This is a genomic window from Falsigemmobacter intermedius (assembly GCF_004054105.1).
GTDB lineage: Bacteria > Pseudomonadota > Alphaproteobacteria > Rhodobacterales > Rhodobacteraceae > Wagnerdoeblera > Wagnerdoeblera intermedia.
In genome coordinates, this window is record NZ_SBLC01000010.1 from 1 (window position 1) to 57,671 (window position 57,671).

Genomic DNA, 57,671 nt, shown 5'->3' on the forward strand with positions numbered 1-57,671 from the left:
ACACCCTGTGCAAGAGCCGGCAGAAATGGACCGCCGCAACGGCGTGAGAAATACAGTTGCTAGAGAATTCCTCCGATGCCGGGACTCCGGCATCGGAATAATTTCTATTTAATCATCAGGTTCTCGCCATGCGACTGAAGATTGGCCTGCTTGCGCTGGCGGGTACGATATTGGCATTTTCCGCGGCCGGAATAAGCTTGCCTATCTGAACGCGGCCCGCAAAGAAGTCAGAGAAGCGCGGGAGGCTGTTGCTCTCTGGGGCGATACAATTGAGGTACCTATCCTTAAGTCTGGCAAGGTTGCGGGCAGCACCCTGCAGCCTGAGGATTTTGAATTTCATAAGCTGCCAAAGACTTACATTTCGGCCGCGATGATGCGCAGCCTGCCGGACCTGTCGGAAGGGACCGTGCTTGTCACCACCCGCGAACTTCGCGCCGGAGAACTGCTCTCAGGCGCGGATCTCGCCGTTAAAGAAGCGTCAGACACGGACCAGCAGGCCGTTGCCCTGCGCCGTCTGGACGGTCACCAACTGACCAGCCTGCAGTTTCGCAACTACGCGCAGATGGCCCCCTATATCGGTGCCGAGCGCAGCGTGGATATCTTCTGGACCAGCCGGACCGACGGCCAGACGCGCCTGCTGAGCAGCGCCGCGATGGTTGTGGCCCTTCCCCCGCGCGAAAGCGGCGCTGATGCGCAGGGTAGCCTGCTGCTGAGCCTGTCGCCCGAAGACAGCGCCCGCGCGCTGCATGCCGGACGTGACGGTGACTTTGATCTGACCCTCTCCGCAGGTCCGCGCAGTCTCGATCAGGGCATGGTTCAGGTCTCATCGGTTGAGCTGCGCGATCTGCCCCTGGCGTACCGCGAGGGCGTTGCCCCGGCCGGCGGCTCGCTCTTCACCTCGGTCCCGCTTGGCGGATATTTCGCGCCCGAAGCCGATAGCGGCGCAGCTGCGCCTGCCTCAAAATCGCAACGCCCGACCTGCCAGGCATCGATCGTGCGCGGCGGCCAGCGCGTGAGTGTCGACGTTCCATGCTGAGCCTGCTGAAGACCAGGCGCCCCGCGCCAGAGCCTGCGCCGAAAAGCCTGCCCGATCAGGCCCCGCCCGCGATGAAAGCCACGGGACCGGTCAGCCGGCTGCTTGACCGCTTTGCCTCCCGCCTTGGCGGCGCACCGGTTCTGGAGGCGTAAAGCCGTGCCGGGGGGCGTCTGATCTCCATGCTGGCCTTCCAGCCGCTTGCGGGGGGATCGGGCACGACGACGCTTACGGTCAACTATGCCAGCGCGATTGCAACGGCCAATACGGGGCTGCGGGTGCTGCTTCTGGACCTCAACCTGCAGTTCGGCGGTGTGGGACTTCACCTCAACCTGCCCGAGACGCTGAAAATCGTCGATGCCTATGCGCGGCTCGGCTCGCTTGATCATGACGGCTTCCGCGCCTGCCTGCAAAAAAGCAGCGACAACCTCAGCGTCTTTACCGCGCCGGCAGAGGTGCTGCCGCTGGATGCGGTCAACCCGACCCATCTGCGCCATCTGATCTCTCTGGCGCGGGCCAATTCGGACGTTCTGGTGATTGATCTGCCCCTCGCGGTGACGGACTGGAGCGCGGAAATCTGGAAGCGTGCGGATTATCTGGCGCTGAACGGCACTCTGGATGTGCGCTCGGCGGCGGGGCTTCGCCGGCTGAGCGATCTGGCGGGGCGTGATCTTTTGCAAAGCGCGCATTGCCACATTCTGCTCAATCGGGTGGCAGGCCGCCGCTCCTCCTCCTGGCAGGAAGAGTATCAGGCCTTCACCCGCCCGCTGGCCCGAAAAGCCCCCAAACTCTTACCAGAGGGGGGACCGGGTGTGACCGCCGCCCTCGCCGCCGGGCAGAGCCTGCCGCGTTTCCAGCCGCAAAACCCGCTTGCCGAAACCATTTTGCGGGAGATCAGCCTGCTGACCTTCACGAACCCGGGCGGCGCAGCCCGTCCGGCCCCCTCAGGGAAGTCTGCGTGATGTTTGACAAATTTCGCGAATTACAGGGGCGTGAGGTCAATCCAAGACCCGAGCCTGAGCCGGGCCTCAGCACCATTGTTGCCTCACAGGCCCCTATCGTTGACGACAATGACACCGCCATGCAGCGGCGGCGGCGCATCGCGGCGCTGCGCGATGAAACGCACCACCGCCTGCTCGAAACCCTCAACCTCTCGGCGCTGAGCAAGGTCAGCAGGGATGAGGTTCTCGTCGAAATCGGCGTGGTTCTCGATGAGCTTCTGCCCGGCCAGGCCGTCACCCTGAGCCGTGAAGAGCGCGACACGCTGGTCACGGATCTCTACAACGAGGTCATGGGGCTGGGTCCGCTGGAGGCCCTCCTCGCCGACGACAGCATTGCGGATATTCTGATCAACGGCCCGGACAATATCTTCGTCGAACAGGGCGGTCTGCTGGAGTTGATCAATGTCCACTTCCAGAGCGAAGCGCATCTGCGGCGCATCCTGCAGAAGATCGTCAATATGATCGGGCGGCGGCTGGATGAATCAAATCCCTATGTCGATGCGCGACTGCCGGACGGATCACGTCTGAACGCGGTGATCTCTCCGATTGCCCTGGACGGCACCCTTGTCTCGATCCGCAAATTCCGCCGCGACAAACTCAGCCTGAACGATCTGGTCAACTACAACGCCATGAGCCCGCAGATGGCGGAATATCTGCGCGCGGTGGTGGCCTGCCGGCTGAACATCGTGATCTCCGGCGGCACAGGCTCGGGGAAAACCACACTTCTGAACGCGATCTCGGCCTATATCGGCAAGCGCGAGCGGATCATCACCATCGAAGACGTCGCAGAGCTGCAGCTTCAGCAGATCCACGTCGGCCGCATGGAAGCCCGCCCGGCCAACTTTGAAGGCCGCGGTGCGGTCACGCAGCGCGACTGCATCCGCAACGCGCTGCGGATGCGCCCGGACCGCATCATCGTGGGCGAGACCCGCGGCGATGAAGTGCTCGATATGCTGCAGGCCATGAACACCGGTCACGACGGCTCGATGACCACCATTCACGCCAACTCGGCGCGCGACGCCTGCAGCCGGATTGAAAATCTTATCGCCATGAGCGGCGTTGAGATCCCGCTTGCGGCCAGCCGCCGTCAGATCGCCAGCGCGATCAACATCGTGATCCAGGTTAACCGCCTTCAAGGACGGCAGCCGCAAAGTCACCTCGATCTCAGAAGTGACCGGAAGCGAAGGTGACACCGTCTCGATGCAGGAAGTCTTCTACTTCGATCACACCGGCATCGGGCCTGACAACAAAGTCGAGGGCGAATTTGCCGCCACCGGCGTGCGCTCGCATTACGCGGACCGCTTTCAGAGATGGGGTGTGCGCCTGCCGCCGGATCTCTTCGGGCCGCGCAAAAAATGATCGCGCCTGCCCTGATTTCTTTTCTGCTGCTGCTCGGACTTTTGTGCTTTCTCGCCGCTGCGCTTGAGCCATTGCGGTTTGAGATGCACATGCGGCGCCAGACCTATCTGCGCCGCCTCGAAGCCGGCGGGGCCACCTCAGGTCAGCAGGAAGAGCTGCCCGAACTGCGCAAACGCGACGACGGCCCGCGCCTGAAAATCTTTGGCTGGCTGCTCTCGGCCCTGGGGCTCAGCGCGGGAGCCGGGCTGAAATCCGGCCGGCTGATCGGGATCATTCTGGCCGCCTCATCGGTGATTTTCCTTCTGTTGAGCCTGCGTCTGTCGCTGCCGCCGATCGTCAGCCTGCTGATTGCTCTGGGCGTCAGCGTGGGGGGCGTGGTCGCCTTTCTGCGCCACAAAGCACAGCAGCGTCTGACGCAGATCAGCGACAGCGTCACCGAGCTTCTGGAGTTGACGGTGCGTGCGCTGCGCGTCGGCGTTCCGGTCACCACGGCGCTTCTGCATGCCGGAAGCGAGCTGATCGGGCCGCTGCGGGAAGAGCTTGATGTGACCAATGAGAAGGTGCAGTTCGGCCAGGATCTGCCCTCGGCGCTTTATGAGTTGGCTGACCGCTGCCAGAGCGCCGATCTGCGGTTCTTCGCCGCCGCGGTCAGTATTCAGATGGTCACCGGCGGCAACCTCGCCGAAGTGCTGGAGCAGCTGGCCAAAATCGCCCGGGAGCGGCGCGCCCTGCGGCGCAAGGTCGTCGCCATCACCGCAGAGGCGCGCTGGTCGGGCCGGTTCCTGTCGGCCTTCCCGATCTTCGCCGTTCTGATGATCTCGCTGATGAGCCCGGGCTATTTCGACACTCTGCTCGAGAGTGATTACCTGATCCCCATCGCGGTGGTCGTGCTGAGCCTTCTGGTGGTCAACGTGCTCTTCATGCGCTGGCTGTCCAATCTGAAATGACAAGGAGGCCCCGATGTCGCTTGACGCAGCCGTCCCTCTGATCCCCGCCCTCTTTTTAATGGCGGCAGCCTGTTTCTTTCTGGCCTGGCGGGCCGATCGCTTTGCCCCGGCGCAAAGCGATGCGGTCTCTGCGGTGCGCGTCCATCCGGTCGGAGAGGTCACCCGCCAGCTGGAACAGGCGGGCTTTCGCTTTGCGGGCGCGCGCCATGTCTTCACCCTCGTCAAAATTCTGTCGCTGCTGATTTTCGCGGGTCTGGGCCAGGTGATCGCCCGGATGGCCCTTGCAGGTCGCGCAAATGAAGAGCTGCTGGCGCTTATGTTGTCAGCCGGTCTCGGCCTGATGGGGATGTTTCTGCCGGTTTTCCTGGTGGATCAGCGCCGCGCGGCCTATCAGACGCGGATCCGCAATGCAGTCCCCGATGCGTTCGATTTTCTGCAGGTCTGTGTCGAGGCCGGGCAGTCCATCGATGCCGCACTGATGCGGGTGACGGAGGAGCTTGTGCCCATGCATCCCGATCTCGCCCGCGCGTTTCGGGAACTGACCGACTCGCTGGCCGCCGGCGCAGATCGCGGCGAGGCCTTTGAAGAGCTTGCCGAAGTCACCGACAGCAGCGATCTGCGCCAGTTCGCCACCATCCTGAACCAATCGGCGCGCATGGGCACCCCCGTGGCGCAGACCCTGCGGGTCTTTTCCGCCGATCTGCGCGATCAGCACCTGCGCAATACAGAGGCGCGCGCCAACGTGCTGCCGACCAAAATGACGCTCGGCTCGATGATCTTCACGGTGCCGCCTTTGCTGATCGTGCTGCTCGCCCCCTCGCTGTTGCGTCTTGTTAATGTCTTCTGAGGGCAGGCGGGGCTGGTAATCCGGCCCCCCTCACCGCGCAGGCTCCTGCGACACCCTTCGCAGCTCCGCGGGGTGAGGTGATCACCCCGCGGAGCTGCACTGTTTTCGCGCAGTCTCAGAAGACCATCGCATAGGCCTGGACAGAAGCCGGGGTGGCCGCAGCGCGCAGGCTGCCGTCCGGCTCGCGCAGGGCGGCGGTCAACCGGCCAAGGCTATGCGGTGCGACCACTTCCACGTCATGTCCGCGCGCGCGCAAAGCCTCAATTTCTGCCGCGCCGAAGGTCTCTTCAATCACCAGCCGGCCGGGCTGAGACGTGCGGGGCGCAAAGCTGGAGGGGGCGTGCATATTGTGAAAAAGCGGCGCATCCAAAGCCTGCTGCAACCCCATACCGTGATGGGCCACGCGCAAAAAGAAGGGCAGTTGCCACTGATCCTGCTGATCGCCGCCCGGCGTGCCAAAAGAGAACCGCCGGCCGTCCCGGTGGATCGCAAGGCTGGGCGTCAGCGTCGTGCGCGGCCGCCGCCCCGGTGCCAGAGACGAGGGCAGCCCCTCGGTCAGCCAGAACATCTGCGCCCGGGTCGAGAGGGCAAATCCCAGCCCCGGGATCACAGGCGAACTCTGGAACCAGCCGCCTGAGGGCGTGACCGAGACCACATTGCCAAAGCGGTCAATCACATCGAGATGGCAGGTGTCGCCCCTGCCCTTCGCTTCACTCTCAGCCAGATGCGCCATGGTCGGCTCATAGACCGCGCCTTTGCCCAGAAGATCGCGCAGCACCTCACCGCAGATGGCCAGCTGTTCTTCAAAGCCCGGCAAGCTTCCGGGGCGGAAATCAAAGCTCGCGGTCTCAGAAATCTGACCAAGGCGCTGCGCGGCATAGCTTTCAGACAAAAGCGCCGTCATCGGCACTTCGGCAAAGGCCGGATCGCCGTAATAAGCGTCACGGTCAGCCTGCACCAGTTTCAGCGCCTCAGTCACCAGATGCACAAACCCGGCTCCCAGCGGATCCATCGCGCTGAGATCGCGCCCTTTCAGGATCTGCAGCGCCTGAAGAAAGGCCGGGCCCTGGCCCCAGGGTCCGGTTTTGCACACCGTCCAGCCTTCATACTCAAGGCTCTGCGGCTCTTCATAGGAGGCCCGCCACGCCGCCAGATCGCTGGCCTGCAAAACCCCCGGATGGGCCGCGCCGCTTTCGTCCATGACCGGGCCCTCGGCCAGAAAGGCCGCGATCTTTTCGGCGACGAAGCCGCGATAGAAGATGTCGCGTGCGGCCTCAATCTGACCCTCACGGGTCTCTGATGCCGCCTCAGCCTGCGCGATCAGCCGGGTCCAGGTGGCGGCGAGATCGGGGTTTTTGAAATAGGACCAGGGCGCAGGCACCTCGCCCCCCGGCACCCAGGTGGCATAAGACGTGGGCCAGTGCTCTTTAAAGAACCCGGCCAGATCACCAATGGTGCGCGAGACGCGCGGCAGTACCGGATGGCCCTCTGCGGCATAGGTGATCGCCGGGGTCAGCACCTCGCGCAGCGTCAGACTGCCATAATCGCGCAGCATCAGCATCCAGCCGTCAAAGGCCCCCGGAACCACCACCGGCAAAAGCCCGTTGCCGGGGATCGAAGTGACCCCCATGGCGCGGAAGCCTGCAATATCCGCCGCCGCCGGGGCCACGCCCTGGGCGCAGATCACCCGGGTCTCACCGCTGTCGGCGTGATGAAAAATCGCCGGAAATTCCCCGCCCGGGCCGTTCAGATGCGGCTCGACCACCTGCAGCACAAAGCCAGTAGCCACGGCCGCATCAAAGGCATTGCCGCCCCGGTCAAGGATGCGCAGCCCCGCGGCTGTGGCCAGCCAGTGGGTGGAGCTGACCGCGCCCTGGCGGCCACGAAGTTCGGGACGGGTGGTAAAGGGGCCGTGCATATCTGAAGTCCTGGCAGAAAAGAAAAGCCCCGGCCCCATAACCGGGGCCGGGACGGGGTCAGATCAAGACGCAGGCAGCAGCATGGCCGCCCCCGAGATCGCGCAGTTTCGGCGGCTCAACCGGGGCAAAGCGCAGGCGCAGACCGCCGGCCTCCTCCCCGATCTGCGCGGCCTCTGCGAGGCTGGGGTGACGCGCAGTCATCGCCTCGCTCAGCGCCTGACGGGCCGCTGCCTTATCCCCTTTGGGACGGATCACCAGATCCAGCCCCTCGCGGCGCACCTCGCCCAGAAGCGCGGCCTGTGCCTCGCCGCGCGCCTTATCGGCGATCACCACATCCGACAGCGCGCTCAGAACATCGCGGCCTTCCCAGCCGCAATGCGGCGTCGCCAGCGGGCAGCGGGTGTGGAAACGACAGCCATTGGGCACATCGATCGCCGAAGGGATCTCACCTGCCGCCTCCAGCGGCGGTTTGACCGTTTCCGTATCCGGCTCGGGCGAGGCGTCAATCAGCAGCTGTGTATAGGGGTGGCGGCGTTCGCGGATGACCGTTTCGGTCGGCCCGATCTCAACCACCTGCCCCAGATACATGATCGCCGTGCGGTCCGCGACATAGCGGATCGTCGGCAGATCGTGGCTGACATAGACAAAGCTGATCCCCAGATCGTCGCGGAAGCGCCGCATCAGGTTCAGCACACCCGCCCGGATCGACACATCGAGCATCGAGACCGGCTCATCGGCCACGATGAACCGCGGCTCAAGCACGATGGCCCGCGCAATCGCCACCCGCTGGCGCTGACCGCCGGAAAGCTCATGCGGGAAACGCTCAAGATAGGTCTGCGCCGGTTTCAGCCCCGCGCGTTCCAGCGCCTGAACCACCCGCGCCCGCCGGGCATCGCCTTTGGCCAGCCCGTGGATCACCAGCGGCTCGCCGACGATCCGCTCGATGGTGAAGCGCGGGTTCAGCGTCTGATAGGGGTCCTGGAAGACCATCTGCGCGCGGCGGCGGAAGGCTTTCAGCGCGCGGCCCTTCAGTCCGGCGATATCCTCTCCTTCGGAGAAAATCTGACCCGACGTCGGATCCTGCAGTTTCACCAGCACCTCACCGGTGGTGGTTTTGCCGGAGCCGGATTCCCCGGCAAGACCGAGGATTTCCCCCGCCTGCAGCGTCAGGCTGATGTCATCTGCGGCATGAACCTTGCGCGGCTGTTCCATCAGCCCGCCCGGCACGTCGAAATAGCGCTTCAGGTTTTCAACCCGCAGCACTTCCCCGGTCGCCGGAGCCTCAGCGGGAACCAGACGCCCCTCAACCTCAGCCCCGATCCGGCGGCCGACCTCTGCCCAGGTTTCATTGCGCGAGGCGATCTCGCGGAACTCCGCCACCTTTTGCGGGTAGTGGCAGGCGGCAGAGCGGTCCGCCCCGGTCTTCGCCAGAGGCGGCGCTTCGCTGCGGCAAAGATCCGTCGCAAAGGGGCAGCGCTCTGCGAAGCGGCAGCCCGGCGGCGGGTTCAGCAGATCCGGCGGCGAGCCGGGGATCGAGATCAGCTCTTTCTGCGCGCCTTCGAGGGTCGGGAAGGCATTGGTCAGACCCATGGTATAGGGGTGGAAGGGCGCGCCAAAGACCTCGCGCACCGGCCCGGTTTCCATGATTTTGCCGCCATACATCACCGCCACGCGGTCGCAGGTCTGCACCACCACCGAGATGTCATGGGTGATGAAGAGCAGAGACATCCCCCGCTCACGGCGCAGTTTCGCCAGACGCGCCAGGATCTGCGCCTGGGTCACCACGTCAAGCGCGGTCGTCGGCTCATCGGCGATCACGAGCTTCGGATCGAGCGCCATCGCCATGGCGATCACCGCGCGCTGCTTCATGCCGCCCGACATCTCATGCGGATAGGCCTGCAACCGCGAAGGGTCGATGCCGACCGCCCGGAAGAGATCGGCCGCATGGGCCAGGGCATCCTCGCGGCTGATCTCAATATGGGCCTGCATGGCTTCGACGATCTGATCGCCGACCCGATAGACCGGATCGAGCGCATTCATCGCGGCCTGGCTGATCCAGGCGATGTCTTTCCAGCGGGTGCGGCGCATGTCCTCACCCGTCAGGGGCACGAGATCGCGCCCCTCAACATCAATGCGGCCCCGCGCAATGCGCCCGTTGGGCGGCAAAAGCTTCAGCATGGCCTTGGCGGCGGTGGTTTTACCGCAACCCGATTCCCCCACCAGCCCGAGCGCCTCCCCGGGGCGGATGAAGAAATCCACCCCGTCCACAGCTTTCACCGGACCTTTGGCGGTGTCGTAATGGATGGCCAGATCCTGCACATCCAGAAGCGGTTTTTGCGTCATATCCGTCATTTCCGTGCCCTCAGCCGCGGGTTGGCAACGACCTCAAGGGACCGTGAGATGAAGAAGACCGACAGAACCGTCAGCATGATCAGGAAACCAGGCGGCAGGTTCCACCACCAGGCAGTGCGCCAGGCACCGGAAAGTCGCGCATCATGCAGGATACCGCCCCAGCTGACCGATTGCGGCGGCCCGAGCCCCAGGAACGAAAGCGTCGCCTCAGCAATGATCGACACACCCACCGTGATCGCCAGTTCCAGAAACACCAGCGGCATGACGTTGGGCAGGATATGCAGATACATAATCCGTGCATCTGACGCCCCCGCCACCCGCGCCGCCTTCACAAAAGGCCGCTCGCGCAGCGACAGAACCTGCGCCCGGATAAGACGCGCCGTGGTGCGCCATGTCAGCAGCGAGACCGCCAGGATCACGATCGCAAGGCTTGGCTTGAACAAAAGCACCAGGATCAGCGCGAAGGGCTCAAAGGGGATGCCATACATCACATCCACCGTGCGCATCAGGATCGTATCGGTGCGCCCGCCGTAATAGCCTGAAATCAGACCGATATTCGTGCCGATCAGCATCACCAGGAAAGCCCCGAGGAAGCCCACCAGCAGCGCGATCTGCGAGCCGTGAATGCTGCGGCTGAAGAGATCACGGCCCAGGTGATCGGTGCCGAACCAGTGCTTTTCCGAAGGCGGCGAGAAGCGGATCACGAATTTATCCGAGCCAAGCGCCAGAGCATCCGATCCGCTGACCAGAAGCGCCCGCAGGTGACGCTCAGATTCACTGGGGGCAAGCTCCCACTGCGCTCCCGGCGCGCGTTCCATGATGATGCCGTTGCGGCCCACCGCATAGCCCTGACCGTCATCGCCGATCCAGCCCGACATCAGCGCGCGGCTGTCGGGGGCTTTGTCGGTGACCCAGCGGGCGTCAGGACCGTCGCGGCGCAGAAGCGTGCCGCGCTCGCCGATGGCGAGGGCCTGACCGGCGGGTGAAATATGCAGATCGTTCAGATCGCGGCTTGAGCCAAGGCGCACCGCCTCAGCCTGACCCGTCACCGGATCATAGCGCAGTGCCAGACCGCGCTCGCCGACGATCAGCGCAGAGCCGTCGATGTCACGCTCAACCCCGCGCAAAGACATGCCGCGGTTGACCGGAGAGGCGACCGGGGTAAAGGCGCGGGTCGCGAGATCAAAGGCCAGGATCACCTCGCCGTCGCCCACGATCACCGCGCGGGCCTCATCGAGAAAGGCGACCGAGCGCAGCACCGTGCCCACCGGGGCGGGCAGCGCCTCAAAGGCCCCGCCCTCATCCGCGCGCAGCAGCACCGTGCCGGCATCGCCGACTGCAAGCGCGGCACCACGCGGGCTGAAATCCACCCCGAAGAGATCGCTTTCGGTGCCGGTGCCCAGCCGGACCCAGGTCCCGGATACCCGCTGCCAGAGGCTGCCTTCGCGGCCCGCGATCAGATCTTCGCCGCCGCGGCTCGCAGTGTCGTTCAGCGCCACATCCCCCAGCGAGGGTTGCAGCACCCAGCCCGACCCGCTGCGCATCAGCACCGAGCCGTCCTCATCTTCATTGATCGCAAAAGGATCCTGCGGCGCGATCAGCGGCGCAAAGATCGCAAGGCAGAAGATCAGCCCCAGCACAATAAGCCCGGTCAGCGCCAGGCGGTCCTGCACCATCAGGCGCAAAGGCGCAAAGGCCTCTTTGAATACGGATGAGCTCATTTCAGTCGCACCCTCGGGTCCAGGGCCGAATAAAGGATATCGACCGCGAGGTTCAGGAAGATCACGAAACAGGCCATGATCAGGAAGCAGGCCTGGGCCAGCGGGAAGTCAGAGGTGCGCACCGCGTTCAGGATCTCACGTCCCAGACCCGGCCATGAAAAGACCACCTCGACCACCACCTGGCCACCGGCGGCCAGACCAATGGTCACCGCAAGCTGGGTCACCACCGGCAAAAGCGCGTTGCGGGCCGCGTGTTTGTAAAGCACGCGCCGCTCGGTCAGACCCTTGGCGCGGGCCATCTCAATGAAATCCTCGCCATAAACTTCGAGCATGGTGTTGCGCATGATGAGAAGCGGCGAGCCGAGATAAAAGAGCGCCACAATCGAGGCGGGAAGGATCAGGTGATGCAGGAAATCCAGCGTCAGGATCTTGTCCCAGAAGCCCGAAGCCTCATAGGGCAGCGTCCGCATCCCCGAGGTCGGCAGCCATTCGAGCCAGACCCCGAAGACAAGGATCGCAATCATCCCGGTCCAGAACATCGGCGCCGAACGGAACATCAGCCCGAGGAAAACCCCAAGGCTGTCCGCATTGGAGCCGCGCCGCCAGGAAAGCCATGCCCCCAGCGGCATGCCGATGCCATAAGCCGCGATGATCGCGGTCAGCATCAGCACCATGGTATTGCCAAGGCGCTCCCAGACGATATCGGCCACCGGGGCGCGATAATGGAAAGAGGTGCCAAAATCGCCGGTAACGGCGTTTTGCAGGAAGATCAGATATTGCTGCCAGAGCGGCTGATCGAGGCCGAACTGCGCACGCACTTCAGCGCGCTGCTCGGGGCTCAGGCCCTCAGAGACCAGAGCGGTTGTCGGATCAGGCAGGCCTAACCGGAACAGGAAAAAAAGTAACGTCGCGATGATAAACAGGGCCAGCAGGGCCTGCAGAAAACGACGGATCAGATAGCCGCGGCTGCGCATCAGAGATCCCTAAAGTAAAGGACCCCGCCGCGGCCCTGGGGACCGTGACGGGGTGAGTTTTGTCAAAAGCGGCTTACTTCTGCAGCTTGCCCTCTGCCGACCAGCTGTAACCGGCGGCCTTCAGCTCTTCTTTTGCGGCTTCGATGTCGAAATCAAAGCGCTCGGTAAAGGCGTTGTGCCAGAAGGTGTTGACCGGTGCGATCACGCCCGAGCCCACTTCGCCACGACCATCAAGCAGCACGTTCACGATCCGCTCGCGGTCCACGGCGCGGGTCAGTGCGCGGCGGAAAGCGGTGTCGTCAAAGAAGGGTTTCCGCAGGTTATAGGTCATGTGGTAATAGCCGAAATCCGGCACCGAGACGACCGCAAGCTTGTCGTTCTGCTCAGCCAGCGGGATCTGACCTGCTTCCATCCGCCAGGCGGTGACGTCGATCTGACCGGTCTGGATGCCGGTAAAGACGCCTTCGCTGTCAGCAAAGATCTGGAATTCAACGCCGTCCACCGCGATCTGATCGGCGTGGAAGTGATCCTCGAACTTGTCGAGTTTCATGAATTCGCCGGGGGTGTATTGGTTAAACTTGAACGGACCCGAGCCCACGGTGGGGATATCGGCCGGCGCAAGCTCCATCGGCTTTTCAATCTTTTCCCAGATGTGCTTGGGCAGGATCGAGATCTGCGACAGCGTGATCGAGGCAAAGGGGGCCGAAGGCGCCTTCAGATTGAAACGCACGGTCAGATCGTCGACGATTTCCACGTTATCCAGCACCGCCAGGTAGCTGTTGAAATAGCCGTAGTCCGAGTTGACCAGATAGTCGTAGGAGAATTTCACATCCGCCGAGGTGACCGGCATGCCGTCGTGGAATTTCAGCCCCTCGCGCAGCTTCACTTCAATGGTTTTGTCATCTACCGCCGTGACGCTTTCGGCCATCCAGTTCTTCACTTCGACATCCGGCGTCAGACGCACCAGGCGGTCATAGTAAAGACGCATCCACTTCCACGCCCAGACGGTATTGGCCAGCATGGGGTTGATATTGTCGGGCGACTGCGGGCCGCCGTAACGCAGGGTTTTCCGCTCGGTCAGCGGCTTCGCTTCCATCGGAACCCATTCCGAATAAAGCGCTTCGCCGGCCATGGCTTCCATGCCCTCAAACGTGGTCTTGTTATAGGCCACAACCTCGTCGCGGTGGAACAGGATCACCAGCGGCGCATCCGGCGCTGCGATTTCCTGCAGCTTATGGACCATTTCCTGGCGTTTCGCCGGGTCGAACTCGCGCGCCTGGGCGGCGAAAAGCTCGTCATATTCGGGGTTAGAATAGCCGCCCGGGTTGTTGGCGCCCGGCTTGGCGTTCTCAGTTGCAAGGGTGCCGAGGTAGAACTGCGGATCCAGACGGTCCACACGGCCCGACCAGCCCGAGACGACAACCGAGAAGTCCTGCTGGTCATAGAATTTGTTTAGCAGCGTCGAAAATTCGGTCGGCGAAACGGTGACATCGAGGCCAAGGCTCTTCCAGGCCTCTGCGATGATATAGGCCCCCTCATAGCGGATCGGGTCATAGGCCTCGGTGGTGGTCAGAATCTCAATCGGCGGCAGAGCCGTCTGAGCCTGAGCGCCCAGCGGCAGGCCGAGCGCTGCGCAAAGCGCAATCCGGCTGATGGTTGCGGTGCGGAACATTGGTGTCTCCCTCAATCACGGTCAGACCGAATAATCCCGGACCGAACCGGGCAAATTCCTGCGAATTTGCCTGTAGCTTCAAAATTTTTAATATTCGTACGGAACAACTGCACCGACCTTATGCGGATTGGTTGGGGTGAAGCAACCACAAGGCCGCAGCCCGGCCCGGCAAACTTCGCAATGCGGAATAATCATGCGCCAGGCGCAGAAACGGCAGGGGCCATCCGCGGCCCGCGTTAACCCCTCTCTGCACGAAAGCTGCTCAGATCAGCCCCGGAGAAAACGGGGAGATCGTGATGAACCGAAGCCGGGAGATGCGCCTTGCGGATCTGTCGATCTATACATTGCTCTATCTCTGTGAGCGCTCCGGCCGTCCCGTCAATCTCGGGCGCAGCCGCGCGGATCCGCTAGCGGTCTATCTGAAATGTGCCGCCGCGCTGAACCGCTCGCTGTCGCGCTATGGCACGGCGGTGACCATCCTGACCAATCAGCCCGAGTGCCTCGCTGATCTGCAAAGACGCCACGGCACCGCGGTGGCGCGGTGGCGCAGCAGCCCATGGCCTTTACCCTGGCGGTTCCTGAAACCATCGGCTTTCGCGCCGCGCATTTTAAGCTTGAGGCGATCCGCCACTTCGCCTCAGGCGCCTGGGGAGAGGTGGTGCTTTTGCTCGACGCCGATGTGCTGGCGCTGAGCGAGATCCGCCTGCGGCTGCCGCAATCGCCCTTTCTGATGGGCTATCGGCTGGATGACGAAAGCCGCGACCCGCAGCTTCTGCGTTCCAAAGCCCTGCTGCTGAACGGCCGCGATGCGGTGTGCGAAAGATGGTGGGGCGGGGAGTTTCTGCTTGGAAATCCTGCAGGATTTGGCGCGATCAGCCCGGTGATCGATGAGATCTTTCCGCGCTACGCCACCCATTTTCAACGCTGCGCGCATCAGGGCGATGAGATGGTGATGAATGCGGCGCTCGATCTTTTGCAAGGCCGGACCCCTGTTGATCCCGGTTCTCTGACGCTTGAGGAATGCAACCCCGCCGGGGTCATCTCCCGCTGGTGGTCGGTGCGCACCACCGAGCCTGGTCCGCCCTTAAAGGCAGCGCTGCGCAGCTCTCTGATCCATCTGCCTGCCGACAAGACGCTCCTGGCGCAGGTTTTCGACGAAGGGGATCCGGGCACGCAGACCGCAAAACTTTTGCAGCGCCGCCTGGCGCGAAAGACCCGGGCGCTGCGTTACCTGCGCCCGCTCCTGCCGGTTCTCTCTGCGGCGCGGCCCCGCGCGCCGCGATTGTGAGGCCCCGTCACTCACCCTCAAAGGGGCCGCCGCATCTGCGACGGCCCCCTCAGATCACGCCGGCTGTGCGGGCTGGATCAACATGGCTTTCATAATATCATCCATATTCACCACGCCCCGCGGCTGCCCGCGACGGCCGAGCACGGTGACCGCGCTTTCGGGGCTCGACAAAAGCCGCAATGCGCTTTCCTCAAGGGTGAGCGCACCGGGCAGTTCCAGCTGCGGCCAGTCCAGCGACGAGGGCTTCGGACGCAGAATGCTGCGCAGGCGCAGAACACGGCCCCGGTTCACCTCTTTGACGAAGGCGCGCACATAATCATTGGCCGGGGCCTGAACGATCTCTTCGCCGCTGCCCTGCTGCGAGATTTCCCCCGCCCGCAGGATGACGATCTTATCGCCCAGCCGCAGGGCCTCATCGAGGTCATGGGTGATGAAGACGATGGTCTTGCTGACCTCTTTCTGAATGTCGAGAAGCACCGTCTGCATATCCATCCGGATCAGCGGATCCAGCGCCGAGAAGGCCTCATCCATCAGAAGGATCGGCGCATCCATGGTCAGCGCCCGGGCCAGCCCCACGCGCTGCTGCATCCCCCCCGAGAGCTGCGACGGATAGCGGTCTTCGTAGCCCTTCAGCCCCACCCGCTCGATCCAGTGGCGCGCCCGCTCGCGGCTGTCGTTGCGATCGATGCCCTGAATATCAAGACCATAGACCGCGTTTTCCATCACCGTGCGATGCGGCAGCAGGCCGAATTTCTGAAAGACCATAGCCGTCTTGCGGCGGCGAAACTCGCGCAGCTGTGCCTCAGACATAGCCGCCACATCCTCGCCGTCGATCAGCACCTCACCGGCGGTGGGCTGGATCAGCCCGTTCACATGGCGCAGAAGCGTCGATTTCCCCGAACCCGACAGACCCATGATGACCGAAATACGGCCCGCAGGCAGATCGGTGGTAATGTCGCGCAGACCCAGCGTATGTGCGTGACGGCGGTTCAGCTCGGCCTTGGTCATCCCGGCTTTGACAGCCTCAACATGCTGCGCCGCGTCAGGGCCGAAGATCTTATAGAGGCTGCGGATTGAGATACCGGTGACGGTTTCATCGTCATCGGGCACCAGAGTTGCGGCGCTCAGATCAACATTGGGAAACTCTTCACTCATCCACATTCTCCTTATGGCGCTGCAGACGGTTGCCATAGGCCTGCGAGGCGCGGTCAAAGGCGATGGCAATCGCGACCAGGGCAAAACCGTTCATGAAGCCCACGGTGAAAAACTGATTGTTAATGGCCTGGAGCACGTTTTTGCCAAGGCCGCCAACCCCCACCATCGAGGCCACGACGACCATCGACAGCGACATCATGATGGTCTGGTTGATGCCGGTCATCAGCGTCGGCAGCGCCAGCGGCAGCTGCACGTTAAAAAGCTTCTGGCGCGGAGATGAGCCAAAGGCATCTGCCGCCTCAATGGCTTCGCGGTCAACCTGGCGGATGCCAAGGCTGGTCAGCCGCACCATCGGCGGCGTGGCATAGATCACCACCGCGATCATACCCGGCACCTTGCCGATGCCGAAGATCACCACCACCGGGATCAGATAGACAAAGCTCGGCAGCGTCTGCATCACGTCCAGCACCGGCGAGATGATCCGCTGCGCACGGTCAGACCGCGCCATCCAGATCCCGATCGGCAGACCGATGATGACGGCCGCAAGGGTACAGACCGTCACCATCGACAGGGTGATCATCGTATCCGTCCAGAGCCCGACCCAGCCGATCGCCAGAAGCGCGATCAGCGTGCCGATGGTAATTCGCCAGGAGCGGCTTGCCGCTCCGGCTGCGGCCACAAGAAGGGCCAGTGTAATGATCCAGGGCGTATTGACGAACAAGGCTTCAAGCCCGTTCAGCGCCACCTGCAAAGGGGCGGTTGCGGCGTCAATCACCGGTGAAAGTTCGCGCACCAGATCGCGGAAACCGCCATCGATGCTGCGCCGGACCTGGCGCAGGGTGCTGCTGCTGAGTTCAGGGGCTGCGCAGAGAAACTCGGGCAGACCCCAGCAGGAAGAGGCCATGGGCACTCCTGTTTTCAGATGTTCAGATATAACCACGCGGTCCGTGCCGCCCGGGGCGGCACGGTCACATCAAAAAATCAAGGCACTCCTCAGAGCGCTTTTTCGACTTTCGCGGCAATTTCCGGGGTCAGCCAGGCTTTCCACAGGTCGGGATGCTCTTCCATGAAATGGTAGGCAGCATCCTCATTGGTGGCCTGATTGGTATCCATCCAGGCGAGCACCTCATTGAGCACATCATTGCCCCAGGAGCGGGTCTGCAGATAGCCCATGGCCACGCCATTGCTTTCGGCAAAGCTTTTGGTCACCACGGTAAAGACCTCGGCCACCGGGTAATCAGTGGGCTTTGGCTCGGGGCAATCGGCCTGGGCGATGCAGCTGTCGAAATGCTCGCGGTCGAGATCCGCCCCCATCTCAAGGCGCACCATCTCATATTTGCCAAGGACCGGGGTCGGTGCCCAGTAATAGCCAAGCCAGCCGCGCCCGCGCTGAACCGCCCCCGCGATCGAGCCGTCGAGCCCCGCCGCAGAGCCGCTGTCGACCAGATCAAAGCCCTTCGAGCCTGCATCATAAGCGCGGAACAGGTTTTCCGTGGTGATCTGACAGTTCCAGCCCGCCGGGCAGTTCATCACCGCCCCCCGGTCCGGCCGCTCCGGCGCGGGGAAGAGATCAGGCCGCGCCAGCGCAGCCTCAATCGTGGTGATCTCAGGATTTTCATCGACGATATATTTCGGCACCCACCAGCCCTCAACACCCCCGTCGGTGAGGATCTGCGAGGCCACGATCAGCCGCCCCTCGTCGGTGGCGGCATTGAGCGGATCTTTGACGGCGTTCACCCAAAGCTCCGGGGCGATGTCAGGCTCACCTTTCTCATTCATCGAGGTAAAGGTCGGCATGGTATCGCCGGTCACCAGATCAACCTGGCAGCCATAGCCTTCTTCCAGGATGATTTTATCGACCCAGGCGGCAAATCCCGCCGAGGCCCAGTTCATTTCTGCAATAGAGACGCGCCCGCAACTGTCGTCCTGCTGAGCCTGCGCCCTGCCTGCGGTAAGCGGAGAGATCATCGCACCCGCAAGCAGGGCGATGAGTGAAATTTCAGACAACTTCGTCATGACATTACTGTCCTTCGTCGTTGTGCAGCACAAAATGAAGACCCGCCTCAGGCGCTGCCCCTGTGACGACCCGCTGGATTAAATGGCCCGGAAAAACTGCGAGAAACGCAAAGGGGCCGGGTGCCGAAAAAACGGCACGCTGCGCAAAAAAGGGGAGACCAGACTCCCGCTGCGTGAAACCTCAGTTCGAGGTTCAAAAAGCATACCCCCTGAGTCACAAAACGCAACAGTTAAGCGAGATTATCTCTTATAACATTGTTATTACTTGTTTATTTCGTGATTTGTGCTTCATTTGCGGCTGCCTCATCCAGTCAGACGGCGCAACCGGCCCGGGATTAAGGCCCCTTCGGCTGACCGATCCGGCTGTGCTTTTGCGGCGAAAGTCCCCCTCGGGCAGGCCCCCCTTTGCAACCCGATCCCTGCCCGCAACGTTACTGCTTTGTCCCGTCACCAGGGGGCTTTTCGGGGCGCTTTTCGCGCGCCGGGCGGCTCCTCTCTGCGGGGCTTGCAATGGCGCAGAAATATCCGCATTCAGGTCAGCGTGACACCAGATACCGATCCCCACCGCCTGAACCTGGCAGCCCTTGGCTGGTCGCCGTTTTTTGCCGCCCAGATCGCGCCGGAAGACGCGCATCTGCAACCGGTGCGCATCTCGAATGTGCATCGCGCGCGGATGTCTGCGCAATCACCCGCCGAGACCCTGCGCCTGATGCTGCCCCATCACATCAGCACCGCAGATTACGCCGTGGGCGACTGGGTGCTGATTGAGCCGGAAACCACCCTTCTGGTGCGCAGGCTTGAGCGCAACAGCCTTCTGCAGCGCCGGACGGAAGGCGGGCGGGTGCCACAGCTGATCGCCGCCAATGTCGATACGCTCTTTATTGCAACCTCCTGCAATGAAGACCTGAACCCCGCCCGGCTTGAGCGCTACCTGGCCATGGCCAATGAGGCGGGCACCCATCCGGTGATCGTCCTGACCAAAGCCGATAAGGTCGAAGACCCCGCCTTCTGGCGCGATCAGGTCACCGGATTGCAGCGCGGGCTTGAGGTGGTCACACTGGACGCCACCTCTGAAAGCGCCAGAGCCGTGCTTGCGCCCTGGTGCGGCGCGGGTCAGACCGTGGCGCTGGTCGGCTCCTCCGGTGTGGGAAAATCCTCGCTTCTCAACACGCTGACCGGCAAAACCGGCGAAGAGGCGCAGCTGACCGGCGGCATTCGCGAAGCGGACGCCAAGGGCCGCCACACCACCACCTCGCGCTCGCTTCACGCCATCACAGGCGGCGGCACGGTGATCGACACGCCCGGTATCCGGACGCTGCATGTCAGCGATCTCTCGGTCGGTCTGGATGTTCTTTTTACCGAAATCACCGAACTCGCCCCCGACTGCCGCTTCCGCGACTGCACCCATGCCCATGAGCCGGGCTGCGCGGTTCAGGCGGCCGTGAAAGCCGGCACGCTCGATCCCGCGCGGCTTGAGCGCTGGCGCAAGCTCTCAGAGGAAAACATCTCAAACACCCCGGTGATGACCGGCCCGCGCGGCAACCGCAAAGTGAAGGCACCAAGCGGACGCCGCTGACCGGCAGGGATAAAGACAGCGCCGCCCGAAAGGGGGCGGCGCCCTTTGCCGTCAGCCGTTTTGCGCCTGATAGCGCGCGGTCGCCTCTTCCACCGCTTTCACATGGGTCGCCGCCAGTTCAGGCCGTCTGGCCGCAGCGCGGTCATTGGCATCCATCATCGGCTGATAATGGCCCTGGAAATGCGGGAAGACATCGCGGGCGATGATTTCATAGCTGCGCCGCGTCGCTTCCTGATTGGCCCAGTTATGCGCCATCATCAGATAACAGCCAAAGCCGCCGTTTGACTGCTTCCAGAGCCGGTCGATCTGCTCACGCACCATATCCGCCGTGCCGATCGCGCCGATGCCGGAGGTGTTCACAAATTCCACCATCTCGCGCACGTCATTGCCCGGCAGCGCCATCTGCGGGAAGGCCGCGACGTTCTGGAAGTATTTGAAATGATGCTCAATGCCGTAAGCCACATCTTTCACCGCCTGCTCATAGGTCTCGGCGACATGGCACATGCCGACCAGACGCCAGGCCTTGCGGTCCATGGTCTTGCCGTGTTTCGCAGCCGTTTCCTCGGCGATGTTCCAGTTATAGCCAAGCGCGTCAAAGCCCTGGCTCATGGTTGCGCCGATCGACAGCAGACCCGCCCCATGGGTGCCCGCCAGCGTCGCCCCTGAGGGAGAGGCCACCGCAGCCGCCACCACTTCCAGATGCGGTTTGGTATAGGGCTGCAGATGCAGCCGCGCCTCGCGCAGATCCCAGCGGTCGTTTTTGAAGGTGACGGTCTCTCCCTGCAAAAGCTGCATGATGATTTTCAGCGCCACTTCCTGCAGGGGCCGCCCCTCACGCGGGTCCAGCCCCACCATGGCCGCATCCGTCGGCAGCGCCCCCGGCCCCACCCCCAGGATCGCACGCCCCCGCGTCAGGTGATCAAGAAAGACCATCCGCTCTGCCACCCAGAGCGGGTTGTGATAGGGCAGACTGATGACCCCGGTGCCAAGACGGATATGTTTGGTGTTCTGCGCCGCAGCTGCGATGAACAGCTCCGGGCTGGGAATGATCTCGGAGCCGGCGGAGTGATGCTCTCCGAACCAGGCCTCATCATAGCCACAGCGATCCAGCCATGTGATCAGATCGAGGTCATTCTGAAGCGCCAGCGTCGGGTTCACCCCGGGCTTGTGAAACGGCGCCATGAAGATTCCAAAACGAAGTCTGTCAGTCATAGTATCCCTTCCCCTGCGGCTCCTCTCCGCAGGATCAGGCTGACCCTGCGGCAGCCATCAGGCAAGAAAATTATGATGCTGGCTGGAAAGATTATTGCGCATACGAAACTTCAGACGCAATAACCGCCACCCCATCCGGCTCACACCCCGGGGATGACGACCCGGGGTGCAGCGCCCTCCGCGACCTGCACGGCCTTTTGCCGAGACTCATTCATAACCCTTTGATGCACAAAGTTTCGTCACGCCCGCCAAAGAGGCACCCTCCCCCGAAACTCCCGTATATGCCCAATCGCTCAGCAACGGATGGCTTCTCCGGGGGCGGGGCTGACTTCGGCGCACCAAACTCCGGGCAATTCTGCCACAGCAGAGCTTTGTCCTGCACAGCCGGACAATTGCCCCCCAGGGCGGATCTCCCTATGAGTGTGGAGAAGGTGCTGAATCGAAAGCGATTACGGAATGCCCGGCGCGAATAAAAGGCTGTCAGGAAAGGTCATCTGGGCCCGACGCGGCTTCTGGGCGCGGTTTACACCCGAACTCGAAACGGCCTTCCGGCGCCATTATGAAGATGATCTGGTTCAGCGGGCGCGCTGGTCTGCGGTGATCGCGGCTTCTGTCATGGCGGTCTATTCGCTGCTTGATGTGCTGATGGTGGCGCCTGAAGTTCTGCCGCATTTCCTCTGGGTGCGCTGGCTTTTTATGATCCTGCCGCTGCTCTGCGTCAGCGCGATCAGCTACACCCGTTTCGGAGCCCGTCATCTGCAGAAATTCGCAGCCGCGGCTTCCGTCTCATCGGCGCTGGCCGTTGTGGCCATGATCGTGATCGCGCGGCTTAACGGCACGCCGATCGAATATGAGGGGATCATCCTCACCATCTTCTACTTCTACTGCTGCGGCGGCCTCAGGATGAAATGGGCGCTGCTGGCCGGGTGTACGGCGGCCGTCGCCTATCCGCTGGCGGAATATTTCGCAGGTCTGAGCCCGCGGGAGCTGGCAGTCCGCAGCCTCTTTCTGATCAGCGCCAATATCGTGGGTGTGATCAGCGCGGCGCTGATGGAACTGGCCGCAAGGCGCGGATTTGCGCAGCTTCTGGCCCTCGAAACCATGAGCAATTCTGACCCGCTGACCGGGCTTTTGAACCGACGCGCGCTGGACCGCCGCCTTGCGGATCTTTGGGAAACCGCCGGGCGCAGCGGGCAAAAGCTGCAGATCGCCATGATCGATGTCGATTACTTCAAGCAGTATAACGACCATTATGGTCACGCGGGCGGCGACGAAGTGCTGCGGGAACTGGCGGCGCTGCTGTCAGAGCACAGCGACAATACGCAAAACCTCGCCGCACGTTTTGGCGGTGAAGAATTTCTCTGCGTCTGGTCAGCGCCGCCCGACCAGCCCGCTGAGGCGCGGCTCGAAGAGATCCTGCGCCAGGTGCGGCAACTCTCACGCGAGCATGAGAAATCCCCCCTTGGCCGGCTGAGTGTCAGCATCGGCGCGGTGGAACTGCAGCCCGGACTGCTCTCACCGATGGATGCTGAAGCGGCGCTGCGTGCGGCGGATGCCCTGCTTTATCGTGCGAAATCCCAGGGGCGCAACCAGGCGGTCCTGAGCCGCCTGCGCACCGGCCGCCCCACCTCGGCCAAAGAGCCGCTTCAGACGCTCTCTCTCGTCGGCAGTTGAGAGAGGCTGCGCCGCCACGGCAAACGGTAAAGGGGGCTGCAGGCCCCCTTCCCTGCCTCAGGCCTCGTGACGGTTGGCGAAAAGCTCCCAGGCGAAACGCGCGCGGACCCCGATGTCGAGGAAGGGGCGCGGCGGCACCGCATTGGGCTGGCCAAGGCTGAGCATATCGCCCAGCAGCGGGTCATCGACCCCAAGCGCCAGAGCCGCCGCCATCCGTCCGCTGGTCGTGCCTTTGCTGACGCCGACCGCATTCTGACAGACCGCACTCCAGACGTTTGGCGCAACCTGACCAAAGCCCGGCGCACCATTGCGCGACAGACAGATAAAGCCGGTCCAGGTCTGCGCCATGCTGACACCGCGCAGCTTGGGGAAATAGGCATCAAAGCTGCGCTGGTGCTGTGCGCGCACCTTCGCCTGCACCTCAGCAGAAACATGCATCGAGGGCTGGAAGTGGATATTCTGGCGGATCAGAATGCGGCGGTCATTGGTATAGCGCATGGTAATGCCCGCAAAGGCATTGGCCGGGGTGGTGCCCCAGGGGGCGATATTACCGATCCGCGCCTGCTCCTCTTCGGTCAGGGGCCGGGTGATGCTGGCGTGGGCCGCGAAATTCAAAAGCCGCCCCTTCCACAGGCCAAAGCGCATGGCAAAGCCGTTGACCGCCACAATCGCCTTTCCGGCCCGCAGACGTCCCTGCGCGGTTTTCAGCGTCACCACCGGCCCGAAATCCGCCTCCAGAACCGGGCTCTGCTCATAGAGCGTGACGTTATCCGGCAGGCTGTCGGCCAGCCCGCGGCAAAGGGCCGAAGGGTTTAAAAGCACGGTGCCCGGCGTATGCACCGCCGATGCGAAATGCGGCGTGCCGAGGCGCGCTTCGCATTCCTCACGGTTGAGCCAGCGATAGCTCTCGCCCAGGCGGTCCAGCTCTGCCGTGGTCGGCTCCAGCACCTCACGGCGGCCCCGCTCAGAGGCTGCGGTGTGGAATTTGCCGTCCTCGCTCCAGTCGCAGGCGATGCCATGGCGCATGACACTCTCGCGCAGCGCTTCGATGCCGCCGCGCGCAAGACGCAGATAGGCCCGCCCCTTGGCCAGTTCTTCCAGCGACGAGCCAACGTTATGGGGCAGATCGATCGCAAAACCCGAGTTGCGCCCCGAGGCATTCTCGCCGCAAAGATCCGCCTCGATGAGAGCGATTTTCAGCGAAGGGTCCAGCTCTGCCAGCCGCCGCGCGGCGCCCAGCCCGGCAAAGCCTGCACCGATCACCACGACATCGGCTGACACCTCGCCCTTGAGCGCAGGTTTTGGCTGGCGCGGCGGCAGAACCGCGCTCCAGCCCAGGGTGCGGTCATTCTTCGGCAGATGACGGATGCGGGTCATGCCTCACCCTCCGCGCTGGCCCAGGAAGCGGGCTGAAGGCTGTAAAAGACCAGCGCATCTTCTGCGCGGTAGGTGACCGGCGTGCCCGCCGGCAGCCAGATGGTGTCGCGCGGCCCCGCCGAGAGAACTCCCTCAGGCGTTTCAACCGAGAACTGCCCCTCCAGCACCAGGATCAGCTCATCATAGCGGACCTGCCAGGGGATCTCGGCCGCGCGGAACCGGGCAAAGCCCCCCGCAAGCTCGCTGCGATCGGCCAGCCCCGCCACCTCTGTCACCTCACACATCTCGGGATAGGCAAAGCGCGGCGCGAAGCTCAGATCCGCGAAGCGGGCCACACGTGGTGGTGTTTTTTCGGTGCTGGTCATAGTCTTTGCCTCCGTCGCGGTTACGGCAGGTGATGGGCCGCTTCCTGGCTCCATACACATGTGTATGTGACCTTGCAATCATCTGTGGAAATGCAATGCCCGATCAAAGTCTCACACAGGAAACCACCGACACGGAGGCAGCCTCCCTGCGCAGCCCGGTCTTAAGCCGCGCCGACTGGCTGCGCGCGGCGCTTGAGACGCTGATTGAGAGCGGCGCGGATGCGGTGAAAATCACCCGGCTTGCGGACCGTCTGGGCGTGACCCGGGGCAGCTTTTACTGGCATTTCAAAGACCGCGGCGAGATCCTTGAGGCCCTGATTGACTCATGGGCGCAGAAAAACACCGTCGCCATTGTGAACGCTGCCGGGGCCGGACCGGATCTGACGGGCTCTGTTCTGGCGCTGATGATGGCCTGGCTGGATGCCGGGCTTTATGATCCGCGGCTTGATTTCTCGATCCGCGCCTGGGCCCGCTCAGATGCGGCGCTGCGTGCGCGGGTGCTGGAGACCGATGAGACCCGGCTCGCCGCCCTCGCGCAGATGTATCAACGCGCAGGCCGCAGCCCCGAAGCCGCAGAGGTCGCTGCGCGCAATCTCTATTATATGCAGATGGGCTATTACGCCCTCGGCGTCAGCGAGGCGCTCGCCACTAGGCTCAGCTATATCCGCGGCTATTTCACCAGCTTCACCGGCGAGGCCCTGCCGGAGGCGCGGCTGAAACGCTTTCTTGAAGAAGTGGCACAGCGCCCCGGCATCAAAGACGCGGGCTGAGACGAAAAAGCCCCGCCACGCAAACGCGCAGCGGGGTTTTCTTCGCCCCGACCCGTCAGGGCCGGGGCGAAACCTGAGATCAGGCCTGCAGATCGAAGCGGTCTGCGTTCATCACTTTGGTCCAGGCGGCCACGAAGTCGCGCACGAACTTCTCTTTGTTGTCGTCCTGGGCATAGACCTCTGCATAAGAACGCAGGATCGAGTTCGAACCGAAGACCAGATCCACGCGGCTCGCGGTGTAGCGGGTCTCACCCGAAGCGCGCTCGACGATCGCATAGCTGTTGCGGCCGGTCGGCTTCCAGGAATAGGCCATATCGGTCAGCGTGACGAAGAAGTCATTGGTCAGCGCACCCGGGGTCTGGGTGAAGACGCCATGACGACTGCCTGCGAAGTTGGTGTCAAGGACACGCATCCCGCCGATCAGCGCGGTCATTTCCACAGCCGTCAGACCCAGAAGCTGCGCACGGTCGAGCAGCATTTCTTCCGGGGTCACGATGTCCGACCAGGCCTTCAGATAGTTGCGGAAACCGTCATGTTTCGGCTCCAGCACGTCAAACGACTCTGCATCGGTCATCTCTGCGGTCGCGTCACCACGGCCCGGAGCGAAGGGAACCTCAACCGAGAAGCCCGCCGCACGGATCGCATTTTCCAGACCGAGGTTACCGGCCAGAACGATGACGTCTGCAATCGAGGCACCGGTCTCAGCCGCGATCGGCTCCAGAGCGGCCAGGACTTTCGCCAGACGGGCCGGCTCATTGCCTTCCCAGTCTTTCTGCGGCGCCAGACGGATACGGGCACCATTTGCGCCGCCACGGAAGTCCGAGCCGCGGAAGGTGCGCGCGCTGTCCCACGCGGTTGCGATCATCTCATTGTCCGACAGACCGGCCGCTGCGATTTTCGCCTTCACAGCCGCAACGTCATAAGCGGTGTTGCCAGCCGGAACCGGGTCCTGCCAGATCAGATCTTCCGCCGGAACATCGGGGCCGACATAACGGGTTTTCGGACCCATGTCGCGGTGGGTCAGTTTGAACCAGGCGCGGGCAAAGGCATCCGAGAAGGCCTCAAAGTCGTTCATGAAGCGCAGCGAGATCTCGCGGTAGATCGGGTCCACCTTCAGCGCCATATCCGCATCGGTCATCATCGGCATGTGGCGGATCGAGGGATCTTCCACGTCAACCGGCTTGTCCTCTTCGGCGATCGCGATCGGTTCCCACTGCTGTGCGCCTGCGGGCGAACGGGTCAGGGTCCAGTCGTATTTGAACAGCAGCGTGAAGAACTCATTGTCCCAACGGGTCGGGTTGGTGGTCCATGCGCCTTCAATGCCCGACACCACGGTGTCACGGCCAATGCCGCGGCCTTTGGTGTTGAACCAGCCCATGCCCTGAGCGGTCACGTCAGCCGATTCCGGATCTGCCGAGAGGTCCGCCGCATTGCCGTTGCCGTGGGCTTTCCCGATGGTGTGGCCACCTGCGGTCAGAGCGACGGTTTCTTCGTCGTTCATCCCCATGCGGGCAAAGGTTTCGCGCATCATCAGCGCGGTGCGGGCCGGATCGGGCTTGCCGTTCACGCCTTCCGGGTTGACGTAGATCAGACCCATCTGCACGGCGGCCAGCGGGTTTTCCAGCGAGGCTGCATCTTCGACATCCGCAAAACGGGTGTCCGAGGGCGCCAGCCACTGCTGCTCATCACCCCAGTAGATGTCTTTTTCCGGGTGCCAGATGTCCTCACGACCAAAGGCGAAGCCATAGGTTTTCAGACCGGCAACCTCATAGGCGATGGTGCCTGCGAGCGAGATCAGGTCAGCCCAGGAGATTTTGTTGCCGTATTTTTTCTTGATCGGCCACAGCAGACGGCGGCCTTTGTCGGTGTTGACGTTGTCCGGCCAGGAGTTCAGCGGCGCGAAGCGCTGGTTGCCGGTGCCGTTGCCGCCACGACCGTCGGTGTTGCGGTAGGAACCTGCTGCGTGCCAGGTGACGCGGGCCATCATGCCCACATAGCTGCCCCAGTCAGCCGGCCACCAGTCCTGGCTGTCGTTCATCAGCGCGCGCAGGTCAGCTTTCAGCGCTTCCACGTCCAGCTTGGCCAGCTCAGCGCGGTAGTTGAAATCCGCACCCATCGGGTTGGTCTTGCGGTCATGCTGGTGCAGGATGTCGAGGTTCAGCGCATTCGGCCAGAAGGCGCTGCTCGCGCCGGTTTTGGTGGTCGCGGCACCATGCATCACCGGGCATTTACCGGAAGAAGAAGCGGAGTGGTCGGTCATTCTGGATCCCTCAAATGGCGGAGCGGGCGCGGCCGGGCCGCAACCGAATTGATGGACAGGCTATAGCCCATGAGTTTCATAAATTGAACTAGTATTTTCAAATAGACATGATAAGCAGAACTTATGATAACCCTGAAACATCTGCGCTATTTCACGGCCCTGGCTCAGCATCGCCACTTTCAGCGCGCGGCAGAGGCCTGTGCCATCTCGCAGCCCGCGCTCTCGCTTCAGATTAAAGAGCTGGAGACGCTTCTTGGCGCTCCGCTGGTTGAGCGGGGCAGCCGCCGGATCGGGCTGACGGCCCTGGGGGAAGTCTTTGAAAAACGCGCCCGCCGCATCCTGCTGGAGGTCTCAGAACTCTCTGATCTCGCCCGCGCGGCGCAGGGGCGGATGCAGGGCACGCTGCACCTCGGGATGATCTCAACCGTGGCGCCCTATCTCTTTCCGCCGGTGATCCGCCGGATCCTCGAAGAGATGCCGGGGCTGGATCTGCGTCCGCGTGAAACCACCACCGACAAGCTGATTGATGAGCTGACCGCAGGCCGGCTGGATGCCGCCGTCATGGCGCTGCCGGTCTCAGAGCCGGGCCTTGAGGAGCATTTTCTCTTTGAAGAGGAATTTCACCTCGTGCGGCCGGCGCATTACGCGGGCGATCCGCTGTCCTTCCCCGGCCTTCTGCCCCCCGGCATGCGGCTTTTGCTTCTCGAAGAGGGGCATTGCTTCCGCGAGCAGGCTTTGGGCTATTGCTCAATGAAAAATGACGTCGCGCCGGATATGCTCGAGGGCACTTCCCTGGCGACGCTGGTGCAGATGGTCGAGGCCGGTATCGGCGTGACGCTCATTCCCGCCATGGCGGTGGCCCGCGAAACCGCAGGCTCTGACGTCAGTGTCACGCGGCTCTCGCCGCCCCGTCCGGTGCGCCGCATCGGCATGGTCTGGCGCGCCAGCACTCCGCTGTCTGAGCAGTTCGGCGAAATCGCCGCCCTGATCCGGGCCGAGCATGACCGTCTGCTCCCCCTGCCCCCGGCGCCTGCGGCATAGAAAGAAAAGCGGCGCGCCCGTCCGGACGCGCCGCCCCGTCAGCCTCAGCCTTTGGTCACGCCTTCCAGGCGGATCAGACCGTCAGCATAGGGTTTGAAGCCCTGCAGCGAGGCGTTGAAGCCCCAGATCCACGACTGGTGGTAGAGATAAAGCAGCGGCAGTTCCTCGTTGAGGATCTTACGCGCCGCATCATACTGCACCTTGCGCAGCGCCGGGTCGCTTTCGGCGCGGGCCGCAGCCAGAGCCTCATCCACCGCAGCGTTTGAGAACTTCGGATCGTTCATGCCACCGCCGGTGACGACGAACTGGTTGAGGTTGGTGTCGGGATCGACATAGCCCGACCAGCCGGTCAGCGTCGCCTGATAGCGGCCCTCCGCCTGAGCCGAGAGCATCGAGGCAAATTCCACCGCCTCAACCTTCACTTCAATCCCGGCCTCTGCGACCATGGCCTGCAGAACCTGAGCCACCTGCAGGTTCACCTGGTTGTTCGGCACGGTCAGGGTGAAGCTGAAGCCTTCCAGACCCACCGATTTGATCAGCTCACGCGCTTTGGCCACATCGCGCTGCGGCACCGGGGTCTCCGCGTCATTCCAGAACGAGCCCGGCGCGAAGGGCTGGTTGCCCGGCGCGTAAAGCCCTTCAAAGACCACCTGGTTCAGCGCGTCACGGTCGATTGCATAAGACAGCGCCTGACGCAGTTCTTTGTGCTGCGACAGCGGGTTATGCGGACCAGCGCCTTCGCCGTTGGCGATGTTGATGGTCATGCCCTGATAGCCGAGGCTCTGCGCTTTCACATGGGCCAGACGGTTGTCCGAGGTGACGGTCGCCAGATCCGCAGGCGCGATCCGCTCGATCATATCCAGATCGCCCGAGCGCAGGTTGGCCAGACGCACGGTCGAATCCGGGATCGGCAGGAAGGTCACGGTGTCAAAGCTGTAAGCGGCGGCGTTGTAATAGCCCTCGTCCTTTTCCAGAACGATGCGGTCCTGGGCCACGCGCTCTTTGAACTTATAGGGGCCGACGCAGACCGGATGCGCGCCGAAGTTCTCACCCGCAGCTTCCACGGCGGTGGGCGAGGTGATGACGCCTGCACGTGCAACAAGGCGCGGGATCAGCGTGGCATCGGGCGCATTGAGGGTGAAGACCACCTCATGCGTGCCCTTTGCGGTGATCTCTTTCACCGAGGAAAGCTCGCTCGCACGGCGGCTTCCCTGGGCGGTTTTGGCGCGCATGATGCTGTGCACCACTGCATCCGCATTGAACGGCGTGCCGTCCTGGAAGGTCACGCCTTCGCGCAGCGTCATGCTCAGCGACAGACCATCTTCCGAGAGCGTCCAGCCCGTGGCCAGCGCCGGAACCAGTTGCGAGCCCGCCGAGAAGCCCACGAGCTTGTCGCACATCGAGGCCATGACAATCTCACCCACAAAGGTGCGCGAGAAAACCGGGTCCAGAACATCCGCATCGTCGTTCAGACCGATGCGAAGATCCGCCGAGAAAGCCGGGGTTGCGAGCGCGGCCGAAAGCAGCAGCCCGCGCAGGAGCGTAGAGGTCATCCTGATGGTCCTTTTAATCGAAAGACAGTCCCGTTCAGCCGCGCTGAAGCAGGGATTTTTTCACGCGGCCATGGATGCCTTTTTCGCCGTTGACCGACTGGGTCACCGCGAAATCGACGGCCATGGAGCAGAATTGATAGGCCTCACCCGGGGTGATGGCGCAGTGACGCGAGATCAGCGCAATCATCTGACGCAACGCAATCCTGAGCGCCTGATCGAGGCTCTCGTGAAAGCCCATGGTGATGAATTCATCCGCGGTCTCCGCCATCGGATAATCCACCTCCAGCGCGCCCTTTTTGTGCAGATTGAAGCGGAAGGTGCCGGTGAGTGAGGTCTCAAGCGCGGTGATGCAGACTTCCCCGTCGCCCTGGCAGCCATGGCCGTCACCGCAGGAGAAAAGCCCGCCCTCCGCCTGGACCGGCAGGAAAAGCGTCGCGCCCTCCGTCAGCAGCTTCAGGTCGATATTGCCGCCGAAGACCCGGGGCTGAACCGACGTCAGCTCACCCCATTCCGGCGCAGGCGCCAGCCCCATCACCCCGAAGAAAGGCGCGAGCGGCAGCACCGCCCCCCAGGGCAGCCGGGCGGTTTTCGCTGCGCGGTCAATCGGGATGATATCAAGATTCATCGCCGAGACGGGCATCTCGCCCATCAGCGTCCCCGCGCTCGGGCGCAGGGCGTTATAGCCCCAGTCCGCCCCGAGATCGATTTTCTCAATCGCGATCTCCAGCACATCGCCGGGCATTGCACCGCGCACCGCGACAGGCCCGGTCAGCAGATGCGCCACCCTTGGCAGATCGGCGGCCAGCACCTCACGATGCGCGTCAGAGACCGTCATGCCCGAGCCCTCCGGGGGCAGATGCATCTCCCGGCCTGAGAAGGTCTCAATGGTCACCCGGGCACCGGGCTCCACTTCCAGAACCGGCGGCAGGTCAGACCAGAAACGGCCCCAATGCACCGTTGACGGGGTGGCGGGCAGGAAAAGATCTGACATAGCAGCCTCGTATTTGAACAGACGCCACGCGGGCAACGGCGCATCGGTGTGCCTGCTCTGAGGGGGAAGTCAACGAGGCCCCGGGCCGCGACGATCCGTCGCCTCCGCTTCGCCGGATAATGGTGCATTAAAGGCACAGAATGCCCAACATTTAGGCAAATGTTCAGCGATTCAGCGTCTTTTTGGCAACAGGGCTGAGATCTCAGCGCAGTTGTGCTATAATTTTAACCGCATCGCGGAGAATCTGCTGATAATCTGCCGCCGCAAAATCATAGGGCAGTTCAAACCGCAGATGCCGCGTCAGCGCAAGCACCGGATCCTGCGCAAGCGCCTCCAGAATGGCCTCGCTGTGGCCGACCAGATCGGGCAGAAAAATCACCCGCCCCGGCCCGTTGGGCGCGCGCGTCCGCGCCAGGCGCGCCTCACAGTAGGCCCGGTAGCGCGCCGCCTGCTCAGCGGTGGCGCTGTCGGTCGGAAGGATCACCCGGCCAAGCCCCAGACCCGGTGCCCCCTTCCCCGCCCAGTGGCGGCGGTGGGTGTCAATCAGCTGCCTTTGTGTGCTCAGAAAATCCGCGCTCTCCTCTGCCGTAATCACATTGCCGGTCAGCAGATGCCAGCCGTTCTGCGCCGCCCAGGCCGCAGAAGCGCTTGAGCCCGCCCCATACCAGAGCCGCTCCGTCAGACCCGCCGCATGAGGCAGCACCCGCGGCACCTGAGCCCCGGCCGCATTGCCGCTCAGGCTCTCCGCTGCCAGCGGCTCTGATCGCAGCGCCCGCGCCAGCAGCGCCGCTCTCTCATGCTTCGCCGCCGGTGTCTCCAGCGGCAAGAGCGGCCCCAGCAGATCGGCGAAAGCCGCAGGGCCCGCGCTGACGCCCACATTCAGCCGCCCGCCCGAGAGCACATCCACCGTGGCCAGATCTTCCGCCAGCCGCAAAGGCGTCTCATAGCCCAAGGGGATCACCCCCGTCCCAAGGCCAATGCGAGAGGTGCGCTGCGTGGCGGCGGCCAGAAAGGTCGCCGCCGAGGACACCCCGCGCTCAAGATGACGCTGGCGCACCCAGGCGCTGTCAAAGCCCAGGTCTTCCGCAAGCGTAAAGAGCGAGAGCGTCTCCTCCAGCCCCTGGCGCGGCGCGTCAAAGCCGTAATTCCCGGGGATCAGCAGGGCAAAATGCGAAATCGCCATGGCTTAAAACTTCGGAAGGCCCGGCGGGTTCACGCGGCTTTCCTCCAGCGCCTCATCACTGACCAGCCAGCGCGCCAGCGTGCGGCCGTAAACGCCGTCCTTGATCAGCCCGTTGACGGCGATCGCAACCGGCTCCGCCAGACCCGAGCCTTTGCGGAAGGTCGCCGCCACGTCTGAACGCTCAGGCCAGCCGGCGGACAGAACCCCCACTTTGCGGAAATCACCGTCCCGCTCGGCGATCAGCACCAGCTGCGCATGGGGCTGCACCATCACATCCACCCGCCCCGCCCGCAGCGCCAGCAGCTTGGTGCCTTCGTCATCATAATAAACCAGTTCCGCAGACGGCAGACCGGCCTCAACCACAAGCTCGTTCCATTTGCCTAAAATCCGCTCCTGGTTGGTGCCCACACCCACCACAATCTTCAGACCGGAAATATCCTTCGGCTCTGCGATCCTTTGAACCGGGCTGTCGTTATGAACGAAAAATCCGTGCAGCCCCTGGCGGTAGGTGGCGAAATCAAACTTCTCTTTGCGCTCTTCCGTCACGCCGACGTTGGAGAAAACCGCATCCACCTTGCCCGACTGCAGCGCCAGCGGCCAGTCCGCCCAGGCCACAACCACGATCTCCAGTTCAAGCCCCAGGCTTTCAGCGATCAGGCTGGCAATATCGGGGTCCGCGCCCACCACGGTCGCAGTATCGCTGGCATAGGTCGCAAGCGGCGGGCCGGAGGGATTGGTGCCGATGGTGAATTTCCCCGGCGTCACAAAGGGAAAATCCTTCGGGATCGCGGCAATCGCCTCAGCATTGGCGGCGATGTGTTCGCGCGCGGGCTGCTCGGGGGAGAGGTCAAAGGGCAATTCCTTTGCCCCCGCCGCCGTAATCCCAAGGGCAGCGAGAGAGAGCGACAAAAGAAGGCGGCGGCTGAGAGAAGTCATGACAATTCCGATCAAAGAAAACGCGCCCCGCCCGGTCTCCCGGGCAGGGCCGGGGGACTTATTTCGCGGGCAGACCCGGCGGGTTGGTGCGGCTTTCCGTGATGGCTTCGGCATCAAGGCCCCATTTGCCCAGCACCCTGCCATAGGTGCCATTGGCAATCTGCCCGTTCAGCGCTGCGGTCACCGCATCGGCCAGGCCTGCGCCTTTTTTGGTGGCCACCGCGATCTCAGCCGTCAGCGGAAAGCCCCCCGAGAGCGTGCCGACGAGGCGGATATTGCCGTCCTTCGCCGCTTTGAAAGCGGAGGTGGCATTGGGTCCGAGATAGAAATCAATCCGCCCCGATTCCAGCGCCAGGTCCTGGACCACGTCATCATCGAAATAAAGAACTTCGGTCGGGGCCAGACCTTCGGCCTTATTCTCTTCAATCCAGCGCAGCAGGATCTCTTCCTGATTGGTGCCGGAATGGACCGAAGCCTTCAGCCCGGCGATCTGCTGACGCTCTGTAATCTCGGTGAGGGGGCTGTTTTTGGCGACATAGAACCCAAGCAGATCATTGCGATAGGTCGAGAAATCGAATTTCTCTTTGCGCGCCTCTGTGACGGTAATGTTGTGGATCACGGCATCATATTTGCCCGATGCCAGCCCCAGGGGCCAATCCGCCCAGGCCACCGGGATCAGCTCCGGCTCAAGCCCCAGGCTGTCGGCCACGATCTGCGCCAGATCAGGCTCTCCGCCGACCGGGGTGCGGGTGTCGGTGGCATAGACCGAAAACGGCAGCCGGTTCGGGACCGAAGCCACGGTCAGTTTGCCGGGGGTGACCCATTTGTAATCTTTCGGCAAAAGATCAATCGCGCTTTGAATTTTCTCTCCCCGGATGCGGCCGGGCTGTTCGGGCGAAAGGTCGATCCCGTCGAGCGCCAGCGCCGGAAGCGGCAGCAGAGCCGAGAGGGTCAGAGCAAGAAAACTGCGACGAAGAAGAGACATGGAATTTTCCTTTAGATTGAAGATGCCTGCTCCGGGCCGGTTCCGGCACATGCCGGAACCGGGTCTGCGGGGAGGCAGAAGGGGGGAAGAGGTCAGTTCACACGGGCGAGGAAATCTGCCGTGCGCTGGTGGCGGGGCGCGTTCAGGATCTGCACGGGCGGCCCGCTTTCAACCACGCGGCCCTGCTCCATGAAGATGATGCGGTCAGCGACATCGCGGGCAAAGCCGATCTCATGGGTGACGATGATCAGCGTGATGCCCGAGGCCGCGAGTTCCCGGATCACATTCAGCACTTCGCCCACCAGTTCCGGATCAAGCGCTGAGGTCGGCTCATCAAAGAGCAGCACTTTGGGTTTCAGCGCCAGGGTCCGCGCTATGGCCACCCGCTGCTGCTGCCCGCCCGAGAGCTGACGCGGATAGGCATCGGCTTTCTCAGCAAGCCCCACCCGGGCCAGCAGATCCCGCGCCAGAGCCTCCGCCTCAGCCTTACCCAGGCCCCGCACCCGGATCGGCGCTTCGGTGATGTTCTGCAGCACCGTCAGATGCGGGAAAAGGTTGAAGTTCTGAAACACCATGCCGACATCGGTGCGCCGCTTCAGGATCTCGCGCTCTTCCAGCTCATAAAGCGTGTCCCCTTCGCGGCGATAGCCGATCAGCTCACCGTCGATGGCAATGGTGCCCTCATCCACCCGCTCCAGATGGTTGATCGTGCGCAGCAGGGTGGATTTACCAGATCCCGACGGCCCGATGATCGCGGTCACCGATCCCGGCGCGAAGCTCAGATCAATGTCCGAGAGCACCTTCAGCGTGCCAAAGCTTTTCGCCACACCACGGATTTCCACCGCACCGCCCCGGGGCAGACCCTCAAACCCGCGCGAAGTCACCGGGGCACTCTGCGCCTCTTCGGCCGGGGCCACCGGTTTCTCTGCGGGATGCAAAGCCACCAGACCCAGCTTCGCGAAGACCACCCGAAAGGCATTCGGCGGCAGCGTGCGCAGCGCACCCCGCGCATAGTGACGCTCAATGTGATACTGAATGACCGACAAAACCGACAGGATGATCAGATACCAGACGGTCGCGACCATCAGCAGCGGAATGACCTCCAGGTTGCGGCGGTAGATGATCTGGATGGTGTAAAACAACTCCGGCAGCGCCAGGACATAGACCACCGAGGTCCCCTTCGCGAGGCCGATGATCTCATTAAACGCCGTCGGCACGATCGAGCGCATGGCCTGAGGCAGCACAATGCGCCGCGCCTGATGACCTTTCGGCAGACCAAGCGCCGCCGCCGCCTCATGCTGGCCCTGATCGACGCTCAGGATACCGCCGCGGATGACTTCAGCCGAAAAGGCCCCAAGGTTCAGCGTCAGCCCCAGAACGGCGGCCAGAAAGGGCGTCATCAGCTGCGTGGTTGACCAGCTTGCAAAGGTGATATCAGTGAAAGGCACGCCCAGGGCCACGGTCTCATAAAGATAGCCTAAGTTGTTGAGGATCAGCAGCAGCACGATCAGCGGCAGCGAGCGGAAGAGCCAGATAAACCCCCAGGCCAGCCCCGCCAGCAGCGGCGAGGAGGACACCCGTGCCAGCGCCAGGAGCGTGCCAAGCGTAAAGCCGAACAGCGCCCCGAGCGCGGTCAGCAAAAGCGTCCGCCCCAGCCCCGCCAGAACCGGCTCTGAGAAGAACCACTCAGCAAAGATGCCCCAGCCCCAGCGGGGATTGCCCAAAACCGACTGCAAAATCAGCGCCAGAACCACGACGGCCGCCACGGTGCCGATCGTGCGCGCGCGGTGGCGCACCGGCACCACCTTCAGATGCCCCTCAGCCGCGGGGCTCGCCGCGATCGGCAGGCGGTCGAAATCAGTAACGCTCATGCCGCCACCTCTGCATGCCGGGCCGCACTTTCCGCTTTGCGCGCAGCGGCAGCAGAGGCTGCCTCTTCAAGACTGGCCGCCGGCACACGCAAAGGCGAGCTCGGCACCTGCCCGCGCAAAGCGCCGATGTGCTTCTCGAAAGGCAGCGTGGCGTAAAGCTCTCCGGGAACCTCCGGGTCAAAGAGCGGGCGATAGCCGAGCGAGAGGTAAAGATCCCGCGCCTCAGGCTGGCGGAAGCCGGTGGTCAGATAGACGCGGGTATAGCCCTGCGCTTCCGCCGCCTGCTCCAAAGCCTCAACGATGCGCCGCGCCAGACCCTGGCGGCGAAACTCCGGGTCGGCCCAGACCCGCTTCAACTCCGCCGTATCCACGTCGTAAAACATAAAGGCCTCGCCCGCGATCACGCGGTCTGCGCGCTCGAGCAGCAGAAAGGCCCCGCGCTGTGCCTCGGTAAAGGCCGAAGCCGGATAGCGGTAAAGCTCTGCCCGCGCGCCTTCACTGCTGAAGAGCGTGCCATAGCGGCTGTCGTATTCGCGGATCAGATCTTCAACCAGCGGTCTTGCGCGGGGATCATCTGGGGTGGTGACAAAAAGACGGTCGGTGGTGTCAGCCCTGGTCATGGCAAAAGGTCTCCGTCAGCGAAAGCGGCCTTCGCACGCCTTCGTCAGCAATGGGGTGTTCAAAACCGGCCCCGTCACAGCGGGGGTAAGGGTTTCAGCAGATCGGAAAGGTCAGCTCAGGCGGTGCTCAGCAGCCGCACATTCGACACGAAGACCGACAACAGCCGGACGAGGCGGCGGCGGGCAGGACAGCAAAATTCTGCATCAGCCAGTCTCCTTTTAACTGATCCTGCGGCCGAAGGGGCGCAGGCGGCGATGATCACAGAATAGAGACAGCGCGCTGAGAGTAAATGAAACGTCGCGGTCGATTTTTGCGCAGCGGCGAGGGTAATTTTCCCCCCGCCCCCCTGCGCGGCAGAATGCACGCACTTTCCCACCCGAAAGCCGTGATTCGACACCAGGCTTTAATAAAGCGTGTCGCGCAACCGTGCGGGCAGCGCCTCATCATAGGCCGCACCACCGACCTCTCCGCCCGACAGCGCCGCCAGAATGGCGCCCGGAGAGGGCAGCGCAGAGCGCGGGATCTGAGCACCCGGATCCCAGAGTTTCGCGCGCAAAACCGCGCGGCTGCATTGGAAAAACACCTTGCTCACCGCGATCCGCACCACCACACGCGGGCTCTGCCCGTTTTGCGCAAATGAGGCACAAAGCCCGGGATCGGTCGTCACCTCCGCCCGTCCCGTCAGCCGCAGGGTCTCTCCCACGCCCGGCACGATGAAGAGAAGCGCCACCCTCGGGTTGGTGACGATATTGCGCAGACTGTCGAGACGGTTGTTGCCGCGCCGGTCCGGCATCAGCACCTCCCGCGCTCCGGTGACCCGCAAAAACCCCGGACCATCCCCCCTCGGGCTCAGATCCGGCCCTTCCGGCCCGGCCGTCGCCAGCACCACAAAGGGCGCAGCCTCAATAAAGGGGCGATAAAGCGGGTGGATATGATCGCATTCTTTCACGATCGAGCCACGCGCGGGCGCATCATAAAGCGCCTCCAGTGCCGCAAGACTGCGGATCACCCCATCGTCGTTTGCCTCTGCCATCCCCGGCCCTCCTGCCATCCCTGAAACAGGGGTAGCAGGCCCGGGCCCCGCCAGGCGAGGAAATTCCGCCGTTCAGCCCTCGCCCTGATCTGCCAGCCGCTCCAGACGCAGGCTCACCGCCTCCAGCCGCCGAAGCGTCTCATCCTGCGGCACAGGCGCGGTCCTGGGCAGCAGACCGGCATAAAGCATATCGGTGATTTCCCGTGCCAGAGGCACCGGCTCAAAACTGCTTTTGTGATGCAGATAAGACCAGGTCCGCATCTCAATCGCGCCAAAGGCTATATCCCGCGCCAGTTCCGGATCTGCATCCGGGCGAAACACCCCCCGCGCCATCCCGTCGCGCACAATCGCGCACAGCCGTCCCGTGTAGTCATGGTGCAGCGCATAAAGCCGGCTGTCACGGTGTTCAGGCTCAGGGCGCAGCTCATAAAGCATCAGCCGCGTCAGCCCGGGATCGCGGCGAATGGCCTCAAGCGTATGAAAGATGACGAAATGCAGTGCATTCCACTCGCCGCGGATCGCTGCAAAATTCGCAGCCGACTGGTCCATCATCTCCTGAAACCAGGCCTCAGCCACCTGTTGCAGCAGATCATTCTTATTGGCGAAGAAGCGGTAAATCGTCCCCTCAACGACGCCCGCACGCTCGGCAATCTCCGAGATCACATGCTCGGTATAGCCCTTCTCCGCAAAGATCGCCCGTGCCGCCGTCATAATATCTGCAATCCGGCGCTCAGGCGGAAGGCGGCTGACCTGACGACGGGGGCTGCGCTGTGGCATGATAGTCCTCTTTGTCCGAACCGCATTTCTACCCTGCCCGGCCGCGCAAGCCCAGAGCCGGGCCGCCCAGACCGCCTCTCCGAAAACATCCTGTTTTCCGAGGCTTATCCCCCGATCCTGACAGAACGGTCCGCGACAAAACGCCCGGGTGCCCCCCCTGCCCCGCCAATGCCCCTGCGCAAATCTCTTGACAGCCGGTGAGCCGATTTATTTTAAGTATAAAAGAAATCGGGCGCCCGCTGTCCTGCGTCCGCAGGGAGAGAACAGATATGAAAATCGCAGTGCTTGGCGGCGGCCCGGCCGGACTTTACTTCGCCATCTCCATGAAACTTCGCGCCCCTGAGAGCGAAATCACGGTCTTTGAACGCAACCGCGCCGACGACACCTTCGGCTGGGGCGTGGTGCTTTCCGATGAGACCATGAGCAATTTTGGCGAAAACGATCCCGTCTCAGAGGCGATGATCCGCGGCAGCTTCGCCTATTGGGACGATATCCGCGTGGTGCGCGGCGCTGAGGAGATGACCTCCACCGGCCACGGCTTTTGCGGCATCGGTCGCAAACGGCTGCTGCTGCTGTTGCAGGAACGTGCCCGCGATCTGGGCGTGACGCTGACTTTCCAGGCCGATATCCCGACCGGAGAGATTGAGCAGATGCGCCGGGACTATGACGTCGTTGTCGCGGCCGATGGTCTGAATTCCCGCACCCGCACGCTTTATGCCGAGCACTTCCGCCCTGAAATCGACCTGCGCCGCAACCATTTCGTCTGGCTGGGCACCGAACAAAAGTTCGATGACGCCTTCACCTTCATCTTTGAAGAGACCGAACACGGCTGGGTCTGGGCCCATGCCTATCAGTTTGACGACAAAATGGCGACCTTCATCGTCGAATGCGGGCCCGAAACCTACAAAGCTTTCGGCTTTGACCAGCTGTCGCAGGCAGAGAGCATCGCGCTTTGTGAAAATATCTTCGCCCGCCATCTTGGCGGCCATGCCCTGCAGACCAACGCAGGCCATATCCGCGGCTCAGCCTGGATTCAATTTCCCCGCGTGACCTGCGAAACCTGGTATCATGACAATGTCGTCCTGCTCGGCGATGCCTCGGCCACGGCGCATTTCTCGATCGGCTCCGGCTCGAAACTCGGGATGGAAAGCGCCATTGCCCTGGCCGAAGAGCTGACCTGCGGCAAACCTCTGTCTGAAGCCCTGCAAAGCTATGAGGCCGAGCGCAAACTTCAGGTGCTGCGCGTGACCTCTGCCGCGCGCAATTCGACCACCTGGTTCGAAGAGATCGACCGCCACCTCAAGCTCGATCTGATGCAGTTCACCTATGCGCTGCTGACCCGCAGCCAGCGGATTTCACACGAAAATCTGCGCCTTCGTGACCCCGAATGGCTGGGCCGGGCGGAAAGCTGGTTCCAGGCCCGGGCGGGCAGCAGCTCACAGCGCCGCCCGATGTTTGCCCCCTTCAGACTGCGCGGGATGACCCTCGCAAACCGCGTCGTCGTCTCGCCGATGGCGCAGTATAAAGCCATCGACGGCAATCCCACCGACTGGCATTTCATCCACTACGCCGAACGCGCAAAAGGCGGCGCAGGCCTCGTCTTTACCGAGATGCTTTGCGTTGAGCCTGAGGGGCGCATTACCCCCGGCTGCCCCTGCCTCATCACCGATGAGCAGGTCGCCCGCTTCAAACGACTGACCGATTTCGTCCATACCGAGACCCCGGCAAAGATCTGCGCCCAGATCGGCCACGCAGGCCGCAAAGCCTCGACCCGACTGGCCTGGGATGGCATCGATCAACCCCTGGCCGAGGGGAACTGGCCGATCTTCTCAGCCTCCCCCCTGCCCTATCTGCCGCAAAGCCAGGTGCCAAAACCGATTGATCGTTCGGATATGGACCGCATCCGCGATGCCCATGTCAAAGCCGCTGAAAATGCCCATCGCGCGGGCTTTGATATGATCGAGATGCACGCCGCGCACGGCTATCTTCTGGCCTCGTTCCTCTCTCCGGTCACCAACCAGCGGCAGGATGACTACGGCGGCAGCCTGGAGAACCGCCTGCGCTTCCCGCTTGAGGTCTTTCGCGCCATGCGCGCCGCCTGGCCTGCGGACAAACCCATGTCGGTGCGGATTTCGGCGCATGACTGGATCGACGGCGGCGTCGATGAATATGAGGCCGTCGAAATCGCCCGCGCCTTCCAGGCCGCCGGTGCCGATGCCATCAACGCCTCCTCCGGTCAGACCGACCGCGCCGAGCGTCCGGTCTATGGCCGGATGTTCCAGGTCCCCTTCGCCGATCTGATCCGCAACAGCCTGCAGATCCCGACCCTGGTCGCCGGAAACATCTATGAGGCCGATCACGTGAACTCCATCCTGATGGCGGGTCGTGCGGATCTGGTGTTGCTCGCGCGGCCCCATCTCGCGGATCCCTATTGGACGCTGCATCAGGCGGTGGACCTTCTCGACACCGAACAGCCCTGGCCCGCCCCTTACGAAGGCGGCCGCCGACAGGCGCTGACCCTGGCCGAACGCGCGAAGGCAATCCAATGATTTTGCAAGGAAAACGCGCCCTCGTCACCGGTGCAGGCTCCGGCTCAGGTGCCGCAATTGCCCGGGCCCTCGCCCGCGAGGGGGCTGAGGTGGTGATCTGTGGTCGCCGCCCGGAACCCCTGCACGCCCTGGCCCGCGACAGCGCCCTCATGCATCCGCAGATCTGCGACGTCACCAGCGAGCGTTCGGTGGAGGAAGCTTTTGCCGCCGCAGGCCCCCTCGATATCGTCGTCGCCAATGCCGGGATTTCCGCCTCTGCCCCCCTGGCGCGCACCTCGCTGGCAGAATTTCAGTCGCAGATTGATACCAACCTTCTCGGCACCTTTCTGACCTTCAGAGAGGCCGCCCGCCATCTGCCGCCCCGCGGCTGGGGCCGTGTGATCGCCATCGCCTCAACGGCCGCCGTCAAAGGCTATGCCTATGTCGCGCCTTACGCCGCCAGCAAGCACGGCGTCCTTGGCCTCGTCCGCTCAGCGGCACTTGAATATGCCCGCAAAGGGGTCACCTTCAACGCCCTCTGCCCCGGTTTCATGGACACCGAGATGACCCGCAGATCGACAGACCGCATCGTTGAAACCACCGGCCGCAGCGCAGAGGAGGCTCGGGCAAGCCTTGCCTCCCACTCGCCGCAGGGCCGCCTGATCGATCCGGAAGAGGTCGCCCGGGCGGTGCTCTGGCTCTGTGGCCCTGGCAGCGATGCCATCACAGGTCAGGCCATCCCGATCTGCGGCGGCGAAACCGCTTAAGGCTTTTCAAGCAGCCGCGAAACCTCCCGCACCAGGCTTTCCATCAGCCCGCGGTCGACCTTGCGCCGCCCGCCGATGCGCAGCGCCCAGCCGCGGGCATCCTGTTCGGCCACAACGGTAAAGCCGGCGCTGGTCTCTGCTGCGGGCCCCGCTGCGCGCTTGGGGCGGCCGCCCTTCCGCGGGTCCGGTGGGGGGCTGTCAAGCTCGTCAAGGATCCGCTCAAGCGCCGCCAGTTCTGCTGCGGGATCCGCCGGATCCGCCTCCGCCAGACCGTCCCGCAACCGCGCCTCTGCGCCGTCACGCAGGGCCTGCGCAATACGCAGCCCGTCTTTTTCTCGCAGAAGATCCGGGAACTTCAGCATATCCCCAAGCTCTTCAAAAATAAGCGCAAAGCTGCGGATCTTTGAGCGTTTCGCCTTAGAGGCCACCGGGAAAAGCGCATCCACTGCGGCTTCCGGATTGGCAAAAGCGCCCTGCTGTGCCGCAATCACGGCAATCCGCCCGCGCTCAAACTGACTGAGGCTCGCGCGGATTTCGTTCTCTTCGATCATGGCGGCGAAGGCACCGCCCATGGCCTCAGGCTCACGCACCACAGCCCGGATGGTCGCATAGCGCGGCTCATGCGTCAGGTCCCACAGCGCGCGCACGGCCATCAGGCGGCGATACCCCGACAGCAGCCCATAGGGTCGCGCCGCCCCGGGCATCTGCTCAAAAACCTCGACCGGCAACCGCAACCCGGTCTTGGCGATAGAGGCTTTCAGCTCTTCCAGCTCTTCCGCGTCAATCACCACCCGATCGCGGACCAGGGCATCCGCCTCGATCTCTTCGATGGGCAGTTCAACCATGACCAGACCTTTGGTCCGCGCCTCACGGAAAGCAGAGGCGACGGCGCGATCCCGCGCCGCCTCCGCCCGCTCATCTGCGCTGCGCGGATCAAAAACCGCGGCCGTCTCAGCGGCGACCTGGGCGATCGGCGCCACCCCGGGCCGCACCGGCGCCGGCTCGCGCCGGAAATCCGCTTCCATTTTCTCCAGATCAGCGCTGGAAGGTACTGCCAGAACCCGACGTTTCGCCACGTTACGACTCCTCTGCCCCGGCCATCTGCTGGTCGCGCCACCAGGTGCCAAGGATCACTTCTTTCACCTCAGCCCAGGTGCGATCGAAAGTTTCGCGCCCGCGCACATAGGTGTCACGGTTAAAGTTGCGGTAATCCGTCTCATAAATGCCGGAGACCATCTCGCCCGCCTGGCCGACCATAACAGTCATTTCCTGGCGATAGGTTGTCATGAAGTCGCCGAAATAGGCCTGGATCACATTGCCAAGATCCGCCTGCTGGGCGGGGTCGAACCGCGTCACCAGTGCCCGCACCGCATCCCATTCAAAACGCATCTCCGGCAGGCCATCGGCGCGCCGCACGCGATTTTCGCCTTCCTCAATCGACGCGAAGGTCGAATAGATCATGTCAAAGAAGCGCCCGGTGCTGTCAAACTCCAGAAAGGATGCCCCAAGCGGCACAAGCAGAATATCGGCAGCCGCCAGCGCATTGATCGTCAGATAGCCAAGCGCGGGGGGCGTATCGAGCAGAATGATGTCGTAATCATCCAACATTCCGCCGTCCTGCAGGGCGTGGCTCAATGCATCCCAAAGCGCCCAGGAGCGCAGCTGCATCCGCCAGACGGGTACCTGAAATTCCGCCCAATAGAGGTTCAGCTGCGCGCCGATCAGATCGATATTCGGCCAGTGCGTTTTCTGGATGAGGTTTCGCGGCGAAACCTTCAGTGCTTCCGTCAGCGTCTCATCAAAGGGGTAGGGCGCCAGTCCACCGGCTTCACGGACCTTGTTTTCTTCCTGCAGACGCAGCGCATAGTCCCTTGCCAGCAAAGGGAAAACGGTTTGCCATTCGTCCTCAACCTTACCGCCCATGATCGAGGTCATCGACCCCTGGCTGTCAAGATCGATGACCAGAACCTTATAGCCATCAAGCGCGGCCGACATGGCAAGATGGGCTGCCGTCGACGTCTTGCCGACGCCCCCTTTGAAGTTTGCCACGGCAACCACCTTCGCCGGCAGTCCTTCCGGGCGCCAGGCACGATATTCGCGATCGCGCGCACCTTCAGTTGCGAAGTGGTTACGAAGCGCGAGGACCTCCTCCAGCGTAAACCATTTGGACCCCGCATCGCCCTCGCCCTGCGGAAGCTCCGGGTTTTGACGCAGCACACGGCGCAGATGGGCAGCATTGACCGGGATCAGATACTTACAGACTTCCCAGGTCGAGAACTTCCGCAGACGTTTCTGTCCATCCGGTGCATAACCGCGGCGCGCAAGGTCGTCCCGACCACGGGTCGCAAAGGCAGCCGCTTTTGCAAAACGTGCAGTATCGATCGGATCAGTCAGTTTTGCTGCCGCCTGCGCCGGATCAATGTTAAAGTAGGGCGGAAGATCCGCCTTGCCGGGAATAACTGGTTTCTGAGCCATTGCTTCGCCTGATGTGCGTCATTCTTCACGATGACTACCCAACTATGGCACATCACACGTGAGATAGGGAAGCCCTGAACAGAATTTGCTGATTTCACGGGAATATCCCTGAAAAATCGCGAATCTGATTTTGAAGAATTATGAGCTTTTTTGAATCTTTACGTCCGAGAAAACCACTTATTTACAGAAGGTTACACTGTTATAGGTACCTGATTTCAGGGATTAAGGTGCCAGAGTTCGGGATATTAAGTACCCATTCTCAGGATATCAGGTGCTGATTCACAGGTTTTTACATCTAAGGCGCGAATCGAAGGCGCAGTTTTACCCGAAATGACGGCCTGAGAGGCGCCTTCTCCCGGAATCGGGTACCTGTTGTCTGAGCTTCCCTGGTAATAGGTACCTGAATACGGGGGCGGCTTTAAGGTCTCCGGAATCATGGTTGCGGGCGGATACCTTTTGCCACAACATGTCCTGGTCAGGTCCGACTCGCCTGACCAGGAAGGCGTTAAGATGACCCGTGAGAAAACCGCATTGAACGATATCCCGCGCGACCGGCTTACGGGCCCACTAAGACGGGGTGCGGTTAAGAAGCATGTTGCTGCGATCCATATCTCGGGGAAGCTGACCTTGCTTCAGCGTAAGTTAAGCAATGTTCTTCTGCTGAACGCTTACGACACGCTCACATCCCAGACCCGGCATCAGATTGATGCGCGCACGCTCTGTCTGATGATTGGCTATAATTCGAACGATATCGAGACATTGAAGCTTGCCCTGCGCGGCCTGGCGGAAACGGTCGCGGAATGGGATATGCTCGACAGCGAGGGGCAACAGGAGTGGGGCGTCTCGGCTTTGCTGTCTTTCGCGCGGCTTAAGGGCGGGGTGTGCGAATATGCTTATTCACCGGCGCTGGCCGAAAAGCTGCATGATCCCAAGGTTTTTGCGCTGATTAATCTTAATATTCAGCGGCGCTTCACCTCGGGCCATGCTCTTGCGCTTTATGAAAACTGCTACCGCTTTGTCCGCACGGGATCGACGGGCTGGTGGCCGATTGAGCTGTTCCGCAGGCTCATGGGGGTGGCGGACAGTCCTTATTATGATGAATTCAAGCATCTGAATGCGAAGATTATTAAGCCTGCCGTGGCAGAGGTGAATAAGACGTCGAACATCGTAGTGACGCCTGAATTCCGTAAGATGGGGCGGGCGGTGACGGATGTGCGCTTTCTGATTTCTGAGAACCCTCAACTGGCGATCCTGGATCTGGATGATGGTGAGGGGCATCGGAACTCGGATATCTATGCGCGCCTGCGGGGGCTTGGTGTTTCGGACCGGCTGGCGCGGCAGTGGATCCGCGAACATGGCGAAACGGTCATGGGGAAGCGTCTGGATTTCGTGGCCGCTCAGGGCGATGTCCGAAATCCGGTTGGCTATCTGACCCGCGTGCTGCGTGATGACGGCTCTGAGGTTTCGCCGCGAAACCAGGCGCCCGCCGCGGCGCCGGTTTTGTCGGATCGGGCGAGACGCCTTGAACGGATCCGCGACCTTGCTGCGGCGCGGACGCCGACGCAGCGGGATGCGGACCGGCGGCTTTTCCTTGCGCGGCTTGAGGGCGCTGCCAGAGATGACTTTGAAAAGCACGGCTGGATGTCCGCGCTGAACGTTAAGGCGATCGCAGCTTTCTGGGAGGAAGTCTCTCCCGGGGCCTTTGACGGGCTGCCTGAAGAATAAGAGACTGCCGGGTCTGCGCCCGGTGTTTCTCTATAGGTGCCCGTTTGCGGGGAAGGTATATGAGGGATTTCAGGGCAGAGCGCAGCGGTTTCTGTTCGATGCGGGGCAGGGAGCGGATTGGCACCCGGCCCTGGGCCGGCTTCAGGCACCCTGCTGCAAAGCCTGCTTTTGAGGGCAACCTCACGAAAAAGTAGACACCTGCTTCAAAGTTCTTCGGAACGTTCTCAGATTTTAAGAGTTAAAAATGCAGGCGGCCGGATCGCCTATTGGCGCTTGCCCGCATGTTAAGGAGTGACTTTATGACAGTGAAACAAACATCCGCCCTTGGTCTCGGCGCGGTTGTCGCGCTTGGCCTGATGAGTGCAACGGCCTTCGCCCAGGATACTCTGACCGGCGTTCGTGGTGTCAATGACCGTCTCGACGACGTTGAGCGCGACGTGCGTGAAGATATGGACCGCGCGAATGACGCGGCGCGTTTCGGAAACCCGGAATTCAACCCCGGTTTCAGCGGCAGCGCGTCGCTGGGCTATTCGGGTAAGACCGGTAACAACGAGACTCAGGACCTTTCGGTCGGCCTGCGTCTGCGTCATGCCCAGGGGCCGCTGGTTCAGACCCTTGGCGCTGTTCTGGACTTCCAGGAAGCCGATGGCTCGAAGACCAAGCAGGATGTCTTCGCGGTCTATGATGCCAACTACTACTTTAATGACCAGTTCTACGTCTTCGCTCTTGCACGGGTGCAGACCAATGGTCTGGCTGATACCGCTGATGAAATCCGTCGCGACGCCTTTGTTGGTATCGGTCCGGGTTACCGCTTCATCAACACCCCGACCACCACCTGGCGCGCCCAGGCCGGTGTTGGCGTGAGCTATCTGCAAAACGGTGCCCGTAACTCGGAAACCGAAACCGGCTATATTGCCAGCTCGCGTTTCTTCCACCAGTTCAACGACACCATGTTCCTCACCAATGACACCGATGTCCTGAAGTCGGACTCGGCACTGCGTGTGAACAACGACTTTGGTGTGAACTTCCGTATGACCAACGCGATGTCGACCCGGATCAGCTATCTGACCGAGTATAACGACACCCGTGCGATCCGTACCGACAACAAACTGGGCGTTTCGCTCGTTTTCGGCTTCTGATCGAAGACAGGTCTACCCTCGTTGAACTACGGCCCCGTTTGGGGCCGTTTTTTTATCTGCGCTGCCGGTCAGGTCTGCAGATGAGGCGTGCTCATCAAATGATTGATTTTTCTGGATATTTCCGGGTCAACGGGCAGGATGGGCGCCTGCGGCGGATAAAGGGTCTGGCCAAGTTGCCGGGCCATTTCCTGCACCACGCGGAAGCTGCCGAAGGTCCGGAAGAGTTCCCAGAGCGGTTCAAGGTTCTGGTTGATCCTTTGGGTTTCGGCCTCATCCCCCTGCCTTGCGGCTTTGGCCAGGGCCACGCAGGGGCGGGGCAGGGTGCCTGCCAGGACCGAATACCAGGTATCAGCGCCCCGCAGCAGCGCCTCTGCGCAGTGCCAGTCGGCGCTGAAGCCGATGGAGACGTGCTCTGGCAGGCGGTGTCGTTGGGTCTTCAGGCGGCGGGCGATATCTTCGGGACCTGTTGCGGGGTTCTTCACGGCGATCACGCCGGGCAGCTCTGCCAGACGCGCAAGAAGGTCATCTGAGATCGTGACCCGCGTGGTTGCCGGATTGTCGTAGATGCAGATCGGCAGACCGCTTTCTTCGCTGACGCGGCGGGTATGTTCGACGATCTCATCTTCGGTGAGCGGCGTATAGGAGACCATGGCCAGAAGACCCGCACCGGCACCGGCTTTGCGGGCGCAGGTGGCATGGGCGATTGCCTCGCGTGTGGTGAGCGCCCCGACCCCGGCCAGGAGCGGTCGCCGTCCGGCGCAGACCTCTCCGGCGGCGCGCAGGGTGCGGTCGCGCTCAGCGGGGCTGAGATACATGTAACTTCCCGTTGAGCCGAGGACGCCCAGACTGTCGACCCCGGCGGTGATCAGTTGATCGAGGGTCTGCGCGAGGCGCGTGGTATCCACCACACCCTCGGAATTTGCGGGCGTGACCGGAAAGGCGGAAAGGCCGGAAAAGGCAGACATGTCAGATCCTCAGGGCAGGGCGGGCCGTCCGGTCACAGTGGCGCAGCTTTGCCTTTTCGGGAAGGGGCGGCTTTGGCTCCCGGGCAATTTGGGAACAGGGCAGGGGGCTGGCGCGTTTTCAGATCAGCTGCTCCGGCTTCGGCCGCAGGTGACGAGGTATGATAATGAACAGTCTTTTACGTAACACGACCGCGCTTGTGGCCTGCCTTTCTCTGGTGACGCCGCATCTGGCACTGGCTCAGGCCGCCCCTGAGGTTCCGGTAGAGCAGCCACCTGAGGTTGCACCAGAAACTCCGGTTGAGGCTCCCGAACAGGCCCCCGCAGAGGCCCCGGCTGAAGCTCCGGCTGAAGCTCCGGCTGAAGTTCCGGCGGAGGTCCCCGCTGAAGCCCCGGCTGAAACGCCTGTAGAGGCGCCTTCTGAAGCTCCGCCGGAGGTTCCGGCTGAAGTGCCTGCAGAGGCCCCGGCAGACGCCGCGCCCGAAGCGCCCGCAGAGGTGCCGCAGAGCGCTCCGCAGGAAGTGCCGGCAGAGAATCCGTCAGAGGCTCCGGTTGAAGCTCCGGCAGAGGTGGTACCGGAGGCTCCGGCCAACCCGGCTGAACCCACGGGGGAGACCCCCGCTGAACCTCCGGCCGAGGTCGCGCCGGAGGTGACGCCGGAAGGGACGCAAACCCCCGCGCCGTCTCCGGAAGGGGAGGCCGCGCCTGCGCCTCCGGCTGATACTCCCGCTGAGACCCCGGCTGAGACGCCTGCGGAAGCGGTGCCGGAGACCGCGCCCGAGGCGGAGGCTGTTCCCGTCCCCGAGGTCGGCGTGGCCGAGACAGAGGCGGCCCGTGAAGCAGCCGGAGCCGCTGAAGCCCCTGCTGCGGCTGCGCTTTCCGAAGAAGCCCCGGCGGGTGATGTTGTGGAAGAGACTGTGACCGAAGAGAGTTCCCGCTCTTCGGCAGAGGATTTTGCCACCAGTCTGCGCGATGCGCTGCAACCGGCTGCGGGCGCGCCTGCCGCTGCGGCATCTGCGGATAAGGATGATGATACCAAAGCGCTGTCGCGGGCGCTTTTGCTGGGTCTGGGCGCGGTGGCCGTGGGCTCGGTGCTGTCGAACAACCGCCAGGTTGAACTGAGTGCGCCGGACCGCCTGGTGGTGACGCGGCCGGATGGCAGCTATCAGGTGATCAAAGATGACACCGCGATCTTCCGCCGCCCCGGTGCCCGTGTCTCGACGCAGAATTATGAGGACGGCTCAACCCGCACCATCGTGACCCGTGATGATGGCAGCCGCGTTGTGACCATCCGCGACGCGGATCTGCGGGTGCTGCGCCGCTCGGTCATCGGCACTGACGGGGTTGAGCGGCTGCTGATCGATGAGACGCAGAGCGCCGCTCCGATCGATCTGCGCCGCCTGCCGCCGCCTGCCGTTGTGCCTGAGCGTCAGGCCGCCTGGACGGAGTCCGATCTGCGCCGTGCCCTCGATCGTGAGACGCGGGTCGACCGCAGCTTTACCCTGGCGCAGGTGCGTGACATTCCGCAGGTGCGCGCGCTTGTGGCCCCGGTCAATGTGGATGCGATCACCTTTGACACCGGCTCCGCCGCCATCCGGCCCGATCAGGCCCGCAATCTCGCCGATCTGGGCAATGTGCTGAAATCCATGATTGAGGCCAATCCCTATGAGATGTTCCTCATCGAAGGCCACACCGATACCGTGGGATCTGACGCAGCCAATCTGGCGCTGTCAGACCGGCGCGCGGAATCCGTGGCGCTGGTGTTGACGGAATATTTCGATGTGCCGCCGGAGAATATGGTGGTTCAGGGCTATGGTGAGCAATTCCTGAAGGTGCGCCGCGAGGGCGATATCCGCGAGAACCGGCGTGCTTCGGTGCGCCGCATCACGGAGCTGCTGGCGCGGCAGGGCAACTAAGCAAGGCGTTCGACGCTGAGAGAGGCCGCGCAGGTGAAAGCCTGCGCGGCTTTTATCTTTTCCGCCCTCTGCCCCGGGGCGGAACTTTGCGGCTCTGGCACTGGTTGCCCCCGGAGGAGTACCGCTATGCTGATATCGCTGGGCTATGAGATTGAGATCGACTGCAGGCAGCCGATGGAACTGGTGGCGCTGCTGGATCCGGCGCCGGAGTGGGAGCCGAAGATCGTCGCGCGGCGCGCGTTGCAGCTCAGCCCCCAGGTTCCGTTTCGCTATTACACCGATGGCCATGGCAACCGCTGCCTGCGGCTGACCGCGCCTGCCGGGGCGCTGCGGCTTGCGGCGGAGTATAACCTGCGGATCGATCCGCAGCCGGACGACTGGAGCCATGAGGGGGAGGCGGGCACACCGCAGGATTTTCCCGATGAGGTGCTGCGCTATCTTCTGCCGAGCCGCTATTGCGAGACCGATCTGCTGATGGAGAAGGCCTGGGAGCTTTTTGGCGCTGCTGCGCCGGGATGGGAACGGATCCGGGCCATCTTTGACTTTGTGAACGGCCACATCGATTTCGGCTATGGCCATGCCCGCGCCACGCGCACGGCTGCCGAAGCCCTGGCCGAGGGGAAGGGGGTTTGCCGGGATTTTGCGCATCTGGCGATTGCGCTTTGTCGCTGCATGAATATCCCCGCGCGTTATGTGAACGGCTATATGGGCGATATCGGCGTGCCGGTGGATCCGGCTCCGATGGATTACAACGCCTGGACCGAGGTCTGGGCCTATGGGCGCTGGATCACGCTGGATGCGCGGCACAATATCCCGCGCATTGGTCGGGTGGCGGTGGCGCGGGGGCGCGACGCCAGTGACGTGCCCCTGCTGCACAGCTTTGGGCCGCATGGTCTGACGCGCTTTGTCGTGAAGGCAGAGGAAGTGAATGCCGAAGGGTTAACCCCTGTTCCCGGGGGGGCTGTCACACCGCTGTGAGGGCGGGTCTCGTGGCGGATCTTTGCCTCCCCGGCGCAGGATTGGGCAAAATTTTGCTTAAAGCGCAAAGGTTTGGATCTGTCGATGTGAACCAATCCGCTTTGTCCGCGTTCTCTCTTCAGTACGTTAACCCACGCTTGGAGGATTTCATGCGCTTTGTAAAAGTTTCGGCTCTCGCTCTCACCGCTGCCCTTGGCCTTGCCGGTACCGGCTTTGCCCAGACCGCCGTCACCCCGGCTGCTCCGGGCGCTGCGGCGACGGCACCGGCCATCGTGATCGCCGCGCCTGAGGGTTATGTCTTCACCGAAGTGGGCAGCATCACCGCAGACGATCTGAAAGGTGTCAATATCTATGACGCCGAAGGCAAAGACGTCGGCGAAATCGCTGATCTGCAGATCGGAACTGATAATGCTGTGTCGAAAATCATCACCGATGTTGGCGGCTTCCTTGGCATGGGCGAGCATCGCGTCGCCCTCGATCCCTCGCAGATCCAGGTCTATAAAAACGCCGACAATGATCTTCGCGCCTATGTGACGCTGACGAAAGACGAGCTGAAGGCGCTGCCGAAGTTCGAAGCGAACTGATCGGACTTTAAGGCTCCGGCCCAGGGGCCGGAGAGAAGATACGACCCGTCCCGGAGCTTTTTGGCTCCGGGATTGCGGGTTTTGACGGGCAGACGAGCAAGACGATGGAATGGACGACGAGGGCAGTTTTCAGCTGCTATTCGGATGACGGCGAGCGGGTCTCGGTGATTGAGCAGAGCCGCGCCCCTGAGGCTGCGGCAGGCCCGGATGCGGTGGGTCTGCGACCCGAGATGCGCTATGTGATGGGCAATGGCAAAGAGCTCTGGCAGCTGCACGGCAGCAGCTACCTCGATCCGCAGACCGGGCGGGAGTTCATCCGCGTCTGGAAATGGGCTTCGGGGCTGCAGCGCGAGGCCCAGGCCTCGTAAGAAGTATTCTGCCAGAGAGGAAGGCCGTGCGAGGGGATCGCGCGGCCTTTTTTCAACTCTGAGTAGTAATTCCCCTCACGGCGCGGCAGCATGCAGGTTTTGTCCCCGCCGGGCGGTCCGGAGGGAACCGATGCGGATTATGATGAAAATTTCTTCCGAGCTGAGAAAAAATACAGAAAAGACAATATGTTGCAGGCCGCAACTTGCGGGTCAGATGCCCGGCACAAGTTCCCTTAATCGATGAAATTTATGTGAAAGTGGCGAGATTTCGCCGACTGTCCCGATCAGGGGTTGGTGCGCCGCCTCTGCTGGCTATTCTGCCCGCGGTGACAGGGCAGGCTGTCAGGCAACCGATGTGAGGACAGATGAGGTTTGTGAAGGTTCTTCCGACGCTGGCGATGATGGCCGTGACCTGCATGACTTTCGCCGCTTCCGCTCAGGATCTTCGCCCTCAGCCGCGTCCGGCTGACACTACCGCTGCTGAGGTGGCTCTGGTTCAGACCACCACCACCGCCCCCGCACAACGTCCCCGCGCCCGCCCGGAAGGGCTTCGCCTGGCCGCTGCCCCGGCCGCTTTGCAGGCGACGGTTTCGACGCGGAATGCCCCGGCCTCGACCCATGCGGTGCAGCCCGCGCTGCTGCGTCAGCGCACGCAGCTTGCGGTGCAGAACGCCCAGGCCAAGCGCGCCCGCGGTCAGCGTGTCTGGTGCGTGCCCTTTGCCCGTGATGCCAGCGGTGTGCAGATCCGTGGGGATGCGCGGACCTGGTGGAGCCAGGCCGCCGGTCAGTATCACCGCTCAAACACCCCGGAGGTGGGGGCGGTGATGAATTTTGCGCCGACCAAAAAGATGCGTCGCGGCCATGTTGCGGTCGTCTCGCGGATCGTCAATTCGCGCCAGATCCTCATCAGCCATGCGAACTGGACCCGCAATCAGGTCTCGCTGGATATGGTGGCGGTCGATGTCTCGCCCCGCAATGACTGGAGCCAAGTGCGCCTTGAGCACCGCCGCGGTCAGATGACCTCGACCACCTATCCGATCTATGGCTTCATCCATCCGACCCGCGGCTGATCCCCGGCTCCTCTTCGTGCAAAGCGCCCTTTCGGGGCGCTTTTTGCATTTCGCCTCACGTTAAGTTTCAATTGCGAGACAGGGAGGGCTGCGTGTCACATCAAAGCGGGCTTCCGCCCGGTGCCATTTAGTGATGAATGGCGGCAGGCGGCCTGCGGGCCGGAAGAAAGGGATCTGTCATGGCCAAAATACCCACGATGCGCATTGATAAGCTTTTGTCCTCGATGGGCTATGGCTCGCGCAAAGAGATGGCCCGTATGGCGGGGGCGGGTGGCATTCAGCTCGACGGGGCGGATCTGACCGATGTCTCGGCGCGCATCGCGCTGACGCCGGATCTGCCGCAGCGGATGGAGATCGACGGCGAAGCGCTCGACCCGCTGGCTGGGCTGGTGATCCTGATGAATAAGCCGCTGGGGATGACCTGTTCGCATAAGGAAGAGGGCGGGCTGGTCTATGATCTTCTGCCGGCGCGCTGGCGCGGGCGGGATCCTGCGATTTCCACCATCGGGCGGCTGGACAAACAGACCTCGGGTCTGTTGCTGCTGACCGATGACGGAGAGCTGCTGCACCGGGTCATCAGCCCGCGCCGTCAGGTCAGCAAAACCTATCTGGCGAGCCTTGCGCGTCCGCTCACTGGTACAGAGGCTGAAATCTTCGCCTCAGGCACATTGATGCTGGAGGCGGAGACGAAGCCCCTTGCTCCGGCGGTGCTGGAGGTGATTTCGCCCCTGGAAGCGCGTCTGACGATCACTGAGGGGCGCTATCATCAGGTGCGCCGGATGTTTGCGGCCGTGGGCAATCACGTTGAGGCGCTTCACCGCGAAAGCCTTGGTGCATTGCACCTGCCGCAGGATCTGGCACCGGGCGGCTGGAAACTGCTGACCGCCGCAGAGATCGCGCAGATTTTTGAACCGGCTCCCGCGGGTTAAAGGCCGAGGCGGTCTGGGTAAAAACCAAAAGGCCGGGCAGAGGCCCGGCCAGTCGCTTGTCGTAAATGTCGCCCTGCCGGAGGCGGGGCGATGGCCCTTAAATCAGGCGCTTTGCAGGCTCGAAACGGTCATTTTGCCCGAACGCTTGTCGCGCTCAAGTTCAAAGCTGACCTTCTGGCCTTCTTCCAGACCGCGAAGGCCGGCACGCTCAACAGCCGAGATGTGAACGAAGGCGTCTGCGCCGCCGTCATCGGGTTGAATAAAGCCGTAGCCTTTGGTGGAATTGAACCATTTTACGGTGCCTGTGGCCATGAAAAACCCTTTCCTGCCCATTCAGATCGCCCTGCTGCGGATGCAGGAGGGAGTGCGTTAACTATGCTTTAACGAGGAGGGGCACTCGTTGGATCCCTGGGAACCCTACGAAGGTGGCTCAAGTAAAACCTATCAACGCAGAGAACTTAAACCACAGGACGGCAAAAATCAAGCGGCCGCCGAAGCGGCCCGGACGCGGGTTTTGATCACGAAGGTCCGTGATCATGGCGCTGCACCGGGGCAGGCCTGGTCTTCAACAGGTGATCCAGCCGGCCGGCCAGTTCGGTCAGCCGCTCAGAGGCGGGGCCTGGCGCTTCATTTAAAGCGAGGCGCAGCGTGCTGAGGAGCTGCCGTCTTTGGTCATTGTTCATCGCGGAGATCCTTCCATCGGGGAACCAACGAGGTTCGGGACAGAAGGTTGCAGCACATTTTCGGACGCTTTGCCGCAGGAGCGGCTGCGGGCCGGAAACTGCCCGGGCGGGGATATGACAGGGGCAGCGCCGTCAGGCGGCCTGACGCATGAGGTATGCGCGACTGGGCCGGATTTTCGTCCGGGGGCCTTGCTGGCAGGCTGCCACAGCGCGGCGGGCCGCGCTGTGGAGATGATTAACCCGATCAGACCGCGCCGTTCTGGTGCAGAGCGGCGATCTCTTCGGCGCTGTAGCCGAGGGAAGAGAGCACCTCATCGGTATGCGCGCCAAGGCGCGGAGCCGGGGTGCGGAAAGCCGTGGGCGTCTCAGACATGGTGAAGGGCGAGGCCACGAAGCGGCGGTCTTCGCCGTCGATCTCGGTGTGGTGGATGCCGCCGATGGCTTCGAGCTGCGGATGGTTCGCCGCCTGAGCCACGTCCTGGACGATGGCGACGTTCACCTTCACGCGGCCCATCCGCTCATAGACTTCCTGGCTGGTGAACTGACGGGTCACTTCCGACATCACTTCAATCAGCGCATCGCGGTTCTGCATCCGGCCTTCGCGGGTATCGAAAGGCGGGGTCAGCAGATGCGGGGCCTCAAGTGCTTCGACGCAGCGCAGATACATCTCCTGGGTCGGCGCGATGATGACGGTATAGCCGTCTTTCGTCGGGAAGGCCTGGTTGGGCACGCTGAGGTGGGTGGCGGTGCCCATGGCGCGGTGCACATAGCCGGTGACCCAGTATTCCTGATAGAAATAGCCCATCAGATGCGCCGAGCTTTGCAGCAGCGAGGTGGTGACCTTCTGGCCCTCACCGGTGCGGTCGCGGTGGATGATCGCGGCCAGAACGCCGGCCACGAGCGACATGCCGGCATGAAGATCCACAATGGCAGAGCCTGCGCGGTTGGGCGGGCCATTGCCGTCGCCGGTGATGGCGGCGAGGCCGGAATGGGCCTGAAGCTGCAGGTCATTGGCGCCGATATGCGACATCGGGCCTTTGTCGCCAAAGGCGTGCAGTTCGCAATAGATCAGCCGCGGGTTCAGCTTGCGCACATCCTCATAGCCGAGGCCGAATTTATCCATCGTGCCGGTGCGGAAGTTCGAGATCACCACATCCGCATCCGCGATGAGTTTGCGCGCGATCTCACGCCCCTCATCAGATTTCAGATCCAGCGTCATCGAGCGCTTGTTGCGGTTGAAGGCCTGGAAGGTCGGGCCATAGCCCATCATTTTGGGGTCCGTCGTGCCAAGGCTGCGGCAGCCGTCGCCTTTGCCCGGATCTTCGATCTTCAGCACATCCGCGCCCAGGTCGCCCAGCGTCTGCGCCGCGTCGGGACCGGCGAAGATGCGCGAGAAATCGAGAACTTTCGTGCCTGCCAAAACAGATTTCATAGGGCTTTCCTTCAGACGTCAAACAGGGCAGCAGGGGTGTCCAGCGGAACCGACTGCAGACTTTCGCACAGAGCCAGCCGGGTCACGGCCAGCGGAAGTTCATGAAGCGAGAAATAGCGGCAGGCCTGGAGCTTGCCGCGGTAGAAGCGGGCCTCAGTCTCTGCCGGGCCTGCCGCAAGTGCGGCCTGCGCCACGGCGGCCTGGCGCAGCCAGAGCCAGCCGATGACCACATGGCCGAAGGCATCCAGAAAGACCGTGGCATTGGCCATGCGCCGCGCGACATCCGCGCAGCCCGTCAGCGCAGTGGCTGCGGCTTCCAGCGCATCAACGGCGCGGGCCAGGGCTGCGGCATCGGCACTCAGCGCGGCGTTGGGGGTGGCCTCAGAGAGGGTGTCCCGCATCTCAGCGATCAGCGCACGCAGCGCCGCGCCCTGATCGCCGCCGATCTTGCGGCCCAGAAGGTCCATCCCCTGAATGGCGAAGGTGCCTTCGTGGATGTGGTTCAGGCGGTTGTCGCGGTAAAGCCGCTCAAGCGGATAATCCCGGGTATAGCCATAGCCGCCAAGGATCTGGATCGCCCATTTATTGGCCTCAAGGCAATGCTCTGAGGGCCAGGATTTCACCACCGGGGTCAGCAGGCCCAGACGCGAGAGCGCCGCTTTGCGGGCCCCCTCATCCGGGTGCGAAGCCGCATCATCGACCAGCCGCGAGCAGTAAAGCGAGAGCGCAAGCCCGCCTTCAACGGAGGTCTTTTGCTGCAACAACATGCGCCGCACATCGGTGTGCTCAATGATCGGCACCATGGGGCTGGCGGGATCGCGGTCCGTGAGGCTGCGCCCCTGTGTGCGGCTGCGGGCGTAATCGGTCGAATAGAGATAGCCGTGCAGCCCCGCCATGACCGCGGCGTGACCCACGCCGATGCGGGCCTCGTTCATCATGTGGAACATATATTCCAGGCCGCGGCCCGGCTCGCCGATCATCTCGCCCAGGGTCTCGCCGCTTTCGCCGAAGTTCAGCAGGCAGTTGGTCGTCGCACGCTGGCCGAGTTTGTGGTTCAGCCCCGCGAGCGCGATATTGTTCGGCCCGGTGATCGTGCCGTCCGCATCGGTGCGCATTTTCGGCACCACGAAAAGCGAAATCCCCTTGCTGCCCGCAGGCGCATCGGGAAGCTTTGCCAGCACCATATGGACGATATTGTCGGTGATCGCCTGCTCGCCGCCCGAGATCCACATTTTTGATCCGGTGATCGCGAAAGTGCCATCGCCTTTGGGCACCGCGCGGGTGCGGATATCGCCGAGCGAAGAGCCGGCCTGCGGCTCTGAGAGGCACATGGTTCCGAACCATTCGCCCGCGATCATGCGGGGGAAGAAACGGGCCTTCTGGCTTTCCGTCCCGAAGGCGCTGAGCAGGTTTGCGGCAGCGATGGTCAGGAAAGCATAGTTTGAAACCGGGGTATTGGCCGCAACCACCATGCCGCTGGCGGCGGTGTAAAGCGTCCAGGGCGCGCCGATGCCGCCGTCCTCTTCCGCGAAAGGCAGGGCGAAGAACCCGGCATCGGCATAGGCGCGAAGGGCCGCGCCGGTGGCTTCGGGCTGCACCACGCGGC

47 protein-coding genes and 1 pseudogene (1 of these 48 running past the window's edge) are annotated in these 57,671 nt (G+C 62.8%); 21 read left to right on the forward strand and 27 right to left on the reverse strand.

Annotation, left to right across the window (positions count from 1 at the left end; translation table 11 throughout):
* The first annotated feature begins 406 nt into the window (after positions 1–406).
* The 6 genes and pseudogenes from EP867_RS08730 to EP867_RS08750 all read left to right on the forward strand — a co-directional run bounded on the left by EP867_RS08730 (position 407) and on the right by EP867_RS08750 (position 5,187).
* The gene (locus EP867_RS08730; protein ID WP_128488229.1) at positions 407–1,036 is read left to right on the forward strand and encodes a hypothetical protein; all 630 of its coding nucleotides are present in this window, start codon (positions 407–409) and stop codon (positions 1,034–1,036) included.
* On the forward strand, positions 1,030–1,188 hold the full coding sequence (locus EP867_RS19805) for a hypothetical protein (protein WP_164888812.1): 159 nt from the start codon (positions 1,030–1,032) through the stop codon (positions 1,186–1,188). The genes EP867_RS08730 and EP867_RS19805 overlap by 7 nt, the downstream gene beginning before the upstream one ends.
* Positions 1,189–1,215: 27 nt before the next feature.
* A complete protein-coding gene (locus EP867_RS08735; RefSeq protein WP_164888813.1) occupies positions 1,216–1,995 on the forward strand; it encodes an AAA family ATPase in 780 nt (259 codons plus the stop codon).
* Positions 1,995–3,393 (forward strand): annotated as a pseudogene (locus EP867_RS08740) (CpaF family protein). The gene EP867_RS08735 and the pseudogene EP867_RS08740 overlap by 1 nt, the downstream one beginning before the upstream one ends.
* Positions 3,390–4,340, forward strand: coding sequence for a type II secretion system F family protein (locus EP867_RS08745; protein ID WP_164888814.1), 951 nt, complete (start codon positions 3,390–3,392; stop codon positions 4,338–4,340). The pseudogene EP867_RS08740 and the gene EP867_RS08745 overlap by 4 nt, the downstream one beginning before the upstream one ends.
* Before the next feature lie 13 nt (positions 4,341–4,353).
* Entirely contained in the window at positions 4,354–5,187 is an 834-nt protein-coding gene (locus EP867_RS08750; protein ID WP_128488235.1) for a type II secretion system F family protein, read from the forward strand.
* Between the two features lie 115 nt (positions 5,188–5,302).
* Here EP867_RS08750 and EP867_RS08755 read toward each other — a convergent pair whose 3' ends face one another.
* From EP867_RS08755 to EP867_RS08775, 5 genes are all read right to left on the reverse strand, one after another.
* On the reverse strand, positions 5,303–7,105 hold the full coding sequence (locus EP867_RS08755; RefSeq protein WP_128488237.1) for a gamma-glutamyltransferase family protein: 1,803 nt from the start codon (positions 7,103–7,105) through the stop codon (positions 5,303–5,305).
* A gap of 58 nt (positions 7,106–7,163) precedes the next feature.
* Positions 7,164–9,449 carry a dipeptide ABC transporter ATP-binding protein gene (locus EP867_RS08760; protein ID WP_128488239.1) on the reverse strand — a complete coding sequence of 762 codons (2,286 nt, stop codon included), beginning with the start codon at positions 9,447–9,449 and terminating at the stop codon, positions 7,164–7,166.
* A gap of 5 nt (positions 9,450–9,454) precedes the next feature.
* Positions 9,455–11,179, reverse strand: coding sequence for an ABC transporter permease subunit (locus tag EP867_RS08765; protein WP_128488241.1), 1,725 nt, complete (start codon positions 11,177–11,179; stop codon positions 9,455–9,457).
* Entirely contained in the window at positions 11,176–12,153 is a 978-nt protein-coding gene (locus tag EP867_RS08770) for an ABC transporter permease (RefSeq protein WP_174722311.1), read from the reverse strand. Before EP867_RS08770 ends, EP867_RS08765 begins: the two co-directional genes overlap by 4 nt.
* A 73-nt stretch (positions 12,154–12,226) precedes the next feature.
* Positions 12,227–13,825 (reverse strand): ABC transporter substrate-binding protein, encoded by a 1,599-nt coding sequence (locus tag EP867_RS08775; RefSeq protein WP_128488245.1) that lies wholly within the window; start codon positions 13,823–13,825, stop codon positions 12,227–12,229.
* A gap of 556 nt (positions 13,826–14,381) precedes the next feature.
* Between EP867_RS08775 and EP867_RS08780 the strand changes: the two genes are divergently transcribed.
* Positions 14,382–15,113 (forward strand): hypothetical protein, encoded by a 732-nt coding sequence (locus EP867_RS08780; protein ID WP_128488247.1) that lies wholly within the window; start codon positions 14,382–14,384, stop codon positions 15,111–15,113.
* Positions 15,114–15,167: 54 nt separating this feature from the next.
* On the opposite strand, the gene EP867_RS08785 is transcribed toward EP867_RS08780, so the two are convergent.
* From EP867_RS08785 to EP867_RS08795, 3 genes are all read right to left on the reverse strand, one after another.
* A complete protein-coding gene (locus EP867_RS08785; protein WP_380049756.1) occupies positions 15,168–16,268 on the reverse strand; it encodes a quaternary amine ABC transporter ATP-binding protein in 1,101 nt (366 codons plus the stop codon).
* Entirely contained in the window at positions 16,261–17,172 is a 912-nt protein-coding gene (locus tag EP867_RS08790; RefSeq protein WP_128488249.1) for an ABC transporter permease, read from the reverse strand. The genes EP867_RS08785 and EP867_RS08790 overlap by 8 nt, the downstream gene beginning before the upstream one ends.
* Before the next feature lie 89 nt (positions 17,173–17,261).
* The gene (locus EP867_RS08795) at positions 17,262–18,284 is read right to left on the reverse strand and encodes an ABC transporter substrate-binding protein (protein ID WP_128488251.1); all 1,023 of its coding nucleotides are present in this window, start codon (positions 18,282–18,284) and stop codon (positions 17,262–17,264) included.
* A gap of 541 nt (positions 18,285–18,825) precedes the next feature.
* On the opposite strand from EP867_RS08795, the gene rsgA reads away from it, so the two are divergent.
* The gene (rsgA, locus tag EP867_RS08800) at positions 18,826–19,860 is read left to right on the forward strand and encodes a ribosome small subunit-dependent GTPase A (protein ID WP_241656860.1); all 1,035 of its coding nucleotides are present in this window, start codon (positions 18,826–18,828) and stop codon (positions 19,858–19,860) included.
* A gap of 51 nt (positions 19,861–19,911) precedes the next feature.
* Here rsgA and EP867_RS08805 read toward each other — a convergent pair whose 3' ends face one another.
* Entirely contained in the window at positions 19,912–21,072 is a 1,161-nt protein-coding gene (locus EP867_RS08805) for an LLM class flavin-dependent oxidoreductase (protein WP_128488253.1), read from the reverse strand.
* A gap of 456 nt (positions 21,073–21,528) precedes the next feature.
* Here EP867_RS08805 and EP867_RS08810 point away from each other — a divergent pair, with 456 nt between their 5' ends.
* Positions 21,529–22,746, forward strand: a complete 1,218-nt coding sequence (locus EP867_RS08810) for a GGDEF domain-containing protein (protein WP_128488255.1) — start codon at positions 21,529–21,531, stop codon at positions 22,744–22,746.
* A gap of 57 nt (positions 22,747–22,803) precedes the next feature.
* Here EP867_RS08810 and EP867_RS08815 read toward each other — a convergent pair whose 3' ends face one another.
* Together EP867_RS08815 and EP867_RS08820 are read right to left on the reverse strand one after the other, a co-directional pair.
* Positions 22,804–24,123, reverse strand: coding sequence for an NAD(P)/FAD-dependent oxidoreductase (locus EP867_RS08815; RefSeq protein WP_128488257.1), 1,320 nt, complete (start codon positions 24,121–24,123; stop codon positions 22,804–22,806).
* On the reverse strand, positions 24,120–24,488 hold the full coding sequence (locus EP867_RS08820; protein WP_128488259.1) for a cupin domain-containing protein: 369 nt from the start codon (positions 24,486–24,488) through the stop codon (positions 24,120–24,122). Before EP867_RS08820 ends, EP867_RS08815 begins: the two co-directional genes overlap by 4 nt.
* 95 nt (positions 24,489–24,583) lie before the next feature.
* On the opposite strand from EP867_RS08820, the gene EP867_RS08825 reads away from it, so the two are divergent.
* The gene (locus EP867_RS08825) at positions 24,584–25,258 is read left to right on the forward strand and encodes a TetR/AcrR family transcriptional regulator (protein WP_164888815.1); all 675 of its coding nucleotides are present in this window, start codon (positions 24,584–24,586) and stop codon (positions 25,256–25,258) included.
* Between the two features lie 79 nt (positions 25,259–25,337).
* Here EP867_RS08825 and katG read toward each other — a convergent pair whose 3' ends face one another.
* Positions 25,338–27,518 (reverse strand): catalase/peroxidase HPI, encoded by a 2,181-nt coding sequence (katG, locus tag EP867_RS08830; protein WP_128488263.1) that lies wholly within the window; start codon positions 27,516–27,518, stop codon positions 25,338–25,340.
* Positions 27,519–27,641: 123 nt separating this feature from the next.
* Here katG and EP867_RS08835 point away from each other — a divergent pair, with 123 nt between their 5' ends.
* Positions 27,642–28,559 (forward strand): LysR substrate-binding domain-containing protein, encoded by a 918-nt coding sequence (locus tag EP867_RS08835; protein ID WP_128488265.1) that lies wholly within the window; start codon positions 27,642–27,644, stop codon positions 28,557–28,559.
* 44 nt (positions 28,560–28,603) lie between these two features.
* Here the strand turns inward: EP867_RS08835 and EP867_RS08840 are convergent, their stop codons facing one another.
* The 9 genes from EP867_RS08840 to EP867_RS08880 form a co-directional block, all read right to left on the reverse strand.
* Positions 28,604–30,112, reverse strand: a complete 1,509-nt coding sequence (locus tag EP867_RS08840; RefSeq protein WP_128488267.1) for an ABC transporter substrate-binding protein — start codon at positions 30,110–30,112, stop codon at positions 28,604–28,606.
* A 34-nt stretch (positions 30,113–30,146) separates the two neighbouring features.
* Complete coding sequence (locus EP867_RS08845) at positions 30,147–31,103, reverse strand: acetamidase/formamidase family protein (RefSeq protein WP_128488269.1); 957 nt, start codon at positions 31,101–31,103, stop codon at positions 30,147–30,149.
* Positions 31,104–31,305: 202 nt separating this feature from the next.
* Positions 31,306–32,286, reverse strand: a complete 981-nt coding sequence (locus tag EP867_RS08850; protein WP_128488271.1) for an LLM class flavin-dependent oxidoreductase — start codon at positions 32,284–32,286, stop codon at positions 31,306–31,308.
* 3 nt (positions 32,287–32,289) lie between these two features.
* A complete protein-coding gene (locus EP867_RS08855; RefSeq protein ID WP_128488273.1) occupies positions 32,290–33,222 on the reverse strand; it encodes an ABC transporter substrate-binding protein in 933 nt (310 codons plus the stop codon).
* Positions 33,223–33,280: 58 nt separating this feature from the next.
* Positions 33,281–34,207, reverse strand: a complete 927-nt coding sequence (locus tag EP867_RS08860; RefSeq protein WP_128488275.1) for an ABC transporter substrate-binding protein — start codon at positions 34,205–34,207, stop codon at positions 33,281–33,283.
* Between the two features lie 92 nt (positions 34,208–34,299).
* On the reverse strand, positions 34,300–36,078 hold the full coding sequence (locus EP867_RS20610) for an amino acid ABC transporter permease/ATP-binding protein (RefSeq protein ID WP_128488277.1): 1,779 nt from the start codon (positions 36,076–36,078) through the stop codon (positions 34,300–34,302).
* Positions 36,075–36,698 (reverse strand): GNAT family N-acetyltransferase, encoded by a 624-nt coding sequence (locus EP867_RS08870; protein ID WP_128488279.1) that lies wholly within the window; start codon positions 36,696–36,698, stop codon positions 36,075–36,077. The genes EP867_RS20610 and EP867_RS08870 overlap by 4 nt, the downstream gene beginning before the upstream one ends.
* 404 nt (positions 36,699–37,102) lie before the next feature.
* Positions 37,103–37,732, reverse strand: coding sequence for a pyridoxamine 5'-phosphate oxidase family protein (locus EP867_RS08875; RefSeq protein ID WP_128488281.1), 630 nt, complete (start codon positions 37,730–37,732; stop codon positions 37,103–37,105).
* Positions 37,733–37,804: 72 nt separating this feature from the next.
* Positions 37,805–38,509 (reverse strand): TetR/AcrR family transcriptional regulator, encoded by a 705-nt coding sequence (locus tag EP867_RS08880; protein ID WP_128488283.1) that lies wholly within the window; start codon positions 38,507–38,509, stop codon positions 37,805–37,807.
* Between the two features lie 269 nt (positions 38,510–38,778).
* On the opposite strand from EP867_RS08880, the gene EP867_RS08885 reads away from it, so the two are divergent.
* Together EP867_RS08885 and EP867_RS08890 are read left to right on the forward strand one after the other, a co-directional pair.
* A complete protein-coding gene (locus tag EP867_RS08885; protein WP_128488285.1) occupies positions 38,779–41,058 on the forward strand; it encodes a bifunctional salicylyl-CoA 5-hydroxylase/oxidoreductase in 2,280 nt (759 codons plus the stop codon).
* Positions 41,055–41,804 (forward strand): SDR family NAD(P)-dependent oxidoreductase, encoded by a 750-nt coding sequence (locus EP867_RS08890; RefSeq protein WP_128488287.1) that lies wholly within the window; start codon positions 41,055–41,057, stop codon positions 41,802–41,804. The genes EP867_RS08885 and EP867_RS08890 overlap by 4 nt, the downstream gene beginning before the upstream one ends.
* Here the strand turns inward: EP867_RS08890 and EP867_RS08895 are convergent.
* A complete protein-coding gene (locus EP867_RS08895; protein ID WP_128488289.1) occupies positions 41,801–42,880 on the reverse strand; it encodes a ParB/RepB/Spo0J family partition protein in 1,080 nt (359 codons plus the stop codon). The genes EP867_RS08890 and EP867_RS08895 overlap by 4 nt on opposite strands.
* Position 42,881: 1 nt before the next feature.
* A complete protein-coding gene (locus EP867_RS08900; RefSeq protein ID WP_128488291.1) occupies positions 42,882–44,279 on the reverse strand; it encodes an AAA family ATPase in 1,398 nt (465 codons plus the stop codon).
* Positions 44,280–44,789: 510 nt separating this feature from the next.
* On the opposite strand from EP867_RS08900, the gene EP867_RS08905 reads away from it, so the two are divergent.
* On the forward strand, positions 44,790–46,004 hold the full coding sequence (locus EP867_RS08905) for a replication initiation protein (RefSeq protein ID WP_128488293.1): 1,215 nt from the start codon (positions 44,790–44,792) through the stop codon (positions 46,002–46,004).
* 299 nt (positions 46,005–46,303) lie between these two features.
* Positions 46,304–47,143 (forward strand): DUF481 domain-containing protein, encoded by an 840-nt coding sequence (locus EP867_RS08910; RefSeq protein WP_241656861.1) that lies wholly within the window; start codon positions 46,304–46,306, stop codon positions 47,141–47,143.
* Positions 47,144–47,211: 68 nt separating this feature from the next.
* On the opposite strand, the gene EP867_RS08915 is transcribed toward EP867_RS08910, so the two are convergent.
* Positions 47,212–48,108, reverse strand: a complete 897-nt coding sequence (locus tag EP867_RS08915; protein WP_128488295.1) for a dihydrodipicolinate synthase family protein — start codon at positions 48,106–48,108, stop codon at positions 47,212–47,214.
* A 158-nt stretch (positions 48,109–48,266) separates the two neighbouring features.
* On the opposite strand from EP867_RS08915, the gene EP867_RS08920 reads away from it, so the two are divergent.
* The 6 genes from EP867_RS08920 to EP867_RS08945 all read left to right on the forward strand — a co-directional run bounded on the left by EP867_RS08920 (position 48,267) and on the right by EP867_RS08945 (position 53,950).
* Positions 48,267–50,021, forward strand: coding sequence for an OmpA family protein (locus tag EP867_RS08920; protein ID WP_241656862.1), 1,755 nt, complete (start codon positions 48,267–48,269; stop codon positions 50,019–50,021).
* Between the two features lie 126 nt (positions 50,022–50,147).
* Positions 50,148–50,999: a transglutaminase-like domain-containing protein gene (locus tag EP867_RS08925; RefSeq protein WP_128488297.1), complete on the forward strand. Its 852-nt coding sequence runs from the start codon at positions 50,148–50,150 to the stop codon at positions 50,997–50,999.
* A gap of 149 nt (positions 51,000–51,148) precedes the next feature.
* Positions 51,149–51,583 (forward strand): PRC-barrel domain-containing protein, encoded by a 435-nt coding sequence (locus EP867_RS08930; protein WP_128488299.1) that lies wholly within the window; start codon positions 51,149–51,151, stop codon positions 51,581–51,583.
* A gap of 104 nt (positions 51,584–51,687) precedes the next feature.
* A complete protein-coding gene (locus EP867_RS08935; protein WP_128488301.1) occupies positions 51,688–51,951 on the forward strand; it encodes a hypothetical protein in 264 nt (87 codons plus the stop codon).
* Between the two features lie 365 nt (positions 51,952–52,316).
* Positions 52,317–53,021, forward strand: a complete 705-nt coding sequence (locus tag EP867_RS08940; RefSeq protein WP_241656863.1) for a CHAP domain-containing protein — start codon at positions 52,317–52,319, stop codon at positions 53,019–53,021.
* A gap of 179 nt (positions 53,022–53,200) precedes the next feature.
* Positions 53,201–53,950, forward strand: a complete 750-nt coding sequence (locus tag EP867_RS08945) for a pseudouridine synthase (RefSeq protein ID WP_128488303.1) — start codon at positions 53,201–53,203, stop codon at positions 53,948–53,950.
* Positions 53,951–54,052: 102 nt separating this feature from the next.
* Here the strand turns inward: EP867_RS08945 and EP867_RS08950 are convergent, their stop codons facing one another.
* The 3 genes from EP867_RS08950 to EP867_RS08960 all read right to left on the reverse strand — a co-directional run.
* Positions 54,053–54,262, reverse strand: coding sequence for a cold-shock protein (locus tag EP867_RS08950; protein WP_128488305.1), 210 nt, complete (start codon positions 54,260–54,262; stop codon positions 54,053–54,055).
* A 615-nt stretch (positions 54,263–54,877) separates the two neighbouring features.
* Positions 54,878–56,065 (reverse strand): CaiB/BaiF CoA transferase family protein, encoded by a 1,188-nt coding sequence (locus tag EP867_RS08955; RefSeq protein WP_128488307.1) that lies wholly within the window; start codon positions 56,063–56,065, stop codon positions 54,878–54,880.
* A gap of 11 nt (positions 56,066–56,076) precedes the next feature.
* On the reverse strand, positions 56,077–57,671 hold the 3' portion of the coding sequence (locus EP867_RS08960; protein WP_128488309.1) for an acyl-CoA dehydrogenase. Its footprint extends 205 nt past the window's final position; 1,595 of the gene's 1,800 nt are visible here — the last part of the coding sequence; the start codon falls outside the window, past its right edge; the stop codon is at positions 56,077–56,079.

Coding starts and splice junctions, on each gene's coding strand:
- EP867_RS19805 (WP_164888812.1), top strand. CDS start 1,030: ATGCTGAGCCTGCTGAAGACCAGGCGCCCCGCGCCAGAGCCTGCGCCG.
- EP867_RS08735 (WP_164888813.1), top strand. CDS start 1,216: ATGCTGGCCTTCCAGCCGCTTGCGGGGGGATCGGGCACGACGACGCTT.
- EP867_RS08745 (WP_164888814.1), top strand. CDS start 3,390: ATGATCGCGCCTGCCCTGATTTCTTTTCTGCTGCTGCTCGGACTTTTG.
- EP867_RS08750 (WP_128488235.1), top strand. CDS start 4,354: ATGTCGCTTGACGCAGCCGTCCCTCTGATCCCCGCCCTCTTTTTAATG.
- EP867_RS08755 (WP_128488237.1), bottom strand. CDS start 7,105: ATGCACGGCCCCTTTACCACCCGTCCCGAACTTCGTGGCCGCCAGGGC.
- EP867_RS08760 (WP_128488239.1), bottom strand. CDS start 9,449: ATGACGCAAAAACCGCTTCTGGATGTGCAGGATCTGGCCATCCATTAC.
- EP867_RS08765 (WP_128488241.1), bottom strand. CDS start 11,179: ATGAGCTCATCCGTATTCAAAGAGGCCTTTGCGCCTTTGCGCCTGATG.
- EP867_RS08770 (WP_174722311.1), bottom strand. CDS start 12,153: ATGCGCAGCCGCGGCTATCTGATCCGTCGTTTTCTGCAGGCCCTGCTG.
- EP867_RS08775 (WP_128488245.1), bottom strand. CDS start 13,825: ATGTTCCGCACCGCAACCATCAGCCGGATTGCGCTTTGCGCAGCGCTC.
- EP867_RS08780 (WP_128488247.1), top strand. CDS start 14,382: ATGGCCTTTACCCTGGCGGTTCCTGAAACCATCGGCTTTCGCGCCGCG.
- EP867_RS08785 (WP_380049756.1), bottom strand. CDS start 16,268: ATGAGTGAAGAGTTTCCCAATGTTGATCTGAGCGCCGCAACTCTGGTG.
- EP867_RS08790 (WP_128488249.1), bottom strand. CDS start 17,172: ATGGCCTCTTCCTGCTGGGGTCTGCCCGAGTTTCTCTGCGCAGCCCCT.
- EP867_RS08795 (WP_128488251.1), bottom strand. CDS start 18,284: ATGACGAAGTTGTCTGAAATTTCACTCATCGCCCTGCTTGCGGGTGCG.
- EP867_RS08805 (WP_128488253.1), bottom strand. CDS start 21,072: ATGACTGACAGACTTCGTTTTGGAATCTTCATGGCGCCGTTTCACAAG.
- EP867_RS08810 (WP_128488255.1), top strand. CDS start 21,529: ATGCCCGGCGCGAATAAAAGGCTGTCAGGAAAGGTCATCTGGGCCCGA.
- EP867_RS08815 (WP_128488257.1), bottom strand. CDS start 24,123: ATGACCCGCATCCGTCATCTGCCGAAGAATGACCGCACCCTGGGCTGG.
- EP867_RS08820 (WP_128488259.1), bottom strand. CDS start 24,488: ATGACCAGCACCGAAAAAACACCACCACGTGTGGCCCGCTTCGCGGAT.
- EP867_RS08825 (WP_164888815.1), top strand. CDS start 24,584: ATGCCCGATCAAAGTCTCACACAGGAAACCACCGACACGGAGGCAGCC.
- katG (WP_128488263.1), bottom strand. CDS start 27,518: ATGACCGACCACTCCGCTTCTTCTTCCGGTAAATGCCCGGTGATGCAT.
- EP867_RS08835 (WP_128488265.1), top strand. CDS start 27,642: ATGATAACCCTGAAACATCTGCGCTATTTCACGGCCCTGGCTCAGCAT.
- EP867_RS08840 (WP_128488267.1), bottom strand. CDS start 30,112: ATGACCTCTACGCTCCTGCGCGGGCTGCTGCTTTCGGCCGCGCTCGCA.
- EP867_RS08845 (WP_128488269.1), bottom strand. CDS start 31,103: ATGTCAGATCTTTTCCTGCCCGCCACCCCGTCAACGGTGCATTGGGGC.
- EP867_RS08850 (WP_128488271.1), bottom strand. CDS start 32,286: ATGGCGATTTCGCATTTTGCCCTGCTGATCCCCGGGAATTACGGCTTT.
- EP867_RS08855 (WP_128488273.1), bottom strand. CDS start 33,222: ATGACTTCTCTCAGCCGCCGCCTTCTTTTGTCGCTCTCTCTCGCTGCC.
- EP867_RS08860 (WP_128488275.1), bottom strand. CDS start 34,207: ATGTCTCTTCTTCGTCGCAGTTTTCTTGCTCTGACCCTCTCGGCTCTG.
- EP867_RS20610 (WP_128488277.1), bottom strand. CDS start 36,078: ATGAGCGTTACTGATTTCGACCGCCTGCCGATCGCGGCGAGCCCCGCG.
- EP867_RS08870 (WP_128488279.1), bottom strand. CDS start 36,698: ATGACCAGGGCTGACACCACCGACCGTCTTTTTGTCACCACCCCAGAT.
- EP867_RS08875 (WP_128488281.1), bottom strand. CDS start 37,732: ATGGCAGAGGCAAACGACGATGGGGTGATCCGCAGTCTTGCGGCACTG.
- EP867_RS08880 (WP_128488283.1), bottom strand. CDS start 38,509: ATGCCACAGCGCAGCCCCCGTCGTCAGGTCAGCCGCCTTCCGCCTGAG.
- EP867_RS08885 (WP_128488285.1), top strand. CDS start 38,779: ATGAAAATCGCAGTGCTTGGCGGCGGCCCGGCCGGACTTTACTTCGCC.
- EP867_RS08890 (WP_128488287.1), top strand. CDS start 41,055: ATGATTTTGCAAGGAAAACGCGCCCTCGTCACCGGTGCAGGCTCCGGC.
- EP867_RS08900 (WP_128488291.1), bottom strand. CDS start 44,279: ATGGCTCAGAAACCAGTTATTCCCGGCAAGGCGGATCTTCCGCCCTAC.
- EP867_RS08905 (WP_128488293.1), top strand. CDS start 44,790: ATGACCCGTGAGAAAACCGCATTGAACGATATCCCGCGCGACCGGCTT.
- EP867_RS08910 (WP_241656861.1), top strand. CDS start 46,304: ATGACAGTGAAACAAACATCCGCCCTTGGTCTCGGCGCGGTTGTCGCG.
- EP867_RS08915 (WP_128488295.1), bottom strand. CDS start 48,108: ATGTCTGCCTTTTCCGGCCTTTCCGCCTTTCCGGTCACGCCCGCAAAT.
- EP867_RS08920 (WP_241656862.1), top strand. CDS start 48,267: ATGATAATGAACAGTCTTTTACGTAACACGACCGCGCTTGTGGCCTGC.
- EP867_RS08925 (WP_128488297.1), top strand. CDS start 50,148: ATGCTGATATCGCTGGGCTATGAGATTGAGATCGACTGCAGGCAGCCG.
- EP867_RS08930 (WP_128488299.1), top strand. CDS start 51,149: ATGCGCTTTGTAAAAGTTTCGGCTCTCGCTCTCACCGCTGCCCTTGGC.
- EP867_RS08935 (WP_128488301.1), top strand. CDS start 51,688: ATGGAATGGACGACGAGGGCAGTTTTCAGCTGCTATTCGGATGACGGC.
- EP867_RS08940 (WP_241656863.1), top strand. CDS start 52,317: ATGAGGTTTGTGAAGGTTCTTCCGACGCTGGCGATGATGGCCGTGACC.
- EP867_RS08945 (WP_128488303.1), top strand. CDS start 53,201: ATGGCCAAAATACCCACGATGCGCATTGATAAGCTTTTGTCCTCGATG.
- EP867_RS08950 (WP_128488305.1), bottom strand. CDS start 54,262: ATGGCCACAGGCACCGTAAAATGGTTCAATTCCACCAAAGGCTACGGC.
- EP867_RS08955 (WP_128488307.1), bottom strand. CDS start 56,065: ATGAAATCTGTTTTGGCAGGCACGAAAGTTCTCGATTTCTCGCGCATC.